Consider the following 57,100-nt stretch of genomic DNA (forward strand, 5'->3'; position numbering starts at 1 on the left):
ATATGCTAAAATGTTTATATCCTTTTTTCATAAATTAACTCCTTTAATGTTTGTTGTCGTAACTACATTATATCGGTTTTTATGAAAAAAGGTCTTTTTTTATTTCAAGTGGTCGACTTGAAATGATTATACACCTTTTAAAGTTTTAGTTGGTATTTTTTCTTCTAGCTCTAACATTTTTAAGTAAATATTTAATTTTGTAACTTCTAATGAGTCGTGGCTTATATCTACTCCAAATATATGTAACTTAAATATTTTAATTTTTTCTTCAAAAGTTAATTTCAATTTTTTTTCTTTAGTCATCTCGATATTATGATTATTGTTATTTGAATAATAATAATCAAGGTATTCATCACATATCCATTTATAGACTTCTATTAAAAAAGTACCTGATCCACAGCAAATATCTAAAACTTTCTGCTCTTTATTCAAAATAAAATCATCTCTTAAAGTTAACTCTATTATTTTATTAGCAATATTTGAAGGAGTGTAAACTATGCCGTTAGATTTAACCTCCTCTTTTAAGACTACATTTATTTTTTTGTTTTTTATTTCTAGTTTTTCACAAAGATATTGTTCGTATATTTCTCCTAGAACACTTGCTTCAACTACTGAAAAATCATATGGAGAATTTTCATATGTAAGTTTATTTAAAAGATCCTCAATTATTTTATCATTTATTATAGTTTTTTTATCAGCCTTTAAAATTTCTATAGGACAAATTTTATATACTTTCTCTATAAAAATATTAAAGTCTTTAAAAGTTTTTATAGTGTTGAAACTCTTAAATCCTTGTAATTCTCTATCAAAAGAAACTTTTGAAAAAACAATTTTATCTATTAACCTTTCTGTTAAATAAGATATGGATTCTATATCAAAACTATTATTATCCATAATGTTTTGTGCAATTTCTTTTCTAAACTTTCTTATGTTATTTAAAAAATGATCTGTAAAGAGTTCACTTTTTGTTGTTGGACTATTAAAATTTTCTAATAAATATTCTTGGTTATAATTATTTTCATAAGATAAAATTTTATATAATTCTTTGAACTTTTCTTTTTTTAAAAGGTCTTTATAATTATAAAATTTAAATCTATTAAGACTTGGATTTTCATTTTCAAACATTTGTTGTCTACAATCATAAATTGCGATCTGTTTGAAATTTGTTAATACTGATATATCTAATGAAGCATTCCAGCCATACCTTTTTACTTGATAACAAGACTTTTTATCTTTCTCTAAATTTATTTTGAACTTTTTAGCTTCTATAAAAAACCTAGTTTTACCGTAGACTCTAACTTTATAGTCAGGATTTTTTTTTCATTAGCCTCTTTTTTTAGTTTCAATTGAGGTTCTTCTATAACATCTCTCTTTGAATATTTTTTTTCATCATAAATATTCTCTAAATCCCACCCTAATGATTTAATAAAAGGGTTTATAAAGTCAGTTCTCACTTGAGTTTCATTATATTCATTGATGATTGCTTTTTTTTCTTTTGATTCGTAAATAGAAACAATCTTCTTAAACTGATTAAATGCTTCATCTAAATTTCTACAAATTTTATACATTAGTTCCTCCAAGTAAAGTGATATAAGGTTATTATATTACTTTTCTCTGAGTTTGCCAATTAAAAAGAGCTAAGGCTAACCTTAGCTCTCTACATATTTAAAACTCCTACAAACTTCTAGAACATTTGCAGTCGTGGATTTGTTGGTGGAAGTGACGGGAATCGAACCCGTGTCCAAAAACACCAGTATTATAGGTTTCTACAAGTTTATTTCGTGAATTAGTCTCGTATAAGCTCGTCTCACAAACAGGACCAGTCTATACCAGTCAATTAAAGATGTCCCGCAGGTTTAATGACGAAACCATTGGTAAGCCTGATGTTAATTATGTTCTACCGACCTGCACAGGCCTTAGGAAGGTAGAACACGCTGCACTATTAGGCAGCTATTGCGTAATTTTCGTTTCCATTTAAAAAATGGGTTTGACCTCTCACAGCGATCAACCTGACTTGCTTCCTATAACCTAATGCCCCTGTCGAAACCAGTGCACTCCCTTAATGTTGAACCTTTATATTAAAGCCATATATCTTATCTATATGTATCTTTAAGAGCTCTGTCAATCTGTCTTTTTGCATCTTTCTTTGCTAGAGTATCTCTTTTATCGTAGTTTGTTTTACCCTTACCGAGAGCTATCTCGATCTTGATCCTTCCAGCTTTTTGGTATACTGAGATAGGTACTATAGCGTATCCTTTTTGAGATACTTTTTCATGAAGTTTTGCAATTTCTTTTTTATGAATAAGAAGTTTTCTTACCCTTCTTTCTTCGGGGTTATATACACTCCCAAAGTTCCAGGGAACTACACTCATACCCATGATAAAGATCTCTCCATTTATTATTCTAATAAAAGCTTCTTTGATACTTACTTGACTAGCCTTTATAGATTTTACCTCACTACCAATTAATTCTATTCCAGCCTCAAGTTTATCTTCTATAAAATATTCATGAAACGCTTTTTTATTTTTAGCCAATGCCATAATATCACCTCATTCTACTAGGATAGTATACTATATATACCTATATTTTACAACTGCTTCTATAAATCAATACTAATTTATGGTCAAAAAAAAAGCAACTACATGCTGCTTTTTTAAAAATTAAATCTATAACCAATAGCAAGAGAAATTCTGTCATAGTCAGCTCTTTCTCTGGAATCGTTGTCTTTAGTTGAGATTTTACATTTATTGATTGCATAAATTAACTCTATAGTGTAATTTTTGTATTCCATCCCAGCACCTATCCCCCAGTATAAACCACCTTTTACCTTTATTGGATTTTTTTGTCCTATCATCAATTGGATTTTTTGTTTCTAAATCAGAAGAATTAAAATTGAACGGATATCCTAAATTTGCCTTTAAATATGGTCTTGCTTCTGAATCTAAAAGAAAATTGTATCTACTGGTTAGGTATACAGGAATAGAAGTATATTGTACACCTGAGGTATCTACATTACTTGTATAAGCAAAAGTTTTTCTGCCAGCATGAACTTGGTAAGCCACACCTAAACCTAAATCTATATTTTCATTTAAAATTTTATATCCCTCTATTGCTACCTCTCCACCGATTTTTTTTGTTTTACCGTTTAAGAGTGTTTTTCCACTGTCATCAGAGATTCTATCATATCCAGATATTATATCTATACCAACTTTTGAATTTATATAAAAATTAGATTCAGCAAATGATGCAGTTGATAAGATGATTAATATGAATAATATTTTCATGCCTAAACTTTCCCCATAAATTAAAAATTCAACACAAAAGCAACTCATTTATTACAATTGTACTTACAATATAATACCATTTTCTTTTGTTTTAATCAAACATTTGTGTACCTCATTAGCTCCCTGTCTTGAAATAGATCTATATTTTATTATATCTATTATAAATATTTTTTCAAAAATTCTCCTACTCCCGATTCATTGTTAGAGGTAGTCACATGATCAGCGACCTGTTTTAATTCGTCGAAAGCACCATCCATTGCTACTCCAATACCGGCAGTTTCTAGCATCTCCTTGTCATTCAATCCATCTCCAAAGGCTATAACTTGAGATAGGGGAATATTTTCTTCCTCCATGATATTTTTCATAGCGGTACCCTTGTTGACATTCCCATCTAAAATTTCCAAGAAAAATGGTTTAGAAAAAGTAGTGTGAACACTATCTCCTAATTTGTTTTTTATATTTTTTTCTATCTTTAATAATTTTTCCTGTTCCCCTATATATAGAACCTTTGTAGAAAACATCTCATCTAAGCTGTCAAAATCTTTTTCTACAGGTTTTAATCCTGAAATTTCTCTATATATTTTAGTTTCTTCATTTTTAATATTTTCAGAGTACCAGATCTCATGTTGATATATATTTAAATGAGTCTTGTACTTTCTTGCAATATCTATCAATATTTGGAGTGGTCTTTCTTTTACTGGGTATTCCTTTTCATTTCCATGGGAATAGATTATTTTGGCACCATTATAGCAGATGGCAGGAGTAGTTAAGTTAAGTTCCTCATGGTATGATCTCATAGACTCATAGCTTCTCCCAGTGGCTAAAAATATCTTTATTCCCTTATCCTCTAATTTTTTTAGTATTTTTTTATTTGTGTCGCTAATCCTATGAAGATTATCTAATAATGTCCCATCTAGATCGAGCATAATTGCTTTTATCATCTCTCCTCCTATCTGTTAATAACTGCACCAATAATATGTCTATACCTAGCAAAAAAAAGGAGGGAAATCCTCCTTTTTTTTATTCGTCTAAGTTATATCCCATTTCCTTAAGGAATGGTTTTTTCTTTCTCCATTTATCTTTAACTTTTACCCAAAGGTTTAAGTAGATTTTTTTCTCGAGTAAAGTTTCGATATCTTTTCTGGCCTCGGTACCAACAGCCTTTAAAAGAGCACCTTTTTTACCGATAACTATTCCTTTTTGAGAATCTCTCTCCACATAGATATTGATATCATATTTATCCTTACCATTTTCCCTTCTCTCTACGTTGATGATCTCAACAGCGATAGAATGAGGGATTTCATCTCTAGTTCTAGTTAATATTTTTTCTCTGACAATCTCTATAATCATCTTATATATAGGCATGTCAGTATACATATCCTCTGGATAGTACATGATTCCTTCCTCTAGAAATGGATCGATAGCTTCGAGTAATTTAGGGATACCAATAGCATATTCAGCTGACATAGTCACTATTTTATGGAAATGTCCTAATTTTGCTTTGATCTCTCCTATTTTTTCCTCGATGTCTACATCTGTCAGAAGGTCAATCTTGTTGATAACTGCAATTCTAGGAGTATTAGGAGCTTTCATAATTTTATCAAAAACAAACTGATCCCCTGTACTGATCTCTTGAGTTCCATCTAATACCATCAGAACTGCCTCTACTTCTCTGAGTGCACGGATGGCTGTATTGGTCATATGTTCACCTAAAAGATGTTTAGGTTTATGGATTCCCGGAGTATCAATAAATACATATTGTGTATCCTGGATAGTCAATATCCCTTTGATTGAATCTCTAGTTGTCCCAGCTTTATTAGAAACTATGGCTACCTTTTCATTTACTATCTTATTCATCAATGTAGATTTTCCTACATTTGGTCTTCCTACTACTGCTATAAATCCTGCTTTCATTAAATCTCCTTTTTTCTATTTAATTTTAATTTTTTCCTTCGAAGCCATTACGTTAGAGGAAAGGGTCCTACTCATCTCCGATTCCTATCTCCATATATTTTTTCTTGATCTGTCCTGTATTTCTACTGCTGTAAAGACTCGTATGTTGAATGGTTGAATATCCCATCCGATCCTTTACCACATGGGCTCCCTGCGTATCTAAGATGGTTTTTAATACGGAATTTCTGATCATATGGGTATATATTTCTCTGTTTAAACTAGCTCTTAGGCCATATTTTATCAATCGAGCTCTATAATTTTGCCTGGAAATACTAGAAAATATCTTGGTATTTCTGTTTCTCAACTCATCTCTTTTTTCATCTATAAATATCTGTAATCTTTCACTTAAAGAATCATCTAAAGGAATCTTGTTTATCTTGGTTCCCTTAATTTGAGTGATAGTTTTATAATCCTCTGAGATCAAATCTTCACACCTGAGATCTAAAACCTCTGAGATTAAAATACCAGTATCATAGAGAATATCCAAGATGATCTTATCCCTGTATTCTTTGGGAGAGTCGTCCATAACCTCCCTTAACCTATTGATCTCTTCCAAACTTAATATCTCTAAAGTTCTTTTTTTAGGAGGAAGATTTTTTATCTTCTCCATAGGCAGACTATCAATTATACCATTTTTGTAAAAATATTTTAAATAACCTCGAATAGATATTATTTTTCTGTTGATACTGTTGTTGGAATAGACTTTTTTTAGGTCTCTTATGAAGTTTAAGATATCTTCTTCTTCTATTTCATTGAGAGGTTTATATGTGACAAAGATAAAAAAATCATCGATATCTTTTTTGTAGGCTTCGCAGCTATTATAACTAAAACTGCTGTTCTTCATGTGTTTTTCAAATTCTTTGAATCCCGGTACCTTGCTGAGCATTTTCTCACCCCCTCAGCAGATCTTTAGCATGATTTCTCACACTTTCACTGACTTGATCTCCTGCTAACATTCGTGCTATCTCATCTATCCTCTCTTCTGGATTCAATTTTTTTACTGTGGCGATAGTTCTTCCCTGAAAATTTTTTTTCTCAATATAAAATTGCTGGCTGGCCTTGGCTGCTATTGTAGGGGAATGGGTTATACATATGATCTGAGCATTCTCTCCAATATCATATAGTTTATCGGCTATCTTTCTCACCGTTTCTCCCCCTACTCCAGTATCGATCTCGTCAAAGACCAGTATAGGAATATTATCTACAGCTGAAAATATTACTTTTAGAGCCAGCATGATCCTGCTCATCTCTCCACCGGAAGCTACTTTGGCAAGAGGTTTCATCTCCTGTCCTAAATTAGGAGCTATCATGAACTCCACTATATCCATTCCTGATCTTGAGATTTTTTTATTGACTTTAAAATCGACTTTAAACCTGGCATCCTTCATATTTAAATAGTTAAGTTCAGAAGTTAGGTTTTCTTCTATGAGTTTAGCTTTTGTTTTACGGACAGCAGATAATTTAGTCGCTACTTCCTTGTATTTTTTTAGGAGATCTTCCACTTTTTTATTTAATTTTTTTTCCTCAAAATCACTTTCATCCAAAAGATCTAATTCCTTTTTAATCTTATCCCGGTAGCTTAAAATTTCTGAGATATCTTTCCCATATTTTTTCTTGAGTTTATTTATCTGGTCTAATCTGTCTACTATAGCATTTAATTGATATTCATTTACATCCATACTATCTTGAATGTTTTCTATGTTATATGTGAGATCCTCAACGTCATAGTAGATTTTTTCTACTTTTTCAAAGATAGCTTCATAATCTTTTCCATATTGGGAGAGGGATTCCATATTTTTTTTCACACTGTGGAGTAAAGATGTTACATTTACCTCCCCGTCGCTCATACTATAGTAAGAATTTTTTAGTTTTTCAGTAATTTTACCAGCATTAAAAAGGATCTTATATTCATCCTCTAATCCTTCATCCTCATTTTTAGCTAAGTTAACTTCTTCAATTTCGGCTAACTGGTATTCATAGAGGTCCTTTTTTTCTTTGATACTATTTCTTGCTTCCGAAAGCTGTATGAGGAGTCTGTGGATATCCTCATAGCTAGAGACAATAACTCCTAGTTGATTTTGAATAAGGTGTTCATCTTTATTTAAAAATTTATCAATTAATTTTATATGATTTCCCTTGTGAAGAAGCATCTGATGGGAGTGCTGTCCTACGATATCTACCAAGCTCCCCATGATCTCCTTGAGATTACTTAGAGGTACTCTTCTGCCATTTAAAAAGGCTTTTCCACGACCATTAGATTCCATCCTTCTCTGGACGATTATCTCATTATTTTCTACATCTATTCCCATCTCACGAAGTTCTTTGACCTGATTTTCATTGGCATCGAATACACCTTCAGCTAGAAGATAGTCAGCTCCATCTCGGAGCATCTCCATATTAGTTTTTTCACCAATAAGGAGGTTGATACCTGTAAGGATAATAGATTTTCCTGCACCGGTTTCACCTGTAAGAGTTATTAATTTATCTTGAAATTCTAATTCTAATTTATCTATGATCGCTAAATTTTCAATTCGAAGTTCCCTTAACATATCTTATCTCCCCACTTTAATTTTTCCCTTAAAACAGAATAATAATTTCTTGATTTTGGCAGCACTAACGTTAGTTTTTTATCTGAAAATTTTATTTTAATGGGATCATCTTTAGTGACCTCGATGATATCATCTCCATCGACAGCTACATAAGCTGAACCTTTTTTTTCTTCTAATCTTAATGTGATCTCCTCTTTACCATCTACTATTATAGGTCTGGTGCTGAGATTATGTGGAGCGATGGGAGTAATTAAAAGGACATGTAAATTCGGTCTGATGATAGGTCCTCCTGCGGAAAGAGAGTAGCCTGTCGATCCCGTGGGAGTAGCAACAATTAATCCATCTGCCCTGTAGGTATTGATATAATGTTCCCCTGAAGCTCTAATCCTGATTAACTTTTGAAGGATTCCTCCCTTGGCAAGAACTACCTCATTGAGTCCAGTATATATTTTCCCTTTAACTTCCACCTCTAACATACTCCTTTCCTCTAATTTATAGTTCCCCATCAAGACATCTTCATAAACTTGAAGAGCTTCAATTCTCCTTATATCCGTAAGGAATCCAAGGCTTCCCATATTTACAGCGATGACAAATTTATTGTGAAAAGCTATATCTTTGCTGGCCTGTAGGAGAGTTCCATCACCACCGATCACCACAACAAAGGCTGACCCTTCTATCCCTGTTTGGACCTCTATACCACAATTTTCAAAGAATTCTTTGGACACTTCATAAAATTTTATTGCATCTTTTTTAGAGGTATTATATATGATACATACCTTTTTTTTCATTTTGTTCCCCCTATATGACTTTTGGTTAAATGTATATTTTAATTTTTTTAGAAGTTGTTTGGATTAGATGATTTCAGGTTAAATCTTGTCTCATAGTAAAGATATGATCTTCCGTCTAAGTTAAGTCCTAAAATTCCAATTTCACTGCCCTTTCTCACTGTTTGTCCTAACTTTACATAATTAGAGATCAGATTACCATAGATAGTGATCAAGTTATATCCGTGATCTATCATGACAACTTTTCCCATATTCATAAATTTACCTGCATAGATAACCTTTCCTTTATTTGCTGCAATGACTCGGTCTCCTAAATTCCCTTGGATCTCTTGTCCAGAACTACGGATTCCTCCTATCTTAGATTGATTAAATCCAACTACAATCCGTCCAGAGATAGGTTTTTTAAAACTTCCCAAATTTTTAGCAATAGTTGAGTAATTTACATTTCCTAGCTGTTTGGTTCTGGTTTTGATTATATTGTTGATCTCTTTTTCAATGGCAGCTTTTTGTTTTTGAAGATTGGTTATTGTATTTTTAGCTTGTTTTGTTTTGGCTGTTGTTATTTTTTTATCTTTATTGTATTGAACGATTAGATTGTTGTGTTGTCTCACCTTGCTCTCTTGCTGACGTTCTTTATAAGCCAGTTGAGATTGGAGTTTTTTTAGATTTTTCTGCTCTTTCTCGATATCTTCTTTGACCTTTTTTATGTTATTTTGAACATTCTTTATCTCCTCCTGCCTCTCTTGATTGGCTTTCAGGATCTCTTTGAAGTTATAGGTGACGATTTCAGCACTTATCTCTTTTTTCTGCCATGATCGAAGCATAGCCACATAATCATTTTCTATACTAATCAGTTCTTTAGAGCTGAATTTTAGATTTCTTTTACCATAATCAATCTTCCTGCTAACCACATCAATTTTTTCCTTTAGGAGTTTTTTTTCACTTTCAATAATTTTTAATTCTTTTTCTACACGGATTATCTGTTCTTTCAGTGTTTCGGTTTTTTTATCTATAATCTTGATTTTTTGAGTGTTTTTTATAATCTCTTCACCCTTTTTTTTGATCTCATTTTCAATCTGATTGATCTGGTTTTTTTTTTCATCCAGACTATTAGAAAATGTATTTGTGGTAATAATTATTGTGAGCAGTAAAAATATTAGTTTTTTCATAGACCTACCTCTTAACCTTGATCAAGTTAAAAGATAGAAATGGAAAAATTAGACTGACTAGGATGATGATGATTCCTACAACGATTCCAGCCTGGATAGTAGAAACTAGGTAATTTAATCCCACAATCTCGTTACGAATAAATTCATAGAGATTTAAAAAAATTAAACTGCCTATAATCGCTGCTGATATAAATTTTATATTATTTATAAAATAATAGGGCCTTAAGATCTCTTTTTTTTCCATACCTAAATATAATTTAGCTTCTATATCGTGATTTTGACTGACGACACTGCTATGCATTATATTAAATATCATTATTTTTATAGGCAGAAAAGTGATAAGAAGTAATCCGATTATAAGCTTATGATTTCTTTTTATTTTTTCATCCAGTAGAGTGACCCTTTTTTTATTGATTACAACCTCTTTTACACCGTCGATCTCATCGATGATCACTTTTGCTTTATTTAGATTTTTTTCTCCTGCAGTTTTTACGACAAAGGAGTTTAAGAGGGGGTTGCCTATCCCACGATTACTGAGACCCAATTGAATAGCCAATTTTTTAAAGGCTAATTCTTTATTTATATAGCTAATTTTTTCAACACCATCAAGGCTCAAAATATTTTTTTCGATTTTTTCAATACTGTTTTGAGAAACGTTATTATTTAGATATATGCTGAGAGTATAACTTTTATTTAAAGTTTTATTACTCTGATAGATATTATAGATGGAGATAACGCTTATATTAAAAAATAAAAATGCAAAGATCAAAGTGGTGAAGCTGAGGGTATAGTAGGTTAGATTTTTTTGAATTAATTCATTTATCTCGATATTCATTTGACGCATTTTTTTAAACATTAGATATTGCTCCCTTCTCTAGAATATATTTATCACAATCTATCATATTTTCGATTTTTTTATTGTTGGTAAAGATTACTATGGTTTTACCTTTCTTATTAAGATCTTGGAAGTATTTCATCAAACTCTCAATTTTTTCAAAGTTTAGATGAATTTGAGGGTTATCTAAGATGATGAGTTCAGGATCTAACACCAGAGATCTGGCAAGATTAAGCCTTTGTTTTTCCTCTAAATTAAGAGTAATTAAAGAGTTGTTTTTTTTCTCCAAAAGACCGAAATTTTTTAACTGTTTCTCAACTATTTCAATGAGTTTCTTAGGAGATAAATTTGTATGGATCTCTAAAGGAAGGATGATATTTGCCAGAACATCCTTAGTTTGTATGAGTTTAAAATCTTCAAAACAAATACCTATTCTTTTGTGGATTATTTTTGAACGACAATTGAATTTAGCAAGGTTTTTACCTCCTATTATTATCCTACCGGATTTAGGAGTATCTAGTTGACATATTAAATCAATCATCTTGTTTTTTTCTGTTTTAGATCTATAATTTAAAAGGACAAACTTTCCGCTTGAAATATTTAAATTTAAATTGTTGAGACAGGGTTTCTTTTCGTGAGTAGTTATATTTTTAAATTTTAGCATATTAAATTCTCCTATGAAACAAGAGTTGATTACTGAAAAAATACAGATAGGAAATAACTACCCGTTTATCCTTAAATTATATCAATATTAGAAGGTTAAGGTCAATTTTCTTTTTTCCTTGATTTAAATCTTACAATACTTTAAAATTAAAAGGGGAACCGATAAGTTCAACGGAAAATTAGATTTTAAAGATCTGTGTCTGAAAAAGGTTTTAAATTTAACTATTAATTGGACCAAGAATTATAAGGAGAAAATATGAAAAAATTAATTATAGCAGAAAAACCTAGCTTAGGAAGGAACATCGCCGGTGCATTGGGACTCAAAAAAAAAGGGAATGGATATATAGAAGGGGAAAAATATATAGTTTCTTGGGCATTCGGGCATCTGTTTGAGCTATCAAATGTAGATGATTATTTCGGCCAGAAGATGAAGTGGAAGGATGTAGAACTACCCTTTACTCCTAGAAAATTTAAATTTAAATTAAAGGAAAGTAGGGGAGTAGCCGAACAATTTAAAATCCTCAAAGATCTTATGGAGAGGGAAGATGTAGAGGGCATTATTAATTGCGGAGATGCAGACAGAGAGGGACAAATAATAATAGATCGGATTATAAAAGAATCTAAGGTCAAAAAAGAGGTATACAGGTTGTGGCTGCCAGAACAAACCAAGGAGACTATCATAGAGGAAGTTAAAAATATAAAACCTGACAGTGAATATATAAGGTTAGCTTTTGAGGGGTATTCTAGAACTGTGATGGATTGGCTTTTCGGTATAAATTTAACCAGATATATCACCCTAAAAAGTGGTCAATTGATGCCGGTAGGAAGGGTACTTATACCTGTATTAAAATTTATCTATGACAGAGACATGGATATAGATAAATTCGTCAAAGAAAAATATATTCAACTGGAGAGTCAGTGTGAAAAGGATAAAATAAAATTTAAACTGACCCTGCCTACTAAGTTTTCCTTAGTAGGTAAAAATAGCTCAGAGGAAAAAGCCGATAAAAAATGTGAGGAATTAAATAAAGAAAAAGGTAAAGTTTTGTTTAAGGAGAATAAGGAGATAAAAAAACAACCTCCTAAACTATTCTCACTGTCTACATTACAATCTCAATTATCTAGAAAAAATAAGATAGATTTCAAGAGTTCTTTGGAAATAATTCAAAAATTATATGAAAATGGATATGTCACATATCCCAGGACAAATACAGAGTATTTGGCAGTAAATGAAAAAGCAAAAGTAAAACAACTTCTAAAAGCCATGTCAAAAAATCATGATTTAAAATTTAAAGACAGTAAAAAAATATTTGATGATGATAAGGTGGAAAGTCATAGTGCAATAATCCCGACATTGAAGTTTCCTAAAAATAATTTAGGAGATAGGGAATTAATAATATATAAAACGATACTTCATAGATTTTTATCTAACTTTGTAGCAGGGGAAACCATAACCGCAAAGGTAATTGTAACTATCGGCGTAGGAAAAGACAGGTTTAAACTGACTGGTGAAAGTGTGGTTCAAGAGGGATTTTACAGGTATGAGCCCGCTACCTTTGATAATAAGTTACCAAATTTTGTAGAAGGGGATAGATTTGAGGTAGATTTTAAAAAGATATTAAAGGAGACTAAACCTCCTAAAAAAGTATCGGAACGAGAGTTGGCAGCCCACCTAAAAAATCCGTTTAAAAAATCTACTGATACTGAAGAAGATGAGTATAAAGCCATGTTAAAAGGGATCGAGATAGGGACAGAGGCTACTCGAACCGGGATTATAGAAAATGCTAAAAAATATGAGTATATATCCCAAAAAAAATCTAATTTTTCGGTAGAACCATTGGGAGTGAAAGTAATAGAAACTCTGAATAAATTAAATGTAGATCTGTATAAGACTAAAACAGTGGAATTTTCAAAACTTCTAAAGCAAGTCTATAAGGGAAACAGCACTATCCAGGAAACTATTGATCTGGTCACAGAGGAATTACAAAAAATTATAGGTCAAAATATAGAGATCCCGCGAGTATACAATGATTTGGATCTGGAGGTAGTTGGAGTTTGCCCCAGGTGCAGCAAAGATATATATGAAAATAGCAAGGGATTTTCATGTGTAGGTTATAGAGATATACCACCGTGTAACTTTACCATCTGGAAAGAGAGTAGGTATAAATCTATCGAGGTGAAAATATCCAAAACCAGAGCTAAAAAATTAATAAAAGGAGAAACTATCCTCGTAAAGAAGATAAAGGGTAAAAATGAAAAGATATATTCAGCTGAATTTAAATTAGAGGATACAGGTAAATACGTAAATTTAAAATTAGAAAAATATTTTCCTAGTGAATGAAAAAATGTAAAGTTTTATTATTACTATAGGGAGAAATAGACAAAAAAAATGAGACAAAGGGGATAAAAAGTGCTCATAAGTAAATTTTACTTTGAAATAGTTGTTAAATGATTTGTATTTCCAGGGAATTGATTACTCAATTTAGTAATCAAAAAAAAGGCTTGCCCAAAAGTGGCAAGCCTAGATAAGTGTATAAAATGAAAGAACCAGCAAACCTTTTGAGAAAAGTTTACTGGTTCAGCATTAGTTCCACCATAATGTCGCTAACACACTTCAAAAGAATTATAACCTATTTTTGAAAGGATGTAAAGTTTTATTATTGTCATAGAGGGGGATAGAGATGTTAAAGGGAAAAAAGTTGAAAAAAGGAGATACCATAGGAATAGTAGCTCCTGCTAATTCTGGTTCTAAAGATAAGGTGCTGAGTTCAAAAAAAAAATTAGAAAATTTGGGATATAGGGTGAAATTTGGAAAACATATCTTTGATACTTGGCATTCATTTGCAGGAACAGATAAAAACAGAGTATCGGATATAAATAATTTTTTTAAAGATCCAGAGATAGATGCAATCATGTGTCTTCGTGGTGGATATGGAAGCCTTAGAATCGTGGAGGACTTAGATATCGAGATGATAAAGAAAAATCCAAAGATATTTATAGGGTACAGTGATATTACAACACTTCATAGTGCATTGAATCAAAAGGCTGGTTTAGTTACCTTCCACGGTCCCATGGCAACTTCTAATTTTTTTGATATAGAAAAAATTACCGTAGATTCATTTAGAGAAAGTGTGGAAAATACCCAGCCTAGGGAGATAATAAATACCGTGAAACTCCGATCTATAACAGGAGGAAAGGCTTGTGGGATCGTTGTAGGAGGTAATTTAACCACCATTATGGGGGATATGGGGACTCCTAATGAACTTGATTTTGAAGGGAAAATATTGTTTATAGAGGAGATCAGAGAACCCACATATAAGATCGATCGTGCTCTTACTCAACTTTTAAATTCAGGAAAACTAGATCAACTAAACGGAATTATTCTGGGAGATTTTAATAACTGTCTTCCTGCATCGGAATACGACATGCCCCTTATGGATCTAGTAGAGGACAGGTTAAAGGGCTTAGGTATTCCTATAATTTATAATTTTAAATCTGGCCACTGTAAACCCATGGTAACTCTCCCTCTAGGGATAGAGATAGAGATAGATTGTGATAGATTAACTATTAGGAGTTTAGAGGGAGCGGTCAGATGAAAAATATATTGAAAAAGTTAATTATACTCATAATTTTGGTGTCTATAATTTCGTGTAGGAGTGCAGATACCCCAATTGTTCCAATAAAATCTAAGACAGAGATAGCAGTAGATAATTTTATTCACCTACCTCAAATAGAAAATGCCAGCCTAGGGATAAAAGTTGTGAACTTAGAAACCAGTAAAACTTTATTTAAATTAAATTCCGATAGATCTTTGGTACCGGCTTCTAATATGAAATTACTCACAACAGGAATAGCCTTGGAAGTTTTGGGAAAAGATTATAGATTTAAAACTATCCTAGCCTATGACGGGAAGATAGGGTTAGATGGGACTTTAGACGGAAATATCTATATTGTTGGTGGTGGTGACCCTACTCTAGGGTCTAAATATCTGATTACAGAAGACCCTCAAAGGATAACAGTAGAGAAAAAAAAGAAACAGCTGGAATTTTTAAATATATGGATAGAAAAAATTAAAACCATGGGAATAAAAAAAATTAGTGGGGAAATAGTAGCCGACCCATCTTATTATCCTGAAACAACCCTGTCTCAAACATGGGAATGGGGGGATCTGAGGTATACCTTTGCATCCAAACCTAGTGGACTTACTTTTTTGGATAACAGTATCAGATTGACACTCCAGAGGGAAGATAAAAATATTAGGGCAAGTATATCCCCACCATATACAAATACTGTGATAACCAATAGAGTTATAGGAGATGATAAAAAACCATCTAAAATAACCTTGGTAGTACCTCCTTACAGCAATGAAATAATTGTACTGGGAACTATGAATAAACCAATAATTTCATATAATACAGTGATGCAAGATCCAGCTTTTGCCTTGGCTAGAATATTTTCTGATACTTTGAAAAAAGAAGGTATAAAAAATAATGGAAGCAGGGTAAGGAATGAAAATGATAAGGCTGTGAATAAAAATAACCTTATCTATACCCAGTGTTCTTCTAAGTTGGAAAAGATCATAGCTTATACAAATAAATATAGTGTAAATCTATTTGCAGAACATCTCAAGATAGAGGTAGAGAAAAAGTTAAAGGAGAAAAATAAAGACATAGAGAAAAATAGTGTTGAGACAATGAAGGGATATTGGAGTAATCGTATACCTGCAAGGGGACTATATATATATGATGGAAGTGGCTTATCCCGTTACGATGGAGTGACTCCTGATACCCTTGTAGAGGTTTTGAAATATATGTGGAACTCAGAAAATTTTTCTAGTTTTTATGATTCACTGGCTGAACCTGGAAAGGGTGGAACGTTTAAAAAGTTTCAAAAGAAGACAGCCTTAGTAGATAATCTACATGGGAAAAGTGGGACTCTTACAGGAGTAAAATCTTATGGTGGGTACCTGCATAATATTGATGGTGACCTGCTGGCTTTTTCTATAATAATAAATCATCACGGGATGAGCGAAGCCAAAATATCTAAAAAAATGGAGGAACTGATGGAGAGTATTTATTATTTGAAGTAAAATAAAAATTTAAATTTTTTGGAGGTTATTTTTTATGGACAGCAATAAATTTTTGGAATTAGCTAAAGAGATATCTCCTTGGTTATCTAAAGTCAGAAGAGACTTTCATATGTATCCGGAGTTGGGGATGGAGGAATTTCGTACCCAGAGAAAAATTTGTGAGTATTTGGATGAATTTGGGGTATTATATAAAAAGATGGCAAAAACAGGAGTAGTGGGAGAGATAAAGGGAAAAGATGCAGTTAAAACTATAGCTCTTAGAGCTGATATGGATGCCCTTCCTATTTTGGAAAAAAATGATGTTTCTTACAGGTCTAAAAATCACGGAGTTATGCATGCCTGTGGTCATGACGCACATACTACTATTCTTTTGGGAGTAGCTAAAATACTCAGTGAAAAAAAAGATGAATTAGGTGTAAATGTCAGGTTTATATTTCAGCCTGCAGAAGAAACTGTAGGAGGAGCTGAGCCTATGATTGAAGAAGGTGTTTTAGAAGGGGTGGATGCTATATTTGGATTGCATGTGAGTTCCCTAATAGACAAAGGGAGTGTGGAATATAGGTATAAACAGATGAATGCTTCTTCAGATAGGATAGAGATAGAGGTTCAGGGAAGGTCTGCCCATGGGGCATATCCCGGAGATGGAGTAGACGCAATTATGATAACAGCTCAATTGATAACAGCTATGCAGTCAATAGTAAGCCGGATAGATGCTAGAGACAGTGTAGTGTTGACCATTGGGATGATAGAGGGAGGAACAGCACCCAATATCATAGCAGATTCTGTTAAACTAGTAGGGACTTTAAGAACTTTGGATCCTAAAATCAGAGAGTCTGTCAAAGAAAAATTAAAAATTTTAGTGGATACCTTGCCTGTTTCCATGGGTGGAAAGGGTGTATTAAAGGTTGGGAAAGGGTACTCCCCCCTTATCAATGACGATAAGATGGTAGATTTAGTCAGAAGATCTGCCACGGATATTTTAGGCATAGAGAATGTACTAGAAAAAGAAAAGGCTAATATGGGTGTAGAAGATTTTGGATATTATTTAGAAAAAATACCAGGAGTATTTTTTAATCTGGGAGTAAAAAATGAAAAAAAAGGGATAACGGCATTAGCTCACAATGACTGTTTTGATATAGATGAAGATGCCTTGCATTTAGGCGTTGCTATTCAGATTTTGAATGTTCTGTCGGTATAATTTTTATACAAAAACTAAAAAAGGTATCAAAAGTAATATTACTTTCGATACCTTTTTTAAAATGCCGGAGGATTAGAAACCCATAAAACTTTAGCTATGCTTTTTCCTGCATTGGAAATATAGTGATTTTTTCTAGATTTATAGTAAAACGATTCTCCCTTTTGGGACTTGTATGTTTTTTCTCCTAAATGAATTAAGACGGTACCGCTGAGAACATACCCAAATTCTTCTCCCTCGTGGGGGAGCTCTTCCTTACATCTTCCTCCCTCCTCTATGGTTATGAGGATAGGTTCCATTTGATTTTTCTGCGCGTTAGGAACGATCCATTCAATCTTATATTTTAACTCTTCATCGATATTTTCGAAGACATCTTCTTTTTTAAAGACAATTTTTTCATCCTCGTCTTCATTGAAAAAATCTCGAAGGTTGGTACCTAATCCTTCTAATATATCTATTAGGGTAGTGATAGATGGAGATGTAAGATCTCTTTCTAACTGGGATATAAAACCTTTGGATAGTTCACATCTCATAGCTAATTCATCCTGAGTGAGAAATTTTTCCTGTCTGAGTCTTTTAATTTTTTTGCCTATATCCATTGTTTACTCCCTCTTATTTATTCAAAAGTAACCTTGTTAAATTACAAGGTTACTTAACATTATAGCTTGATATATATAAAAAATCAATTGACAAAGGGTATTTTTTTTTATAAAATGAAACGCTAGAGGTTTAGTAATACTGTTTTTATAAACGTATTATATAAAACACAAAATAATACTAATTCAGTATATTAAATAAGTATATTTTAGCTGGAATAGAGACCTTTAAAATTTATATAGCAAGGAGAGTTTTTATGAAACAAGGAAATATAAAAATAGATTCTATATCTAAGTCTTTTGATGGAGTGGAAGTATTAAAAAATATTAGTTTTGAAATTAAAGGCGGAGAATTTTTTTCTATCCTAGGAGGATCTGGATGCGGAAAAACTACCCTTCTTAGGATGATAGCAGGATTTATAGAAGCTGACGGTGGAACAATCTATTTGGGGAAGCAAGATATCACCCATCTAAGTCCGAATAAAAGAGATGTTAATACAATATTTCAAACATATGCATTGTTTCCCCATCTAACAATCTATGAAAATATAGCGTTTCCACTCCGATTAAAAAAAATAAAAGAGATAGAGATAGACAGAGAGGTAAAAAAATATTTAGAGATGGTAAAATTATCTGAACATGCAAATAAATATTCATCTCAACTTTCAGGAGGGCAAAAACAAAGGGTTGCCATAGCTCGTGCACTGATAAATAAACCAAAGGTTCTACTCTTGGATGAGCCGTTGTCTGCATTGGATGCCAAACTCAGGCAGCATATGCTGATAGAGCTAGATAATATTCATGAAAAAGTAGGCATTACCTTTGTATTTGTTACTCATGATCAGCAGGAAGCACTCAGTGTATCTGACAGGATAGCAGTGATGAAAGATGGTGAGGTACTCCAAATTGGTACTCCTAGTGAGATCTATGAGAGTCCGGCCAATGCATATGTAGCTGACTTCATAGGTGAAACCAACTTTATAGAAGGGGAGGTTGTAGAGGTAGAACAGGAGTTTGGATACCTAAACTCTCCTAACTATGGAAGGATAAAATTTGAACTGGACAAGGAGGTTGTGGTAGGAAATTTTGTGAAATTGACTATCAGACCAGAAAAGGTAAAGATATCTAAATCAAAACCTAGATATTTAGATGACAATGATAATGTTTTAAAAGGGAAGATTGAAGAGGTAATCTACTCAGGATTTCAGAGTAAGTTCTTTGTAACTGTAGAAGATAAGTTGTTCAGTGCATTTAAACAGCATGTAGATTTCTTTGAGGAAGATGCAGAAGCTATCCATTGGAAAGACGAAGTTTATGTCATTTGGGATTCAGCTGATAGTTTCCTTTTAGAGGTGATATAGATGAAAAACGAAAGATGTGGTTTAGTCTATTCAGCTCCTATCACCCTTTGGCTAACCCTTTTATTTGTGGCTCCTACACTAATAGTTATAATTTATAGTTTCTTAAAAAAAGGAATCTATGGAGGGGTAGAGTGGATATTTTCCGTAGACGGATATAACTTTTTTAGCAGTCCATATTTTTTAAAAGTGGTATGGAATACAGTGGAAATATCTATAATAGCCACTGTAATTACAGTTTTAATAGCTATTCCGGTGGCTCTTTATATAGCCACATCCAAGTATAAAAACTTTTTATTGTTTTTAATAATAGTTCCATTTTGGACAAATTTTTTGATTAGGATCTATTCTTGGATAGCTCTCCTTGGAAATAACGGTCTGTTAAATAATCTTTTGATAAAATTTGGCTTAGAACCTCATCAATTTATCTATAATAAGTTTGCAGTAATATTGGTAAGTGTCTATGCGTATCTACCATATGCTATCTTACCCCTATATTCTGCCATAGAAAAATTTGATTTTGCACTGATTGATGCAGCAAGAGATTTAGGAGCCAGTAAGATGGAGGCTTATACTAAAACTTTTTTACCCAATATAAAACCAGGGGTTATAACTGCCACATTGTTTACATTTATACCGGCACTAGGATCCTACGCTATTCCAAAATTAGTTGGAGGGAAAAATTCTCAAATGTTGGGAAATATCATAGCCAGAGAACTTACAATTACTAGAAATTGGCCAAAGGCTACAGCTATTGCAACAATTTTAACAATAATAACAGTTATTTTTATCATTGTTCTATCAAAATATGATAAGGATCATAAGGGAGGAAAGGTATAGAGATGAATAAAAAAACTTTTTCACTGAATATGTTTACACTAACTCTCGTATTCCTATACCTTCCCTTGGTAGTTCTTATCGTCCAATCTTTTAATTCAGGGATGGGAGTAGCCTGGGATGGGTTTTCTCTCAAATGGTATGATGAATTATTCAATCACTCTGCAAGGTTGTGGAAATCCTTTAGGTATAGTATTTTAATTGCACTAACTTCAGCGGTTATATCTACAACGATAGGTACTTTAGGAGCAATATCGCTTCAGTGGTATAGTTTTAAGCATAAAAAATATCTTCAGATAATATCTTATCTGCCTTTAGTTCTTCCAGATATAATAATGGGTGTATCGTTATTAATTTTATTTACCAGTATAAAGTTTAAATTGGGACTAGTCAGTATATTTTTGGCTCATACAACATTTAATATCCCCTTTGTACTGTTTATTGTGTTGTCGAGGTTACATAATTTTGATTATTCTATAGTGGAGGCGGCATATGATCTTGGGGCAACTGAAAAAGAAGCCCTTACCAAGGTAATACTACCGAATCTTATGCCAGGGATAGTGTCCGGGCTTTTAATGTCTATAACGTTGTCATTGGATGATTTTGTAATAACGTTTTTTGTAGCAGGACCGGGTTCTTCTACCCTGCCACTTCATATCTATTCAATGATTAAGTTTGGAGTTTCACCGATTATAAATGCACTTTCAGTGATATTAATTGCAGGAACAATAGCACTGGCAATGTCGACAAAAAAGATACAAAAATATATGATAAGTTAAAAAAGGAGGGGAAAGATGAAAAAAAGTATTATATTTATATTGATGTTATTAGTCTTAATAGGTTGCGGAAAAGAGGAACAAAAAAAAGAGTTGTACTTATTCAACTGGTCAGACTATATTCCAAATGAGGTGATTACCGACTTTGAAAACGAAACAGGAATAGAAGTTATAACCGATTATTATTCTTCCAACGAGGAGATGTACGCAAAGATCAAGGCTGGAGGAGATGGCTATGATATAACTGTTCCATCCACTGACTATGCTGAAATTATGATGAAACAGGGGATGCTGGAAAAAATAGATAAGTCTAAAATTTTAAATCTAAAAGAATTAAACGAAAATATTGCATCTAAGATTAGTTTTGATAAAAACCATGATTATATCATTCCGTATTCTGTAGGAGCAACTGGAATAGCTGTGAATACGAAATATGTAAAAGATTTTGATAGGTCATTTGATATATATAACAGGGAAGATCTAAAGGGAAAGATGACCCTTTTAGATGATATGAGAGAGGTCATGTCCAGTGCATTAATCATTGCAGGGCATTCACCAGAATCTTCTGATCCACAAGACTTGGCAGATGCTCAGAAGATTATCCTAGGATGGAAAACAAATATCTTGAAATTTGACAGTGAGAGTTTTGGAAAAGGATTCACAAACGGAGAATATTTAGTGGTACATGGTTATTATGAGAATATAATTTCCCATATGACCGATGAGCAAGCTGAAAATATGGTGTTTTTTATACCAGAAAAGGGAGCTCAGATGTATATAGATAGTATGGTTATATTAAAGGGAGCTAAAAATATTGAAAATGCTCACAAATTTATAGATTATATATATAGACCGGAAGTATATGTAAAAATAGTAGACTATTTAGAAACTCCTTCTATAAATATAGGAGCGAATGAACTCAGAAAAACTATACCAGTTTATGAAATAGAGGACCTGAAGGATGCTTACCTTATGAAAGATTTAGGAGAAGCATTAGCTCCTCAAGGTGAAGTTTGGAATGAAATTTTAACTCAATAATTAAAATAAAAAAGATCGTAGAAAATTAAAATTATCTACGATCTTTTTTGGTTTCTATAAGAAAAAATTGACAAATTTTTATTTTTTATATATTATTAAATGAAAAAAGTTTAGTAATACTGTTTTTTAAAACGCATTATATAAAACATAATAACTTAAAAAATAAGGTTTCTAAATTCTAATTTATAAGAAAAAATGAATAACAAAATATTGCTCTTTCAAATTTTTGAAGGAACAATATTTTTTTTAGAAATAAGGTTTAGTATTGGTAAACTTTGAATATAGGGGGGCTCATGCAAAAAAAGACACCACTCTTCGATGCATTAAAAAACTATCATAAAACAGAGATAGTATCTTTTGATGTTCCGGGACACAAAAAAAGGTTTCAAAATGAATTTTCGGATTATATAGGTCATAAAATAATAGAATTAGATACCAATTCCATGAAGGAGCTGGATATATTAAATAACCCAACTGGGGTAATAAGGGAAGCCCATCAATTGATGGGCTGACGCTTACTTTGCAGATGAAGCTTTTTTTCTTGTTAATGGAACAAGCTCTGGGATACAGACTATGGTTATGAGTGCCTGTAATCCAGGGGACAAAATAATACTACCTAGAAATGTTCATAAAAGCGCTATCAATGCACTTATTCTAAGTGGAGCGACTCCAGTTTATATTGATCCTGAAGTAAATGAAACTTTGGGAATAAGTCTAGGAATAAGTGTGGAAAAAATAAAAGAAACCATGACCAAAGATCCGGATATAAAAGCAGTATTTATAGTCAATCCGACATATTATGGTGCTGTATCTGATCTGGAAGAAATTATAAAAATTTGTCATGAAAAAAATGTGCTTGTCTTGGTAGATGAAGCCCACGGAGCTCATTTTCCATTCCATAAAAAATTCCCTAAAAATGCCATGGCTTTGGGAGCAGATATGTCTGCTGTAAGTATCCATAAAACAGGAGGTTCTCTTACCCAGAGTTCGGGACTCTTTTAAATTATGGACGTATAAAACAAGAGAGAGTAAAAAATATGTTGAATTTAACCCAAACTACAAGTGCTTCCTATCTTTTGATGACAAGCTTAGATGTGGCCAGAAAAACTTTGGTTGCACAGGGGGAGGAGATTTTTAATGATCTTTTAGAGATGCTCTCTAAATTTAGAGAGGAATTGAAATCTATCCCGGGAATAAGATGTTTTAAAGCAATATTATCTGATAAGCTCTATGATTTTGACGATACCAAGATAGGAATAAATCTTCATGGTTTAGGACTCACAGGATTTGAAGGATATGATATCTTGAGGGAGAAATATAATATCCAAATGGAGTTAGCGATACCTACAATATATTGGGAATAGCTAGTATAGGAGATATTTGGGATGACTATCAAAAACTCATAGATGCTCTGAAAGAGATGGCAAAAAATTACAAAGGAAATAATCAGCAGATAAACTTTAATGAACTTGAAAGTCTGGAATTAGTGGTATCTCCCAGAGATACTTTTTATTCGGAGACTGTGAGCATACCACTATCGGAATCTGTAGGAAGGATAAGTGGAGAATCTATTATGGTATATCCTCCGGGAATCCCACTTCTGATCCAAGGGGAGAGGATTACAAAAGATTTGATAGACCATATATATTTTTTAAAGGAACAAAAGGCTGTTATAACTGGAATGAACGATAAAACATTAAATAATATAAGTATTTTAAAAGGAGAATATAGATGAAATTAGAACATTAGGTAGACACATTTTGATAGAATTTTATAACTGTAGCGAAGAGGTTTTAGCTAGCCCAGAACTTATTGAAAAACATATGAATAAAGCTGCAAAGTTAGCCAATGCTACGATAGTTAATTCAGTATTCCACCATTTTAATCCCTATGGAGTATCTGATGCTGTAATTATATCGGAATCTCACTTGGCTATCCATACTTGGCCAGAATATGGATATGCAGCAGTAGATGTATTTACATGTGGAGACACGATAAATCCATGGACAGCCTTCGATTTTTTAGAGGATGTATTTAAGGCAGACAGAAGTGAATCTATAGAAATTCCTAGAGGAATGGTGGAAAAGATCAGAAAATTCCATCCTGAACAACTAGGAAAGATAACATTTAAGCCAGAAGAGAACCAAGAATCAGTTAGTTATTAAGTGAAATTAGGAGGGAATTACGTTAGATTTATGGTATACAGAAAACTGGACTGAGAATACAAGATTTTCTATTAAGGTAAAAAAAACATCTTCACAGTGAGATGAGTAAGTTTCAAAAAATAGATTTTTTTGAATCAGATGAATACGGTAAGTTTTTTACTTTAGATGGTCTTATGATGGTGACAGAAAAAGATGAATTTATCTATCACGATATGATTACCCATGTAGCTATGGCAACTAATCCAAAGATAAAAAAAGTATTGGTTATTGGAGCGGGTGACGGTGGGACTGTTAGAGAATTGACTAGATATAAAAATATAGAAAAAATAGATATGGTAGAAATAGACGAGAGGGTAGTAAGATTGTCTCAACAATTTTTACCTGTTACAACTGAAAAATCAGAAGATCTCAGAGTAAGTATGTATTTTAAGGATGGATTGAAATTTGTAGAAGAAGCAGAAGAAGGAAAGTATGATCTGATCTTAGTGGATTCTACTGATCCGGTATCTGTAGGAGAGGGACTATTTACAACAGAGTTTTATAACAACTGCTTCAGAGTATTAGGAGAGGAAGGAATCTTAATAAATCAGCATGAATCTCCGTATTTTGAAAAATTTTCTAAAGAGATGCAAAAAGCTCATAGAAAAATAGTGGAGACGTTTCCAATAGCTAAAGTATATCAATTTCATCAGCCAACTTACCCTTCTGGGCATTGGTTATTTGGGTTTGCATCTAAAAAATATGACCCTATAAAAAACCATAATCCAGAAGAATGGGAAAAATTAAATATAAAAACTAAGTACTATAATTCAGAACTACACAGAGGATGTTTTGCATTGCTGAATTATGTTAAGGAGATGTTAGAGAGTGAAAAATAAGAACATTTCTACTTTTATTGGATTTGATAATGAATATGATGAATCCAAAATAGTAGTGTTTGGTGCTCCCTTTGATGGAACAACATCTTTTCGACCTGGTACCAGATTTGCTCCAGAAGTAATGAGGAGAGAATCTTACGGATTAGAAACTTACAGCCCTTATTTAGAAAAAGATTTGGGAAATTATAATATTTTCGACGGGGGAGATTTAGAGTTTTCATTTGGAAATTCAAAGAGTACTTTAGACAGTATATATAAATATACAAAAAAAATATTGAAAGATGATAAAATTCCATTTATGGTAGGAGGAGAACACCTAGTTTCTTATGGAACAATAAAGGCAGTATATGAAAAATACCCTGATCTTCATGTTATTCATCTCGATGCACATGCAGATTTGAGAGATGACTATATGGGGAAAAAATTTTCCCATGCTTCGGTACTCAGAAGATGTTGGGATCTTTTAGGAGATGGGAAGATCTATCAATTTGGGATTAGATCTGGGAATAAGGAAGAATTTTTATGGGCAAAGGAACATACCTATATGAAAAAATTTGGTATAGATACCCTAGCTGAGATAATAAAAAAATTAAAAGATATTCCGGTGTATATAACTATTGATTTAGATATTTTGGATCCCTCTATCTTTTCAGGAACTGGTACACCAGAGCCGGGAGGACTTACATTTAACGAACTCGTAAAGGGGATAAAAGAATTTGAAAAATTAAATATTGTAGGAGGAGATATAGTGGAACTTTCTCCTAACTACGATATCAGTGGAGCTTCCACAGCTACAGCGTACAAGGTTTTACGGGAAGTAATTCTGACAATAGTATAAAAAAATCGCAAACGACTAAATTTGTTTGCGATTTTTTTATACTATTTTTGATCTTTATTTTAATATTAATTTTATTAAAGTTATCAATAGGGTAATTTGGGAGAACATAGCTATTACTCCAAACAATAAAGCTTTGGGGCCTTCACTGAGTAACTCTTTAAATTTAATCCTCATTCCTATTCCAGCCATGGCAACTAGGAGTAAATTTTTGCTTAAAAACCCTAGGATCTCCTGCACTTGATCACCTATAAAACCTAGGGTAACTAAGATGCTGAGGAGAAAGAATCCAACTATAAATGGTGGAACAGGTAACTTCTTTTGGGGGGCATTGATATTGTTTGAATTTGTGTTGTTGATAAGGGAGAAGATCAAGATTACTCCTCCTAGCATACTAATTCGGATCATTTTAAATAGGATAGAAAACTTAGCAGCTTCCGCTCCTAAAAAGTTACTCCCAGCAACAACTTGACCTACTGATTGAAGACCTCCTCCAATAAGTCCACCACTTTCCAGAGGAGTATATCCCAGTATATTAAGTGCAACTACAGGTAATATAAACATAAATATAGTTCCAATGAGATTAACGACAGCTACGGAAATTCCGATTTCATCTTCTTTTGCACCTAAGACAGGTGCGACAGCAGCAATAGCAGAAGAACCACAGACAGCATTTCCAGTTCCCATCAAAAGGGAAAAGTTTTTACTGAACCCCAAAGATCTTCCAATAACTAAGTTTATTCCAATAACTAAAGAAATTTCCAAAAGAATAAAAATTATTCCCCTTATACCTAAGCTTGTTATAGCACTCAGGTGAAGGGTGGCTCCTAAAAGCATAATTGCTCCAGCCAATATAGTCTTTTCTGAAAACTCCACTCCAGGAAGATATTTTTTATCTTTAGCTAGGGTATTTCCTGCAATAATCCCTATTATTATAGCCAAACTCGTGCTTCCTACCAGGGGAAGAAATATAGATGTAAGTTTAGCCAATAGGGCTATAATTACACAGACTATTAATCCACTGATCATATCTTTTTTCATTTTTTGTACCTCCATTTAACCTATAGCAAATTGATAATCTTCAATTTTATTTTTTCAACTGCTTTAAGGTATTATATAACTTTTAATATTAATTTAATAATACTAATTTTCTTTAGTACATATCAGCTAATACTTATGGAAAGACTAAAGATGATAAGTTATATAAAATTAGGAAGACCCGATTCTTTTTTATTTATAATTTTATTTATTCTATCTCTGCCTTGGCAACAGCCAATCTTGCTATAGGAATCCTGTATGGGGAACAGCTAACATAGTCAAAGCCTAGACTATTTACAAATTGGATAGATTGGGGTTCACCTCCATGTTCACCGCATATTCCAATCTCTAAATTTTTATTGACACTTCGTCCCTTAGTGCTGGCAATAACCATGAGTTGTCCTACGCCCTCAATATCTATTGTTTTGAATGGATCAACCTCCAACACTTCTTGCTCCAGATAGGCAGGTAAAAATGTTCCTATATCATCTCTAGAATACCCAAAGGTCATCTGTGTGAGGTCGTTTGTACCAAAGGAGAAAAACTCTGTTTCTAGAGCAATTTTATCCGCTGTAAGAGCAGCTCTAGGAACTTCAATCATGGTTCCGATCTTATATCTAACACTACTTTTTTTCTCTTCAAAGACCTCTGTAATAGTATCTAAGATCAGTTGTTTTTGTAATTTATATTCCTCTACTTTTCCGACGAGGGGAACCATTATCTCAGGATAGACATCTATCCCTCTAGAATGGACTTCTAGTGCGGCTTCTATAATAGCCCGAGTTTGCATAATAGTGATTTCAGGATAGGTAATTCCCAGACGGCATCCACGGTGTCCTAGCATGGGGTTAGATTCTTTTAGATGCTCTACAGCTTCTCTGATTTTTCCAGCTGGAACATGAATTTCATGGGCTAATTCCTCCTGTTTTTCCTTGGTATGTGGAAGAAATTCATGGAGAGGTGGATCGAGTAATCTTATGGTTACAGGTTTTTCTTTCATAACTTCAAAGATGCCTATAAAATCTTCCCTTTGGAGGGGCAACATCTTAGCCAGAGCTTTTTTTCGTCCATCTGTATCGGAAGCTAAGATCATCTCCCTCATAGCCTTGATCTTGTCTTCTTCAAAGAACATATGCTCCGTTCTGCAAAGACCTATACCTTTAGCTCCAAACTCGATGGCTTTTTTAGAATCTTTTGGAGTATCGGCATTTGCCCTGACCTCCATCCTAGCGATCTTGTCTGCAATTTCTAAAATTTTGTGGAAATTTTCGTCTAATTTAGGAGATTTAGTGATAAGCGTACCTTCATAGACCATCCCAGTACTACCATCTAAAGAGAGGAAATCTCCCTCTTTGAAGACTTTATCACCTACTCTAAATTTTCTTTTTTTATAATCTATTACTATTTCTCCAGCTCCGGCGATGCAACATTTTCCCATTCCACGAGCAACTACCGCTGCATGGGAGGTCATTCCACCACGAACAGTTAGAAATCCTTGAGCTAAATTCATACCATTGATATCCTCGGGGGAAGTTTCTAGTCTGACCAAGATGGCTTTTTCATATTTTTCCACCTCATCAGCAAAGAATACAATCTGACCTACAGCAGCTCCTGGTGCAGCAGGCAGTCCACGAGTAAGGACATCTACATTTATTTTTTCAGTATCAAATACTGGATGAAGGAGTTCATCGATCTTGCTGAGTTTTATCCTCCTAATGACTTCCTTTGAATCTATCTTATTTTCATTATAGAGATCCATGGCTATCTTTATCATGGCCATCCCAGTCCTCTTTCCAGTTCTAGTCTGGAGGAGCCAAAGTTTTTTATTTTCCACTGTAAACTCTATATCCTGCATATCTATATAATGATCTTCCAATATTCTCTGAATCTTATATAGCTCCTTGTATACTTCGGGCATGAGTTCTTCTAGAGATGGATGAGATCTTTTTCTGTCTTCCATGGAAATATTATTTCTTACTGCCCATTCAATGGATTCTTTTTTAGTTATTTGCCACGGAGTTCTGACTCCTGCTACTACATCTTCTCCCTGAGCATTTATCAAAAATTCTCCATTGAAGTAATTTTCACCGGTGGCGGCATTCCTTGTAAAGGCTACTCCAGTAGCAGAGTCAATGCCTGTATTACCATAGACCATAGATTGTACATTTACTGCTGTTCCCCAATTAGATGGAATCCCCTCGATAGCTCTATAGGCTATGGCTCTGTCATTCATCCAACTCCTAAATACAGCTAATATAGCCAGCCATAGTTGTTCATATGGATCTTGTGGAAACTGGACTCCAATTCTTTTAGATATAATAGCTTTAAATCTATCTACAAGTATTTTTAGATTTTCTACATTAAAATCGAGATCGGTTTTTATCTTCAAATCATTTTTATAGTTGTCTATTATTTTTTCAAAGGGGTTGAGATCCTCTTTGGATTCAGGTGTCATACCAAGGACTACATCTCCATACATTTGAATGAACCTTCTGTAGGAATCCCAAGCAAATCTTGGATTATTAGTGATAGTAGCCAAACCTTCTACTATTTCATCATTAAGCCCCAAATTTAAAACCGTATCCATCATCCCGGGCATAGACTGTCTAGCTCCTGATCGAACTGAAAATAATAATGGATTTTTAGGATCCCCAAATTTTTTCCCTAAGATATCTTCAACCTCAGAAATTCCACATTTCACTTCATTCCAAATGGAATCTTTCAATGCTTGTTCCCCAAATTCAGTGTAAAAATTACACATTTCAGTAGTCAATGTAAATCCAGGAGGCACTGGAACACCAATCTTGGCCATCTCAGCTAGATTAGCTCCTTTCCCTCCCAATAAATTTTTAAGTTTTGCTCCACCATCAGCTTTTCCACAGCCGAACCTATAAACCTTATTCATATGAAATACCTCCTTTATTTTTCTCCTTATTGTCCTCAGGTACACCTGTGCAATCTGTAGTTCGATATTTTTTATTTTCAGTTTCCGTGTGTTAGTTATCTACTGTTTTATTTATTACTTACCTACAAAATAAAAGAAGAGCAGAAAAAAATCTGCTCTTTTGGAGTCTATGTTAAAATGCCTCCATTGTCTCTCCATAGATGTTTCTGTCACCCACTATAATTGTGCTGACATCAGAAAGATTGCTTATTTGATCTCCTACTTTGATAGTGCTGTCTTTACTGTTTAAATAAAATTCTTTTCGCCCAATATATATATATCCCCATTTTTATAAATTACGACTAACATACAATCACCTCTTAAATATTATTTTGTTATTGATAAGGATACTATGCTTTGTGTATTTTTCCTCCTAATGTTTAATATATATATAATTTAACTAAAGAAAAGTGGATCTAAGGGCAAGTAAGATGGTATCGTAATTTTATATTAAAGAATAATTTAGGAACAAATACAGGAAATAAAGGAGAAAAGAGTATATTTTATTATTACGATAGGAGGGATTATGGATGGGGGAAATAGTGTGGATATACAAAAAGCTGTAAATATTTTTATACGAATAAGTTTTATAGCGATACTTTTTATATGGAGTTTTACAATAATAAAACCACTTTTTATGATTACTCTATGGGGGATAATAATAGCGGTATCAAGTTTTCCACTCCATAAAGAACTCACAAAAATATTAAGGGGAAGAGATAAACTATCAGCTATATTATTGGTGGCTATAGGTTTAATGTGTGTGATCTTACCTGTAGTGTTATTTATGGGTTCTATAATAGAGAGTTTAAGAAAGATAGCGGAAAATTTAAAAGCTGGAACACTGACTATACCGCCAGTCAGTGAAGAGATAAAAGGAATTCCTATATTAGGTAAAAAAATAGGTGAACTATGGACATTGTTTACAGGAAATTTTAGAGATATAATAGAAGAAGTGACACCTCAACTTCAAATATATGCTCCTAAAATTTTAGGGATAATTTCAAAATTGGGACTGACCATAGTTCAATTTATCTTATCCATATTGATAGGAGGAATATTTCTTATGAATGCAGAGGTTTCCAGCAGGGGAGCCAGTAAAATTTTTAAAATATTAATAGGAGAGTTTGTTGAAAAATTTCATGAGATAGCGGCAGCGACCATAAGGAGTGTTGTTCAAGGAGTTGTGGGAATAGCAATAATTCAAGCTGTTATTGCAGGAATAGGAATGTTAGTAGTAGGAGTACCAGGTGCAGGGGTGTGGAGTGTATTGGTTATGGTATTGGCTATAATTCAACTACCACCAATGATAATATTACTTCCAATAGCCATATACGTATATTCTAAACAAACAATAACCGTAGCTATATTATATATAATATGGACTCTGTTTGTGGGAGTTTTAGATAATATATTGAAACCACTTCTCTTGGGAAGAGGTGTAGATATCCCCATGCTTGTAATTCTGTTGGGATCTTTAGGAGGAATGCTTACTTATGGAATAATTGGACTTTTTGTTGGACCTGTAATTTTATCTTTGGGATATAAGTTTATAGTGGCGTTGGTAGAAAAAAATGAGATAAAAAATAGTGATTAGCTATTCAATTTAAGATGACAATGGGGGGGAAGGATGAAATTTTTTACATTTGAATATGAAGGATTAGAGGAGATAGGTATATTAACAAGGGATGGGAAAAAAATAATACCAATAGATGAGATTGAGTTAAGTCAGGAATTTTTTGATATGAATGATTTTATAGAGACCCATGAAAAAAGTGATATAGAAAAATTAGATAAACTCTGGAAGGGAGAGGGAAAAGCGGATGTATACTACGATTTTGATAAAGTCTTGGTATTAGCCCCTATTCCTCTGCCACTCCATGACGTTATATCTGTCGGATTGAACTATAGGGCACATATATCAGAGACAGTAGTTGAGTTAAATATAAAAGGTGAGGTGCCAGTAAGCCCTATAATATTCAGTAAGAGAGCAAGATATGCAGGTGGTACAGAGGCCACAATACCATTACATGATGACCTTACAAAAAAACTAGATTATGAGGTAGAATTAGGCGTAGTAATGGGGAAGAAAACGTCAAAAATCATGAAATCAGAGGTAAGAGATAGTATCTTTGGATATACAATTATGAATGATATATCTGCCAGGGATCTTATGGTTAAACATCAGCAGTGGACCATTGGAAAGGGGCTGGATGGAGCTGTAGTTATGGGTCCGTGTATTGTCCATAGAGATTATATAGGTTATCCAGTGGAATTAAATATATCTGCTAAGATAAATGGAGAACTGAGACAGGATTCCAATACTAAAAATTTGATATTTGACATAGACACCTTAGTTTCTGATATATCAAAGGGGATAACCTTAGAAGCAGGAGATATAATTTCTACAGGGACACCGGCAGGGGTAGGGATGTCCTTTGATCCTCCAAAGTATTTAAAAGGTGATGATATCATAGAGTGTGAGATAGAATCCATAGGAGTATTGAAAAATATGGTGAAAAGATAGAAACTCATCCAGAGAAAACGATTAAATCTGATAAATGGATTTAGTCGTTTTTTTCTTTTTTGTGGTATAATATAGAAAAAATTAACTCCTTCTTGGTTGCCGAGATTTCATGGGAATTAAAATTTATTTTAATATTAAGAACCTCGTGAAACTATAAGAAAGAAGAGGAATTAATTATGAAAGTTGGAGGTAAAGATGAAAAAATTTAACTATATGGAAATGACAAATGACGGGTATAAGATTACTTGTGGGATAGAAAATGAAGTGATGTGTAATATATATGTCTGTGTAAAAGAGGGAGAAGCTGAAAAGTTAGCCAAAGAATTATCTGAAAAAAGAATGAATGCAGGAATGGAATGGGAACTGTATGATTTTGAGGAAGAGAATGGAAATAAAGGGGTTGGATATACATTTAACGCTGAGGAAGAAGATGTGAAATTTGAAGCTATGGTAGAATTATGTCATATCAATGATTTTAACTGTGTATATGAGATGGAAGCTTTTAATGGAGATTTAGATATCTATGAAGAAAAAATAGAAGAAGAGTTTGGAGAGTTCTTTGATGAAAAATTTCAAGAGATAGAAGAGATAGAGGAACAAATAGCTAAGGAAAGTAAGTAAGTAAAAAATTTAATAAAAAAAAATTAATAACTGAAAATATTGAGAGATTAAAGGTAATCTTTAATAGATGTAGAAATTTTAGCCACCTAGAGGATAGGTGGCTAAAATTATGTGGAAAAGTGTTGACAAAATTTAGAAATGATTATATACTCATTATAAGTTAGCAATCTAATTGAGTGAGTGCTAACAACTGGCTGATTGGAGTGGTGGGTATGATTACAGATAGAGAAAAGCTAGTGTTAGGAGCGATAATCGATTACTACTTGACTTCAGGTGGAACCATAGGTTCTAGAACGTTAGTTAAAAAATATAATATAGAGTATTCATCGGCAACCATTAGAAATGTAATGGCTGATCTAGAAGATTTAGGATATTTGTCAAAAACCCATACATCATCAGGAAGGATACCGACAGATCTAGGATATAAGTTTTATCTTTCGGAACTCCTTAAGATAGAAAAATTATCTAGACAAGAGATGGAAAAAATACATCAAATATATGATGTAAAAATCGGAGAGTTTGACGGGATATTGAGAAGAACTTCTAACTTACTGTCTAAATTGACATCCTATGCAGGAATAGTACTAGAGTCTAATATAAGTCACGAGACAATAAAAAAGGTTGAATTAGTCCATGTGACCGACTATGTAGCTATGGCTGTAATAGTCATGGATGACTCTACAGTAAGAACGAGAAAAATACATTTTGAAAACCCGATAAGTGAGATAAAGTTGAAAAAGATATGTATAAAATTAAATGAAAAATCATCTAAGGGTGAAGTTCAAACCTTTGAGATAGAAGAATTTGTAAAAGAAAAAGGAAATCCAGAACTAGAATCTATATCTAATAAAATATATCAAGATATGGAGGGAGAATTTTTTATAAATGGTGCTTCTACTATATTTGAAAATAAAACAGTGGAGGAAGCCAAGGAAGCCCTGGAGATCTTTAACAAACGTAAGGGGTTAGATGAGATCTTTAAAGAATTAATTAGTACAAGGGAACATAAACAGGGAGAAGTGTTTGTAGTGTTTGGAGATGAACTGAATATAAAAGCACTAAAAGATTTCAGTTTTGTATATTCCTTCTATAAGAATGGTAGTTCTCAAGGAATTATTGGGGTAGTAGGGCCTAAAAGGATGGCTTACTCTAAAACTGTAGGCTTGGTAGAATACGTGACTCAAGAAGTTAATAATATGATTAATATAGCACTAAAAAAAGGAGAAAATCATGAGTAAGAAAAAAAAGGTTGAAGAAGAAAAAGTAAAAGAAGTGTCGAAAGAGGAAAAAGTAGAAGAGGCTCAAGAGGAAAAAATAGAAGAGACTGAAAAAACAGAGGATGAGGAAACATTAGAAGATAAAATGGCTAAGATTGAAGCTGATCTTGAAGATTGGAAGAATGCATATGCTAGAAAAAATGCAGAATTTCAAAATTTTACTAAGAGAAAGCAAAATGAATTAGAAGAATTTAGGAAATATGCCTCAGAAAAAGTAATCTTGAAAGTATTAGAAGCAGTAGATAACCTCGAAAGAGGAGTTGCAGCATCTGTGGAAACAAAAGATTTTGACGCATTGGTAAAAGGTGTAGAAATGACCCTATCTCAAATGCATGGAATCATGAATACAGAAGGGGTAGAACCGATTGAAACAGTAGGAAAGGAATATGATCCGCATCTTCACCAAGCTGTAATGACTGAAAACTGTGAGACTATCGATAATGATCATATCATCATGGAATTACAAAAAGGATATAAAATGAAGGAAAGAGTAATAAGACCTTCAATGGTAAAAGTTTGTAAAAAATAACAATATAATTAAATATTATTTGCATAGGATTATAAATGGAGAAATCTATGAAAATCAGAGTTTATCTGTGTAATCTGTGTCAAAAAAAAAGGAGTGTATTATTAAATGGGAAAAATAATCGGAATTGACTTAGGAACAACTAACTCATGTGTATCAGTAATGGAAGGTGGAAGTTTTACAATAATAACAAATGCAGAGGGAGTAAGAACTACACCTTCAGTTGTAAATATAAAAGAAAATGGTGAAATCATAGTAGGAGAAATAGCTAAAAGACAAGCTGTTACTAACCCAGATTCTACAGTAGCATCTATCAAAACTCATATGGGAGAAGCTCATAAGGTAAATATCCATGGGAAGGACTATGGTCCTCAAGAGATATCAGCAATGATCTTAAAGAAACTAAAAAAAGATGCTGAGGCATATTTAGGAGAACCTGTAACAGAAGCAGTAATCACAGTACCGGCATATTTTTCAGATGCACAAAGACAAGCAACTAAAGATGCAGGGGTAATCGCAGGATTAGATGTAAAAAGAATCATAAACGAGCCGACTGCAGCAGCATTAGCTTATGGATTAGATAAGAAAGAAGAGGAAAAAGTATTAGTATTTGACCTTGGAGGAGGTACATTTGATGTATCTATCTTAGAAATCGGAGACGGTGTAGTAGAAGTATTATCAACATCTGGAAACAATCACTTAGGTGGAGACGATTTTGATAAAGTAATCATCAACTGGTTAGAAGTGGAGTTCAAAAAAGAAACTGGATTAGATCTATCTAACGATAAGATGGCAGTACAAAGATTAAAAGATGCAGCTGAAAAAGCGAAGAAAGAATTATCTACAATGATGGAAACTCCTATATCATTACCATTTATCACAATGGATGCTACAGGACCAAAACATTTAGAGATGAAATTGACTAGAGCGAAATTCAATGAATTAACATCTGATTTAGTAGAAGCTACAAAAGAACCAGTAAGGACAGCTCTTAAAGATTCAGGATTAAGTCCTTCAGATATCGATGAGATCTTATTAGTAGGTGGATCGACAAGAATACCAGCAGTACAAGAATGGGTAGAATCTTTCTTAGGAAAATCTCCTAACAAGGGAATCAACCCTGATGAAGTAGTAGCCGCAGGAGCAGCAATCCAAGGTGGAGTATTAATGGGAGACGTTAAAGACATATTATTATTAGACGTAACTCCATTATCATTAGGAATTGAAACTTTAGGTGGAGTATTTACTAAGATGATAGAAAAAAATACAACTATACCTGTAAAGAAATCACAAGTTTACTCTACAGCTGTAGATAATCAACCAGCAGTGTCTATAAATGTATTCCAAGGAGAAAGAACAAAGGCTACAGACAACCATAAATTAGGGGACTTCAACTTAGAAGAGATCCCGGCAGCACCAAGAGGAGTACCTCAAATCGAAGTAACATTTGATATCGATGCAAATGGTATCGTACATGTAACTGCAAAAGATTTAGGAACTGGAAAAGAAAATAAGGTAACTATCACAGGATCGACTAATCTTTCGGATGAAGAGATCGAAAGAATGAAAAAAGATGCTGAAGCTCATGAAGTTGACGACAAGAAATTCAAAGATTTAGTAGAGGCTAGAAATAAAGCTGATATGATTATTGCATCTACTGAAAAATCTGTAGAAGAGCATGGAGATAAGGTAACTGAAGAGGAAAAAACTGCTATTAAAGAAGCAGTAGAAGGATTAAAAGCTGTTAAAGACGGAGAAGATAAGGAAGCTATCGACGCAGCAATGAAAACTTTAGAAGAAAAAGCTCATAAATTAGCTGAAGAAATCTACAAAGAAGCTCAAGAAAAAGCTCAAGGTGAAGACGGTGGAACTCAAGGTGGAACTGAAAAAAAAGCCGATGAGGATGTAGCTGAGGCAGAAGTAGTAGACTAAAAATTACTCGTCAACCGTGAGAAACCTAGGTAGAATAAGGGTAGATTTTAAAAGAATAAGAGGGGGCTAAGCTTGAAAAAGGGTTTAGCCTCTCTTCTTGTATGGTGAGGATAAAAAAAACGACATGAAAAAGGGGGATACATAGATGTTAAAATTAGAGAAAATGTCAGAATCAGACTTTAACATGGTAAAAGGAAAGATGATTGCTGATTATGCTAAAGACAAGGTAAAGGTAGGTCACTGGTCGGAAAGCGACGCTCTAGAGCTGTCTAAAGAGGCATTGGATGAAATTTTAAGTGATGGGATATCTACTCCTAACCATTATTTGTTAAATGCCTATAAAGGTGAAATCAAGGTAGGATTTGTTTGGATGAATAGCTTTAACAATGAGATGTTTGTAAATAATACTTGTATCTTTGAAGAGTTCCAAGGAAATGAATATGAGTTAGAGTTTATCAAATTGATCGAAAATAAAGCTAATGAATTGGAGATAAAAAAAATTAATATCCATTCATACGGATATAATGAAAAAAATATAGAAGTATACAAGAAAATGGGATATGATATAACCGATATATATTTAAATAAAGGGGTATAACTATAAAAGTTAGACTTTGAATGAGGAGAATTTCTATGTTTGGACCCTTGGAATGGAATAGCAAATTTTGTCGATGCAAGTGGTAGGTTAGAGGGAAAAGATGAAATTATTAAATTAGAGGGTAGGGAAAAATATAGAACTAGCCTGAAAATCGAGATAGAAGGTTAAAATAACCGCAAAGGTCATCACAGAAGTATCTAGAAATTTATTATGTGAATTTGGTGGAAAAAAAGAAAGATAAAAGAGGAGAAAAAAATGTCTAAAAAAGATTTTTATGAAACGCTGGGAATATCCAAGGAAGCCAGTGGAAGCGAGATAAAAAAAGCTTATAGAAAAAAAGCTATGAAATATCATCCAGATAAATATAGCAATGCAACTACAAAGGAAAGAGATGATGCAGAACATAAATTTAAAGAAGTGAATGATGCCTATCAAGTTCTTTCAGATGGAGATAAAAAATCTAAATATGACAGATTTGGTCATGATGCATTTTCTCAAGGTGGAGGAGGAGCAGGAGCAGGAGGCTTTGGAGGATTTGGAGGATTTGGAGGAACAGGAGGACCAGGAGGTTTTGAAGACATTTTCGGTTCATTCTTTGGCGGAGGTGGCACTCGTGGACCACGTGTGGAACCTGGGGCAGATCTTAGATATACTGTAGAAATCACATTGGAAGAAGCTGCAAAAGGCACGGAAAAAGAGGTTAAATATTTCAGGAAAGGTGAATGTCATACCTGCCATGGAACGGGAGCTAAACCAGGAACAAGTACGAAAACTTGCCCAAAATGTCATGGTAATGGTAGGGTAAAAGAGATGCAAAGAACTATGTTTGGAAACTTTGAAAATGTAGTTGAATGTGATAGGTGTCACGGTAAAGGAGAGATACCTACTGAAACATGCCAAACTTGTCATGGGTCAGGTATAAAGAAGGAAAAAGTAGAAAAAAATGTGAAGATTCCAGCTGGAATAGATGATGGTCAAAGGCTCAGATTAGGTGGAATGGGAGAAGCCAGTGAAAATGGCGGACCGAATGGAGACTTATATCTATTTGTAAGAGTAAAAGAACATGCTATATTTGAAAGGCAAGGATCGGACATTGTTTGTGAGGTGCCTATCTCTTATACTAAGGCTGTTTTAGGAGGAGAGATACAAATTCCTACCCTAGATGAGGCAATAAAGATAAAAATTCCAGAAGGAACTCAAACTGGAAAGGTATTCAGACTTCGTGGTAAGGGAATACCTAGCACAAGAGGGGGAAGAGTAGGAGATGAAATGGTAAAAGTTATAGTTGAAACTCCTACAAAACTAAATTCAGAGCAAAAAAAATTATTGAAAGCCTTTGAAGGAAGTTTAAAGGAAAAAAACACAGGGATGAAAGAAGGTTTTTTCAATAAGTTAAAAGATCTATTTAAATAAAAAAAGGAAAATAAAAAATATGAAAAAAAGAAAAGGAAACCCTATCTTTTTTTCATATATATATATAAATAAAGTATGGAGAAAATTAATAACGAATGGTTTTAAGTTTAATAATGTGGAAACGTAATAAATAGTTACTCCTAAATTAACCTAAAAAAAGATTTTAAAATGGTAAAGATAGTGATATACTGTAAATAACAAAACTTAATAAAAGGAGTAGGATATGTTTAGTAATTTTTTAGCTTTTGGAGCTGAGCAAACGGGTCAAGGTTCTGGTTACATGGGAATGGCAGTAACACTTATTATATGGGGTGCAATTTTTTATTTATTTTTAATTAGACCTAATAAAAAGAAACAGAAAAAACGTGCTGAAATGATAGAGGCCTTACAGCCTGGAAAAGATGTTATAACCGCTGGGGGAATCAAGGGAGAAGTTGTATCCGTAAGCGATGAGTACGTCGTTATTAGGGTAGATAAAGGAGTAAGACTTACTTTTACAAAGGATTCTATAAGAACAGTATTATAATGATTAAGGAGATTCTAAGAATAGGAGGTTAATCATGAAGAAGATAATGTTAATTTTAGCTATAACAGGAATACTGATAAGCTGTTCTGGCAAAGATGAAAGTGTAAAAAAAGAAACAATTGTTGAAGCGGTAGCACCTCAAGAAGAGGCTGTGACTCTAGTTGAAACTATTGTGGTAGAAGTCACTGAAGTGGTTGTGGTAGAGGTTGAAAAGCCTGTTTTAACCGATGAGGATTATAAATTGGTATCGGAACCAATGAAAAAATCGATAAAAAAGCCAGTAAAACAAATTAAATCTGCTTCTGAACCTATGGAGAAAAAAGTAATTCCAGTAGAAGTAGTAATGGGAACATCTGTAGATGAAGCTGTAGATTCAGACATAGATAAGCAGGTAGCAAAGATAGAAACTGAGACTAAAGTTGTAGTGGCAGAAACTCCAGTGAAAGAGAGTAAAAGTAATAAAACTCTTTTTGGAATTTTAGGAGCTATATTAGTAGCGGCAGCAGCAATGTTTGTATTTAAAAAGAAATAAAAATTAAAACCACCATCTAGGTGGTTTTTTCATTTTAAAATGAACTGTTGTAACAAAAAAACTACACTAGAGGTCTAAAATCAAATAAAATGTGAAAAAAATAACCATTATATATTAAAAAACGAACAATTTTCTTGACTTTTGAGTACTTATGTCATATTCTTAATATAATACAAAAATAAATACACCTAGAGTAAATAGAGTCAGGTTATAATGAGTTGTATGAGTGCATACAATATTTTGATAATGACTTTTTTTCTTGTCTTTACAACGTTTTTATTTGAAATATATGATTAATGTACATAAGAGTGTTAGACTTACTATATATTAAAAATATTTAAGGAGGTAAAGATGGAAATAATTGCTCATAGGGGAGCTTCAGGTTATACTCCTGAAAATACCAGAGTATCTATATTAAAAGGATTAGAGCTAGATTGCGATGGTTTTGAGGTAGATGTTCAATTAACTAGTTCTGGAGAGGTGGTTGTGTTTCACGATTTCACCTTGGAGAGAACAACATCTGGAAGTGGATCCCTTAGAGACAAAAAATTATATGAACTAAAAAAATTAGATCTAGGAAATTGGTTTTCAGAGGAATTCAAAGGTGAAAAAATAATGACTTTGAAGGAACTGCTAGAGGTAGTACCAAAAAATAAAATTTTAAACATAGAGATTAAAGTAAGGTATGATGAGATAAATAAAATAGAGGTAGAAGTAGTTGAAATATTAAAAAAAGCAAGAAGAATAGAAGGTAATATTATAATATCTTCCTTTAACCACCGTATAATAAAAGAGATAAATAGGCTAGAGCCCAGATTAAAAGCAGGATTAATTTTTAAAGCAGGAGTTTTGGATATAGAAAACTATATAAAAATAAACAACCTAAAAATATACAGTATTCACTCCTCTGGAGAATTTACCGGTAGAGAAATGGTGAAAAAAATGAATGAGATAGGGATAAAAATCTATATTTGGACAGTAAATAGTGTAGAAGAAGCTAAAATACTGAAAGACTTTGGAGTAACCGGAATAATTACTAATTTTCCCGATAAATTTAGGGGATTAAGAGGTATAAGAAAGGTTAAATCTTAATAGTTAGGGGATATTTATTTCGTGAAAGTGTTATTATCTGTTGGTAAAAAAAGGAGGATAGATGAAAAAAATAATTGGTTTTATGTTAATGTTAGCATTTGTAGGATGTACTAGTACAGGAGTTGTAGAAAACGAAACAAAAAGTACAAACAAGATAGTAGTAGCTCACAGGGGAGCCAGTGGTTATCTGCCGGAACACAGTATGGCAGCAAAATCTATGGCATATGCAATGGGAGCAGACTATATCGAACAGGATGTAGTTATGACAAAGGACAATGAATTGGTAGTATTACATGATCATTATCTGGATAGAGTGACTGACGTAGCTGAAGTTTATCCAGATAGAAAGAGGGTAGATGGTAGATACTATGCCATTGATTTTACACTAGAAGAGATAAAAGGTCTTAAAATGACAGAAGGATTTAATATTAAAGATGGAAAAACGGTGGCAGGATTTCCCGGTAGATTCCCAATTTGGAAATCAGATTTCAAAGTTCATACTCTGGTCGAAGAGATCGAATTGATCCAAGGATTAAATAAAAGTACAGGTAAAAATATTGGAATTTATCCAGAGATCAAGGCACCTTGGTTTCATAGAAATGAAGGCAAAGATATAAGCGTAGCAGTACTAAAAGTTCTTAAAAAGTACGGCTATACTAAAAAAAGTGACTTAGTTTATTTACAGTGCTTTGATCCAAATGAAGTTGTGCGTATAAAAGAAGAATTACTACCAAAATTTGGAATGGATGTAAAATTAGTACAGTTAATAGCAGAAACTAGCTGGGATGAAACTATGGTATATGAAGATGGGAAAGCCGTACCTTATAACTATGACTGGATGTTTGAAGATGGGGGGATGGAAAGAATATCCAAATATGCTGATGGAATAGGACCTTGGAAACCCATGCTTGTAACAGATGAGTCTACAAAGGATAATTTAGTTATTACAGACATGGTGAGAGACGCTCATAAATATGGGATGGAAGTACATCCTTATACATTTAGATTAGATGAGGGTAGAATACCTGCATATGCATCAAATTATGAAGATATGTTAGATATATTTTATAATAAAGTTGGAGTAGATGGAGTATTTACAGATTTTCCTGATCGTGCTGTAAATTTTTTAAAGAAATAAATAAGTTATTAATAAGAAAGATTTATTAAAATAAAAATTAAATAACAGGAGGGAAAAATGAGAAAAGTTTTTAAAATGTTAGCACTGTTAATTGCAGCTACTATGTTATTTGTTAGTTGTGGAAAAAAAGAAGAAGCGGCAACAACAGAAAGTGGCGAAAAAAAGGTAGTTATTAAATTAAGTACTAAGTTTGTACAAGATGAGCAGACATCTAAATCACTAGTGAGAGTAGCGGAAAAGATCAAAGAAAGATCAAATGGAAGTGTTGAAATTCAAGTATACTCCGGTGGACAATTACCAATCGGAAAAGACAGTATGGAGCAAGTAGCCAACAATGCAAACTGGATATCAGTAGATGGACTTAACTTCATAGGAGACTATGTACCTGATTTTAATGCTATCAACGGACCTATGTTATATAAAAACTTTGATGAGTATTTAGCAATGACTCAATCAGATTTAGTTAAAAAATTAAAGTCTAAAGCAGGAGAAAAAGGAATCAAAGTATTATCTTTAGATTACTTATTTGGATTCAGAAGTATGTTAACGGATAAAGTGATTAAAACTCCTGCAGATCTTAAAGGATTAAAAATAAGAGTACCAAACAGTCAATTATACATGTATACATTAGAAGCAATGGGAGCTAACCCTACGCCATTACCATTTACAGAAGTATATAGTGGAATCCAACAAGGGGTAGTAGATGGATTAGAAGGGTCTCTTATGACTATCTATGGAACTAAAATATATGAAGTAAGAAAAAATATTTCTTTAACTAACCATTTATTAGGAGTATCAGCAGTATCTATTTCTAAAACAGTGTGGGAAGGGTTATCGGAGAATCAAAGAACAATCATTCAAGAAGAATTTGATGCAGGAGCTAAATATAACAATGACGTTACTGTTGAATTACAAACAGAGTACAAAGTTAAGTTAGAAGAATCAGGAGTTAAGTTTAATGAGGTATATCTACCTTCATTCAATGCAGAAACTGCTAAAGTATTCTCTAAGTTCCCTAAGTGGACTCCTGGAATCTACGATGAAATTCAAAAAGAATTAAAAGCAATCAGAGCTAAATAGTAAGGGAAAATTAAAAAAATTAAAGTATAATTCGATGATCGTGACTAGTTGTGGTAGAAATTTATCACTAGCTATTCACGATTATCGTTTATAGATTAAAGATAATTGAATATGGGGTGGAATATGAAAAATTTCTTTAGAAATATAGAAGTAATTCTGGGGAGTATAACGATAAGTATCACAGTATTATCTGTAATAATCAATGTTATTTTAAGATATGGTTTTGGAATTCAATTTGCTTGGATTGAAGAGGTATCGGTAGGATGTTTTATATGGACTGTTTTTTTAGGTGCTACAGCAGCATATAAAGATAAGGCATTGATAGGAGTAGAAGTTTTAACACAGGCACTTCCATATAGAGGGAGAAGATTTTTGGAACTGATAATTTATACTCTTTTATTTGTTTTAAATGCAACTCTATTTTATTTAAGCTATAACTATGCAGTGGGATCAGGAAAAATTACTGCGGCATTAGAGGTATCTTATATATATATCAACGCATCTATAGTATTTTCATTCGGAATGATGACTTTTTATTCATTAAAATTTTTGATTGAAGATATAATTTCATTAATAGGTGGTCAAGAAAAAGCAAAAAAAAATTAATTTAGTCGAAAAGGAAGTGAGAAAGTGGAAGGTTTTTATCCAATAATAATTTTATTTATATTGTTTTTCTTAAATATACCAATAGCCTTTGCATTAATGGGTGCATCGATGTATTATTTTATCTTTGTAGATAATGTTATGTCAATGAACATGATCATGCAAAGATTCGTGACTTCTATCGAGTCATTTCCATATTTAGCAGTACCATTTTTTATAATGGTAGGGTCGGTAATGAACTACTCTGGAATAAGTACGAGTTTAATGAATATGGCTGAGGTATTAGCAGGCCATATGGCTGGGGGATTAGCACAGGTAAACGTAGTTTTAAGTATGATGATGGGTGGTATCTCGGGATCTGCCAATGCAGATGCGGCTATGCAATCTAAAATATTAGTACCAGAAATGAGAAAGAGGGGATTCAGTGCCGCGTTTTCAGCAGCAGTAACGGCAGCTTCATCTTCTGTCAGCCCAGTAATACCACCGGGAACAAACTTGATCATCTATGCATTGATAGCCAATGTATCTGTATCGAAGATGTTCTTGGCAGGATATACACCGGGAATATTGATGACATTAGCACTTATGATAACTGTTCATCTAATCTCTAAAAAAAGAGGGTATCTACCTTCAAGAGATAAAATGGCTACTCCTAAAGAGATAGCTATCCAGTTTAAAGATTCTATCTGGGCATTATTAATTCCATTTGGAATTATACTGGGGATGCGTTTTGGACTATTTACTCCTACAGAAGCAGGGGGAATGGCTGTATTATTTTGTGTAGTAATAGGAACTTTTGTATATAAAAAATTAAAGTTTAGACATATCCCGATTATTTTAAGGGATACGGTATATGGTACTGGATCGGTTATGTTCCTTATCATAGGAGCTAAAGTATTTGGTTACTATCTGACTTTAGAAAGAATACCTCAAAGTATCACAACAGCCTTGATGAATTTTACAGACAACAAGTTTGTATTATTAATAATTATCAATGTATTATTATTATTTATCGGGATGTTTATAGAGGGGGGAGCAGCACTTATTATATTAGCACCGTTATTGGTACCAGCAGTAACTAGTATGGGAATAGATCCAATTCACTTTGGAGTAATATTAATAGTTAATATTATGATAGGTGGAATAACTCCTCCATTCGGATCTATGATGTTTACGACCTGTACCATAGTCGGCGTCAAACTAGATGACTTTGTAAAAGAAATAATACCATTCATAGTGGCCTTGATGTTAGTGCTAATGCTTCTGACTTATTCGGCACCTGTAGCTATGTTTATACCAAATTTATTGGGATAGGAGAAAATTATGAGGGATTTAAAAAATAAAAAATGTTTTATATTCGATATGGACGGAACCATCTATCTAGGGGATCATTTTTTAGATGGGGCTGTTGAGCTCTTAAAACATATAGAAAAAATAGGAAAAAACTTTGTATTTTTAACCAATAATTCTTCTAAAAACAGTGGAGTTTATTGTGAAAAATTAAAGAAAATGGGATTTGAAGTGGAAGAGGATAAGATATTTACTTCAGGGGAAGCAACCAGGGTCTATATAAATAAGTTTAAACCAAGAGCCAAAATTTATTTGTTGGGAAATGAATACTTAGAGGCTGAATTTGAAGAAAATGGATTCATTTTGGTTAAAGACAGGGATTCTAATCCGGACTATGTGGTCTTAGGGTTTGATACTACTCTAACCTATGAAAAAATATGGATAGCTTGTGATTATATAAAGGATGGGGTGGAGTTTTTGGCTACCCACCCAGATTATGTGTGTCCCTTACCTATGGGAAAAAGTATGCCTGATACAGGTGCTATGATAAAGATGTTTGAAGCAGCTACAGGTGTATCTCCTAAGATTATAGGGAAACCAAATAAACTTATAGTAGAGTCTATCTTAAATAAGTATAATTTGAATCCCGAAGATGTAATCATGGTAGGAGACCGGCTGTATACAGATATGAAATTAGGAGAAAATGCTGGGATAGATTCTATCTTGGTACTTACTGGGGAAGCTACAGAAGAAGATGTAAAAGCTTCTAATATTTTACCGACATATATATTTAAGTCGGTAAAGACAATACATGAAAATTTAAAATAAAAATTAAAAGGAAGTTTTGTAGGTTAGCAGTATACAAAGCTTCTTTTTTTAGAATTTGATAGAGGTATCCCTTGTAGATACCTTTAGGGCTACCACCAAGGTAGTCCGTTCAGGGAGTGGATAGATTATGAAAATGGTAATGATGCTTTATGGAATGAGTTTCTATGAATTTATACTTCGAGTATTTATAGCCTGTGTAGTTGGGATATTGTTTGGTTTAGAGAGAAAAAGCAGGGGGAAACCTGCAGGGATGAAGACGAATATGTTAGCTTGTGCAGGAGCAGCGATAGTATCTGTGATTCAACTTATGATATCTAATAAAACAGCAGCAATGGGTGTAGATATAGGAAATATAAAAGCGGATCCAACAAGATTAACAGCTCAGGTTATATCGGGACTAGGGTTTTTAGGTGCTGGGGTAATTATGACCGGAGGAGACAAGGTTAGAGGTCTTACTACTGCAGCAACCCTTTGGTTGGTGGCAATATTAGGAATAGGAATAGGATATGGATTTTATTATTTTATACTTCCAGCCTCTGTTATGATATTATTTCTGTCATATCTAATAAAGAAATTTGAAACAACATTTATTGATAAGAGGAAGATAAAGAAGATAATCCTGGAATATGAACAAAGTACAGACTTAGAGGATATCATTAAGGAGATCGCCAAGGAAAAGGATATAAAGATAGTGGTGGACAAAAAAATAAGTGAAATAGATGATGGAGAGCATATAGTTATCAAAAAAATAATGCACTTTTCTCTGCCTAAATATGTGAGTTCAAAATATTTTTTCAACATCCTAAGGAAGTTTGAAGAGGTTATAGAACTTACCAGAGTTAATTAGGAAAGAGGTCTAAAATAAGATTGAATACAAATTTTTAAATAAAAATTGTGAAAATAAAGCTTATAGTGTATAATTGTGGTATAAATTGAATAGAAGCTAGAGATGAAGAGAGCTGAACCAAACAGAGTATATATATTCTGTTTCGTTTAGCTCTCTTTTATTTTAAATAAGAAATTAGATTTAGTTATTTTTAAGGAGGTAGCAATGCAAGATATTTTAATAGTAGGAGCAGGTGTCATAGGGGGATCTATAGCGAGGGAACTTTCAAAATATAATCTAGATGCGGTGGTACTTGAGAAGGAAACAGATGTAGCCAATGGAACAACTAAGGCGAATTCAGCTATTGTACATGCAGGATACGATGCTATAGAGGGAACTTTGATGGCTAAATATAATGCCTTGGGGAATGCAATGTTTGACAAATTAAGTGAAGAATTAGACTTTCCATTCAAAAGAATAGGATCATTGGTAGTTGCAAACAGTGAAGAGGAAAGGAAACATATAGAGGAATTATTACAAAGGGGAATAGAAAATGAGATTCCAGGAGTAAGAATAATTGAAAAAAATGAGTTAAGAGAGATTGAACCAAAAATAAATGAGAATGCAGTAGCAGCATTACTAGCTCCTACAGGTGGAATAGTAGGACCATGGGAAATGACTATAGCGCTGATGGAAAATGCTGTAGATAACGGAGTGAAATTAGACTTAAATACAGAAGTTATGGATATAGAAAAAATAGAGGGTGGATACAGAGTAATCACAGATCAAAGAAATTATGAAACTAGATGTATCATAAATGCTTCTGGAGTATATGCAGATAAAATTCATAGAATGGTAGCAGAGGAAACATTTAAAATAACTCCTAGAAGGGGACAATATTTCGTTTTGGATAAAACGCAGGGTGAATTGGTTAATCATGTTATATTTCAATGCCCGACTAAATTAGGAAAAGGTGTTTTGGTAACTCCTACAGTTCACGGGAATGTATTGGCAGGACCAGATGCTGAGGATCTAAGCGACAGAGCTAACTTAGCTACAACTTCAGAAAGATTGGATTTTGTAAGGGAACATGCATTAAAATCTATAAAAGAATTAAATTTTAGAGAAGGTATCAGAAACTTTGCAGGTCTTAGAGCACAGCCTAGTACAAACGATTTTATTGTGGAAGAGGTAGAGGGAGCTAAAGGATTTATAGATGTAGCAGGAATAAAATCACCAGGATTATCATCGGCTCCAGCTATTGCAGCGGACGTAGTAGAAATAGCTAAAAAGATCTTAGGAGATGTAGAATTAAATAAAAAATTTAAACCTAATAGAAAAACACACCATGAATTTATAACTGAAACTGCTGAAAAAAAAGCAGAACTAATAAAACAGGACAGAAGATATGGAAACATGATATGCAGATGTGAAAATATCACTGAAGGTGAAATAGTAGATACTATCCATAGAAATGTAGGTGCAACTACAGTAGATGGTGTGAAAAAAAGATGTAGACCGGGAATGGGAAGATGTCAAGGCGGATTCTGCGGACCTAGAATACAAGAGATACTAGCTCGTGAATTGGGAAAAAGCTTGGAAGAGATAGTATTGGATAAAGCAGATTCATACATATTAACTGGAGAAACTAAAAAATAAAATCATTAAAACTAAATTATAATTTTGGAGGAAACAGATGAAATATGAAGTGGTAGTATTAGGTGGGGGACCAGCAGGACTGGCTGCAGCAATAGAAGCTAAAAAAAATGGAATTAAAGAGATACTTATCATTGAAAGAGACAATGAGTTAGGAGGGATCTTACAGCAGTGTATTCATAATGGATTTGGTTTACACGAGTTCAAAGAAGAACTGACAGGACCTGAATATGCTCAAAGATTTATCGATCAAATGGCTGAAGAAGGAATAGAGTATAAATTAAATACAATGGTATTAGATATAAGTGGAGATAAGAAGATACAAGCTATCAATTCTGTAGATGGATATATGGAAATAGAAGCTGAAGCTATAATCTTAGCAATGGGATGTAGAGAAAGAACAAGGGGAGCTATAGCTATTCCAGGAGATAGACCATCAGGAATATTTACAGCAGGAACAGCTCAAAGATTTGTAAATATGGAAGGATATATGGTAGGGAAAAAAGTAATTATCCTAGGATCTGGAGATATAGGACTTATCATGGCTAGAAGGATGACATTAGAGGGAGCAAAAGTAGAAGCTGTAGTAGAGCTTATGCCTTACTCAGGTGGACTTACTCGTAATATAGTACAATGTTTAGAAGATTATGATATACCATTATTACTTAGTCATACAGTTACAAATGTAAAAGGTGACGGAAGATTAGAGAGAGTAACAGTAGCAAAGGTTGATGAGAATAGAAAACCTATTCCAGGAACTGAGGTCAACTATGATGTAGATACTCTATTATTATCAGTAGGATTAATTCCTGAAAATGACCTTTCTAGAAATGCAGGGATTGTACTAGATAAAAGAACATCTGGTCCTGTTGTAAATGAATCTATGGAAACATCTATCGAAGGAATATTTGCATGTGGTAATGTAGTTCATGTACATGACTTAGTGGATTTCGTAAGTGCTGAATCGAGAAGAGCAGGAATCAATGCTGCTAAATATATAAAAAATGAAATCAAGAGAAACGAAGAATTTGTAGAGATAGATGGTACTAATGGTATCAGCTATACAGTGCCTCAAAAGTTTAGAAAAGAAAATGTAGAGACAGGTTTAGAAATATTTATGAGGGTTAGAGAAGTATTTAAAGATGTGAGATTAGAGGTAAGATGTGAGGATGAAGTAATAATGAGTTTGAAAAAAGCTCATATGGCTCCTGGAGAGATGGAAAAGATAATGATTCCAAAAGTGTTTATGGATAAGATCAAAACAAATAAGATTGAAGTTACAATAAAGAGATAGGAGGAGAATAGATGAAAAAATTAATATGTATAGTTTGTCCAATGGGATGTCATATAGAGGTAGACGAACAAAATGACTATAAAACAACAGGAAATAAATGTCCTAGAGGAGCTATATACGGAAAAAAAGAATTAACTGCTCCTACTCGTGTAGTAACTTCTACCATTAAGATATCAGGTGGAATTCACAACAGAGTACCAGTAAAAACAGCAGGAGATATTCCTAAAGAATTAAATTTTAAATGTATGGAATTGATAAATACCTTAGAGGTGAAATCTCCGGTGAAAATGGGAGATATAGTTAGTGAAAATATTTTTGATACTGGGGTAAACATAGTAATAACAAGAGATATGTAATTTATATAGATAGAGTTTTCTTAGCTGGAAACTCTATTTTTTATTACTTTTCATATTTCTAAAAAATAAATGAGAAGATAACTGGTTAATAATAATATTAAGTGTTATATATTCTTATTATAATTGGAGAACTCCTTGAAAAAACTATAAAAATGGAATATAATTATAGGAGAGAATAAATTAAAAGGGGCAAGTGTTATGGAAAAGATAATGGGAAAGGCTATTTTTGAGGGCATAGTAATAGGGGAACCATATCTAAGAAGAAAAAAACAAACGGCACTAGAAGAATACAAGATAGAGCCTCATATGTTAGAAGATGAGATGAAAAGATTTGAGGTGGCTTTAAAAGATGCTAAGCAAGAGCTTAAATTTTTAAAATCATCGCTAAAAGGAAAAGTAAAAAGTAATGATTTAAAAATTCTGAATGTACACCTTATGATATTAGATGACCCGGTGTTATTATCAGAAATAGGTAAAAGATTAAAAAATGAATTGGTTAATATCGAAAAAGTTGTAGCAGATGTAGTGGAATTTTATGTGGACATGTTTAAAGATATGAAGGATCCTGTCTATAGACAGAGAGCTATAGATATCCAAGATGTAGGTGAAAAGATAATAGGTCAATTGATGGTAGAAGACTGTGAATTGCATGAATTGGATAACAAAATTCTTGTAACCAAAGAAATCTTGCCTTCAGAACTATTTAAGATGCATCATAATAAGATCAACTTATTAGGAATAGTCACCGAATATAGTGGAGCAACCTCCCATGTAGCTATCTTGGCTAAGACTTTTGGGATACCTACTCTTATGGAGGTAAAGAATGTATCTCAAATGGAATGGGAAAATGAGATAATATTAGATACCAGAAAAGGTGAACCTTGCGTGATCAAAGATCCTACAGATGAACAAATTATAGAATATAAGAAGGAAAAAGTAAAATTAGAAGTCATAGGGGAAGAAAATAAGAAATTAAAGGGACTGCCAGCTATAACTATAGATGGTATAGAGATAGTTTTGAATGCCAATATTGGAGGGATAACAGATCTTTTGTCTCTAAATGATAGTATGGCGGGTGGTGTGGGACTTCTTAGAACAGAATTTTTATATATGGAAAGTAAGTTTTTTCCCACAGAACAGCAACAGATAGAGCTCTATGAGAAAGCCTATAAAAAGGTAGAAAAATTAGAGGGTGAAAGGGAACTTATCATAAGGACTCTGGATATAGGGGCAGATAAACAACTACCTTATTATGAGATGCCCTTCGAAGTGAATCCATTTTTAGGATTTAGGGGAGTCAGGTTCACCCTGGCCCATGAAAATATATTTAGAACCCAATTAAGGGCAATATTAAGGGTAGCAAAGGGAAGAAGAATAAAGGTTATGTTCCCTATGATATCTAACTTAAAAGAGATAATTCAAATAAAAAAAATCCTAGCTTCAGTAAAAACAGAATTGGATGAAGAAGGATTAGAATATGCAGGTTATATAGAAACAGGGGTAATGATAGAAGTACCTTCTACAGCATTTTTGATAGATAAATTTTCTGAGTATGTAGATTTCTTTAGTTTAGGAACCAATGATCTAACTCAGTATGTCATGGCAGCAGACAGACTCAGTGCTGACGTTGCTTATCTGAATGATTACTTTGAACCAGCAGTTCTTCGAACTATAAACTATATAGCTGAAGAAGCGATAAAACAAAAGAAAAAAATAAGTGTTTGTGGCGAGATGGCTAGTGATCCAATGGCTATAGTGGCTCTTATGAGTTTTGGGATAGATAGATTTAGTATGCTATCGACATATATACCCATGGCAAAAAGGACAATTTTAAGGTTGAACAAAAGCGTTCTTCAAAGTGAATTAAAACCTAAATTATTAGATTGCAACAACGCAGAGGAAGTTAAAGAGATTTTAAAAGAATATATTGAGGTGATTACAGTTGAAAATGATAGAAGTTGAAATTAAAAATAAAGCAGGGTTACATGCAAGACCCTCTTCATTATTTGTACAAATAGCTACCAGTTATGATTCAGAGATAATGGTTATTTGTGATGACGAGGAGATAAATGGTAAGAGTATAATGGGACTTATGCTATTAGCAGCGGAGCAGGGAAGAACATTAACTATTACAGCAGATGGTGAAGACGAGGGTGATGCCCTGGAAGCGTTAAAAAAATTAGTAGAAGTAGATACCTTCAATGAAAAATAATTATATATTAAAAAGAGCAGAAAAGATGGGGTTTTGTTTTGGTGTAAAAGAAGCTGTAGAGTTGGCTGAAAACATAAAATCAAATCAAAAAATATACATGCTTGGGATGTTGGTTCACAATGAACAGGTGATAGAACAATTAAAATCTAAAGGCATTGTAGTTGTCACAGAGGAAGAGGTTTTAGAGGGAAGAGATAAAATTCATGAGGGAGATTCTGTGATAATTCGTGCCCATGGTACAATAAAAAAAATATATGAGATTTTAAATCAAAAAAATGTTAGAATATATGATGTAGCGTGTATTTTTGTGAAGAGAAGTAGGGAGGAGCTTATAAGCCATGAAAAATATGGATATAAGATCATTTTCATAGGAGATAAATTGCATCCTGAGGTAAGGGGAATCGTATCTTTTGGGTATGATGTAAAAGTAGTAAAAGATTTTCAAAAATTAAAAAGAATGAAATTTGAGGGATCGGAAAAATACTATATATTAGCTCAGACCACTTTGAATAAAAATCTCTATGGAGAGATAACGGAATACATAGAAAATAAATATGAAAACTGTAAGGTTGGAAATACTATTTGTGGAGCTACTTATGAAAGACAGAAAGCAATAGAAAAATTATCTACCGAGGTAGATGTAATGCTCATTATAGGTGGAAAAAATAGTTCAAATACAAAAAAATTATACAATATTTCTAAAGAGTTAAACAATAAGAGTTATTTGATTCAAACCTATGAAGACCTAGATTTTAGGTGGTTTGAAAAAGGCAATAAAATAGGTATAACAGCAGGTGCTTCAACACCTGATGAGATAGTGGAAAAAATAGAAAGTATATTATTAGGAGGACGTTGTAATGGTTGATAACACAGAGAATTTTGAGGAATTAAGCTTTGAGGAAATGTTAAATCAATATGCACCAAAGCAGGTACAAAGAGGGGAAATAGTAGACGCTGAAATAATCAGTAAGGAAAGAGATTATTCTTACTTAGATATAAAGGGAGCTACTGAAGGAATAGTTAGAACTGAAGAGATTACTGAATTTGAAGTAGGAGACATGATCAGAGTAGCTATTACTGAAGATAGTGATGATGAAGGACATATTAGAGTATCAAGAAGAACAGTTGTACAAGAAGAAGCGATAGTTAAATTAGAAGCTGCTCTTGAAAATAAAGATGTAGTATCTGGAACAATAGTAAGAAAAGTAAACGGTGGATATATAGTAGAAGTAATGGCTCATTCAGCATTTATGCCTAACTCTTTATCTCAAATAAGAAAAGATTCTACAGAAAACGTAATTGGTTTAGAAGTGGATGTTATAGTTAAAGATATCAAAACAGAAAGAAATAGAAAGAAAATATTAGTTTCTAGAAGAGATGTAGTAGCTATGATAGAAGCAGAAGCATTTGCTAGATTAAGCGAAAATCAAATCGTTGAAGTAGAAGTTAAGAGTGTATTAAAGTTTGGATTATCTGTAAGAGTAGAAAATGTATTAGGATTTATCCATATATCTGAAATTTCATGGGGGAAGGTAGATGACTTAAATACTTTATATAAAGTAGGAGATAAAGTCAATGCTCAAATCATCACATTAGATGCTGAAAAGAAGAGTCTTAAATTATCTATTAAACAACTATCACAAGATCCTTGGGCAACAGCAGCAGATAAATATTCTGTAGATACTACTATTGGAGGAGAAGTTACTAAAATTGTTAAATTCGGAGCTTTCGTTAAATTAGAAGACGGAATTGAAGGATTAATTCATATCTCTGATTTCTCTTGGAATAACAAGAAAATCAACCTAGCTGAATTCCTTATGGCTGGAGATAAAATACAGGTTAGAATCTTAGATTTAAATTCTGAAGACAAGAAATTAAAGTTAGGAATTAAGCAATTAAGCGTAGATCCTTGGGCTGTTATCGATGAGAAATTCAAAGAGGGAGATTCAGCATCTGGAACAATAGTTGATACTAAACCTTACGGAGTTTTCGTTGAAGTTGAAGAGGGAATCGATGCATTTATACATACATCTGATTTCGCTTGGGCTAAATTAGAAAATAAATTATCTGTAGGAGATAAGGTAGAATTCAAAATCTTAGCTATCGATAAAGAAAACAAAAAAATCAAAGGTGGAATCAAGCAATTAACTAAGAGTCCTTGGGAAATATTAGCTGAAGAAGTAGGAGTAGGAAGCGTAGTTACTAAGAAAATATCTAGTATAGCTGACTTCGGAATCTTCATCGACATGGGATATGGTTTAGATGGTATGATCCATATATCTCAAGTTTCAAAAGACTTCGTTAAAGATTTAAAAGAAAAGTTTGAAGTTGGTCAAGAAATAACTGCTGAAGTTATTGAAATCTCAGCTGCTGATCAAAAAGTAAAATTATCTATTAAGAAGATAGAATTAGATACTGACAAAAATGAAGATGCAGAATTATTAAAGAAATATGGAATGACTGAATAATTTTAAAATTATAAAGTGTATTTTAAGGAGATGACCTAGGTCATCTCCTTTTTGATATCTATAAAAGGAAAATGAAAAAAAGTTGTAAATTCCATATAACGGAAAAATATGGTGAAGTGTAAGATACTATAATTCTATAGAAAAAGAAATTGCCAAAATTATCATGATAGTTTATAGTCAGGGTGAATAGGAGGGTAAAGATGAAGAAGGTATTATTAGGAGTTATGCTGGTGGCGGCTTTGGGAGCATGTGTAAATAATGAAACAAAGATAGAAAATCAACAAGTAGGAAAAGAACAAACAATTGATAAAAGTAAATCGGTTGTGGTTACTAAAACAAACTTTAAAGAGGCAGAAACAACTGCATATTTTATGAAACAATGGGGAAAACAAGATGAAAAAGCTAATGTTTTGATTCACGAAAGGAAAATCGTGACAGTTGAAACTCAAGATGTAGTTAGAATGAATAGGAATACCCTTTATTCGAGGTCTATAATAGATGTATCGGAAGGAGCTATAATTTCATTAGAAAAATATGATGGATATCAAACAGTATTGGTATTAGACAGTCACCATAATCAAGTGAGTTCGATTCAGAATGGTGGATCATTAACAATTGATAAATATAATCCAGAGATAGAAGATGGTAATTTTATCTATATTATCGTTAGAACGGGTGTAAATCCAGGAGAAGATGGACTCAAAAATGCCCATGCAGCTCAAGATAAGATAAATATAGAAGCTAAATCAGCTAAAGAATGGACTCCTAAGAACTTTGATGAGAAATCACTTGAAGTTGTAAGAAGTGAATTAGAAAATGACTTTGCTTCAAAACCGTATAGATTAGAAAATGGGTTTGGAAGTAAAAATTATGTAGATTTTGAAACAGCAACTATAGCATCAGTCCTTGGATGGGGTGGATATGCTAAGGAACAAGCGATCTATTCTTTGTTCAATAATAATAAACCTATTACAGTTACATTTGATAAACCAAATTTAGATTTTGATGACTATGCATTTTACTCAGTAACTGTCTATGATAAAGATGGATGGATTGCCACAAAAGACTTTGCCATAAATTCATCAAATATGGAGGCTAATGCAGATGGATCATATACTGTAAACTTTGGAAAACCAGGGACTAAAAATAACTTGGATATCCCAGAAGGGAAATTTACTGGAGCAATCAGAGCTTATATGCCAAAAGATGTAGATGAAACTCTTAATTGGGCATATAGATCAGCAGATAAGATAAAAAACAAATAAATAACAATGAGTAATAAGTAATTAAAGAATATTGATGTAAAACTCGAAGTAATCAAAAGAGTATAGATAAAAAATCTATAAATCTTTGTGATCTCTGAGTTTTTTTGTTGATGGGGTTGATAAGTTATAGAGAGGAAACAAAGATAAATTAGGTATATAATTAATACGATAAAAAAAAATAAAAGTTCTGGGGATTTTTATAAAGGTTATCATAAGATATAATAATTTTGTAGAAAAGTGAATGTTGTCAGGGAATATTATGAATAGGAGTTAATAGATTAAAGAGGAGGCAGAGATGAAAAAAATTATAACAATATTCTTTTTATTGATGGGATTGGTAATCTATAGTAAGGATGCAAACTAGTTATTCCAAGGAGAACATCTTTAATGATAAAAACTGTAGATACAATTGACGGATCTAGGCACAATGCAGGACATAAATTTTCTGCAATATTAGAAGGGGATATAGTTATAGATAATAGAGTAGCTATAAAATCTGGAAGTAAGGTCTATGGTGTGGTAGTAGAATCTGTTCAAGCAAGAAGGCTGGTAGGATCATCCAAATTAAGTATTAAATTAACTCAGATAATGGTAGAGAATAAATTAGTGCACATAACCACTAATCAACTAAACTATACAGGTGAGCAAGGGTCAGGAGCAAATACAGCAGGGAAAACTGCCAGAGCAGCGGTAATAGGTGGACTTATTGATGGAAGCAGTGGAGCTAAAACCGGAGCCAAGGTAGGATTAGGTGTATCTGTACTCACAAAGGGAGGAGCCATAGGAATTCCTGGGCGTATCCCAAATTTAGTGTAAATTAATTTTAACCTTCTTAGTTGATAGAGTATAATCTATTAAACTGAGGAGGTTTTTATGGTTAAGAAAAGAAGAAGAGAGGTAGATCCATTAATTGCGGGGCTGTTGCAAGTTTTGTGTAAACTCTAAAAATTAATGTAAAACTTTTATAAAAAGAGGAGTAATAATTCTTTAATTATTGCTTCTCGTTTTTAATATATTAGAACTTTATTTTTTGTATGTCAATAGCAGAGCCTA

56 protein-coding genes, 1 other RNA gene and 1 pseudogene are annotated in these 57,100 nt (G+C 33.0%); 42 read left to right on the forward strand and 16 right to left on the reverse strand.

Annotated elements, in window-relative coordinates:
* Window positions 1-126: 126 nt before the first annotated feature.
* The 13 genes from V5784_RS10860 to V5784_RS10920 form a co-directional block, all read right to left on the reverse strand.
* Window positions 127-1,125, reverse strand: a complete 999-nt coding sequence (locus tag V5784_RS10860; protein ID WP_336889041.1) for an N-6 DNA methylase — start codon at window positions 1,123-1,125, stop codon at window positions 127-129.
* A 140-nt stretch (window positions 1,126-1,265) separates the two neighbouring features.
* Window positions 1,266-1,568: a hypothetical protein gene (locus tag V5784_RS10865; RefSeq protein ID WP_336889042.1), complete on the reverse strand. Its 303-nt coding sequence runs from the start codon at window positions 1,566-1,568 to the stop codon at window positions 1,266-1,268.
* Between the two features lie 143 nt (window positions 1,569-1,711).
* Window positions 1,712-2,059: a transfer-messenger RNA gene (gene ssrA, locus V5784_RS10870) on the reverse strand.
* A 34-nt stretch (window positions 2,060-2,093) separates the two neighbouring features.
* Window positions 2,094-2,540 carry an SsrA-binding protein SmpB gene (smpB, locus tag V5784_RS10875; RefSeq protein ID WP_336889043.1) on the reverse strand — a complete coding sequence of 149 codons (447 nt, stop codon included), beginning with the start codon at window positions 2,538-2,540 and terminating at the stop codon, window positions 2,094-2,096.
* 204 nt (window positions 2,541-2,744) lie between these two features.
* Window positions 2,745-3,284 (reverse strand): outer membrane beta-barrel protein, encoded by a 540-nt coding sequence (locus V5784_RS10880; protein ID WP_336889044.1) that lies wholly within the window; start codon window positions 3,282-3,284, stop codon window positions 2,745-2,747.
* Between the two features lie 158 nt (window positions 3,285-3,442).
* The gene (locus V5784_RS10885; protein WP_336889045.1) at window positions 3,443-4,225 is read right to left on the reverse strand and encodes a Cof-type HAD-IIB family hydrolase; all 783 of its coding nucleotides are present in this window, start codon (window positions 4,223-4,225) and stop codon (window positions 3,443-3,445) included.
* 79 nt (window positions 4,226-4,304) lie between these two features.
* Window positions 4,305-5,198, reverse strand: coding sequence for a GTPase Era (gene era / locus V5784_RS10890; protein WP_336889046.1), 894 nt, complete (start codon window positions 5,196-5,198; stop codon window positions 4,305-4,307).
* Window positions 5,199-5,265: 67 nt separating this feature from the next.
* Window positions 5,266-6,123: a tyrosine-type recombinase/integrase gene (locus V5784_RS10895; RefSeq protein WP_336889047.1), complete on the reverse strand. Its 858-nt coding sequence runs from the start codon at window positions 6,121-6,123 to the stop codon at window positions 5,266-5,268.
* Between the two features lie 4 nt (window positions 6,124-6,127).
* Window positions 6,128-7,786, reverse strand: a complete 1,659-nt coding sequence (gene recN / locus V5784_RS10900; RefSeq protein ID WP_336889048.1) for a DNA repair protein RecN — start codon at window positions 7,784-7,786, stop codon at window positions 6,128-6,130.
* Entirely contained in the window at window positions 7,780-8,574 is a 795-nt protein-coding gene (locus tag V5784_RS10905) for an NAD(+)/NADH kinase (RefSeq protein WP_336889049.1), read from the reverse strand. The genes recN and V5784_RS10905 overlap by 7 nt, the downstream gene beginning before the upstream one ends.
* Before the next feature lie 47 nt (window positions 8,575-8,621).
* A complete protein-coding gene (locus tag V5784_RS10910) occupies window positions 8,622-9,740 on the reverse strand; it encodes a peptidoglycan DD-metalloendopeptidase family protein (protein WP_336889050.1) in 1,119 nt (372 codons plus the stop codon).
* Window positions 9,741-9,744: 4 nt separating this feature from the next.
* Window positions 9,745-10,596 (reverse strand): permease-like cell division protein FtsX, encoded by an 852-nt coding sequence (locus V5784_RS10915; protein ID WP_336889051.1) that lies wholly within the window; start codon window positions 10,594-10,596, stop codon window positions 9,745-9,747.
* The gene (locus V5784_RS10920) at window positions 10,589-11,239 is read right to left on the reverse strand and encodes an ATP-binding cassette domain-containing protein (protein WP_336889052.1); all 651 of its coding nucleotides are present in this window, start codon (window positions 11,237-11,239) and stop codon (window positions 10,589-10,591) included. The genes V5784_RS10915 and V5784_RS10920 overlap by 8 nt, the downstream gene beginning before the upstream one ends.
* Before the next feature lie 255 nt (window positions 11,240-11,494).
* Here V5784_RS10920 and V5784_RS10925 point away from each other — a divergent pair, with 255 nt between their 5' ends.
* The 4 genes from V5784_RS10925 to V5784_RS10940 all read left to right on the forward strand — a co-directional run bounded on the left by V5784_RS10925 (window position 11,495) and on the right by V5784_RS10940 (window position 17,525).
* Window positions 11,495-13,579, forward strand: a complete 2,085-nt coding sequence (locus V5784_RS10925) for a DNA topoisomerase (protein WP_336889053.1) — start codon at window positions 11,495-11,497, stop codon at window positions 13,577-13,579.
* A gap of 340 nt (window positions 13,580-13,919) precedes the next feature.
* Window positions 13,920-14,834, forward strand: coding sequence for an LD-carboxypeptidase (locus V5784_RS10930; RefSeq protein WP_336889054.1), 915 nt, complete (start codon window positions 13,920-13,922; stop codon window positions 14,832-14,834).
* Window positions 14,831-16,327, forward strand: coding sequence for a D-alanyl-D-alanine carboxypeptidase/D-alanyl-D-alanine-endopeptidase (dacB, locus tag V5784_RS10935; RefSeq protein WP_336889055.1), 1,497 nt, complete (start codon window positions 14,831-14,833; stop codon window positions 16,325-16,327). The genes V5784_RS10930 and dacB overlap by 4 nt, the downstream gene beginning before the upstream one ends.
* Before the next feature lie 34 nt (window positions 16,328-16,361).
* Complete coding sequence (locus V5784_RS10940) at window positions 16,362-17,525, forward strand: amidohydrolase (RefSeq protein WP_336889056.1); 1,164 nt, start codon at window positions 16,362-16,364, stop codon at window positions 17,523-17,525.
* A 56-nt stretch (window positions 17,526-17,581) separates the two neighbouring features.
* Here V5784_RS10940 and V5784_RS10945 read toward each other — a convergent pair whose 3' ends face one another.
* Complete coding sequence (locus V5784_RS10945; RefSeq protein ID WP_336889057.1) at window positions 17,582-18,121, reverse strand: XRE family transcriptional regulator; 540 nt, start codon at window positions 18,119-18,121, stop codon at window positions 17,582-17,584.
* 254 nt (window positions 18,122-18,375) lie between these two features.
* On the opposite strand from V5784_RS10945, the gene V5784_RS10950 reads away from it, so the two are divergent.
* The 11 genes and pseudogenes from V5784_RS10950 (at window position 18,376) to speB (ending at window position 26,008) form a co-directional block, all read left to right on the forward strand.
* Window positions 18,376-19,479: an ABC transporter ATP-binding protein gene (locus V5784_RS10950; protein WP_336889058.1), complete on the forward strand. Its 1,104-nt coding sequence runs from the start codon at window positions 18,376-18,378 to the stop codon at window positions 19,477-19,479.
* Window positions 19,480-20,316 carry an ABC transporter permease gene (locus V5784_RS10955; protein ID WP_336889059.1) on the forward strand — a complete coding sequence of 279 codons (837 nt, stop codon included), beginning with the start codon at window positions 19,480-19,482 and terminating at the stop codon, window positions 20,314-20,316.
* A gap of 2 nt (window positions 20,317-20,318) precedes the next feature.
* Entirely contained in the window at window positions 20,319-21,092 is a 774-nt protein-coding gene (locus V5784_RS10960; RefSeq protein ID WP_336889060.1) for an ABC transporter permease, read from the forward strand.
* 15 nt (window positions 21,093-21,107) lie between these two features.
* Window positions 21,108-22,127: an extracellular solute-binding protein gene (locus tag V5784_RS10965; RefSeq protein WP_336889061.1), complete on the forward strand. Its 1,020-nt coding sequence runs from the start codon at window positions 21,108-21,110 to the stop codon at window positions 22,125-22,127.
* 293 nt (window positions 22,128-22,420) lie between these two features.
* A complete protein-coding gene (locus V5784_RS10970; RefSeq protein ID WP_336889062.1) occupies window positions 22,421-22,639 on the forward strand; it encodes a hypothetical protein in 219 nt (72 codons plus the stop codon).
* A gap of 22 nt (window positions 22,640-22,661) precedes the next feature.
* Window positions 22,662-23,129: pseudogene (locus tag V5784_RS10975) on the forward strand (aminotransferase class I/II-fold pyridoxal phosphate-dependent enzyme); the annotation flags it as partial.
* A gap of 11 nt (window positions 23,130-23,140) precedes the next feature.
* Complete coding sequence (locus tag V5784_RS10980) at window positions 23,141-23,491, forward strand: hypothetical protein (protein WP_336889095.1); 351 nt, start codon at window positions 23,141-23,143, stop codon at window positions 23,489-23,491.
* The gene (locus V5784_RS10985; RefSeq protein ID WP_336889063.1) at window positions 23,482-23,862 is read left to right on the forward strand and encodes a hypothetical protein; all 381 of its coding nucleotides are present in this window, start codon (window positions 23,482-23,484) and stop codon (window positions 23,860-23,862) included. The genes V5784_RS10980 and V5784_RS10985 overlap by 10 nt, the downstream gene beginning before the upstream one ends.
* Window position 23,863: 1 nt before the next feature.
* Window positions 23,864-24,292, forward strand: coding sequence for an adenosylmethionine decarboxylase (speD, locus tag V5784_RS10990; protein ID WP_336889096.1), 429 nt, complete (start codon window positions 23,864-23,866; stop codon window positions 24,290-24,292).
* A gap of 101 nt (window positions 24,293-24,393) precedes the next feature.
* Complete coding sequence (speE, locus tag V5784_RS10995; RefSeq protein WP_336889064.1) at window positions 24,394-25,170, forward strand: polyamine aminopropyltransferase; 777 nt, start codon at window positions 24,394-24,396, stop codon at window positions 25,168-25,170.
* Window positions 25,160-26,008 carry an agmatinase gene (gene speB / locus V5784_RS11000; protein ID WP_336889065.1) on the forward strand — a complete coding sequence of 283 codons (849 nt, stop codon included), beginning with the start codon at window positions 25,160-25,162 and terminating at the stop codon, window positions 26,006-26,008. The genes speE and speB overlap by 11 nt, the downstream gene beginning before the upstream one ends.
* A 54-nt stretch (window positions 26,009-26,062) precedes the next feature.
* On the opposite strand, the gene V5784_RS11005 is transcribed toward speB, so the two are convergent.
* A complete protein-coding gene (locus V5784_RS11005; RefSeq protein ID WP_336889066.1) occupies window positions 26,063-27,046 on the reverse strand; it encodes a putative sulfate exporter family transporter in 984 nt (327 codons plus the stop codon).
* 205 nt (window positions 27,047-27,251) lie between these two features.
* Entirely contained in the window at window positions 27,252-29,948 is a 2,697-nt protein-coding gene (gene ppdK / locus V5784_RS11010) for a pyruvate, phosphate dikinase (protein WP_336889067.1), read from the reverse strand.
* Between the two features lie 565 nt (window positions 29,949-30,513).
* Between ppdK and V5784_RS11015 the strand changes: the two genes are divergently transcribed.
* The 27 genes from V5784_RS11015 (at window position 30,514) to V5784_RS11145 (ending at window position 56,863) form a co-directional block, all read left to right on the forward strand.
* Window positions 30,514-31,584: an AI-2E family transporter gene (locus V5784_RS11015; RefSeq protein WP_336889068.1), complete on the forward strand. Its 1,071-nt coding sequence runs from the start codon at window positions 30,514-30,516 to the stop codon at window positions 31,582-31,584.
* 33 nt (window positions 31,585-31,617) lie between these two features.
* A complete protein-coding gene (locus V5784_RS11020; RefSeq protein WP_336889069.1) occupies window positions 31,618-32,514 on the forward strand; it encodes a fumarylacetoacetate hydrolase family protein in 897 nt (298 codons plus the stop codon).
* Window positions 32,515-32,709: 195 nt separating this feature from the next.
* Window positions 32,710-33,135: a hypothetical protein gene (locus V5784_RS11025; RefSeq protein ID WP_336889070.1), complete on the forward strand. Its 426-nt coding sequence runs from the start codon at window positions 32,710-32,712 to the stop codon at window positions 33,133-33,135.
* Between the two features lie 212 nt (window positions 33,136-33,347).
* A complete protein-coding gene (gene hrcA / locus V5784_RS11030) occupies window positions 33,348-34,373 on the forward strand; it encodes a heat-inducible transcriptional repressor HrcA (protein ID WP_336889071.1) in 1,026 nt (341 codons plus the stop codon).
* Window positions 34,366-34,941: a nucleotide exchange factor GrpE gene (gene grpE, locus V5784_RS11035; protein ID WP_336889072.1), complete on the forward strand. Its 576-nt coding sequence runs from the start codon at window positions 34,366-34,368 to the stop codon at window positions 34,939-34,941. The genes hrcA and grpE overlap by 8 nt, the downstream gene beginning before the upstream one ends.
* A 105-nt stretch (window positions 34,942-35,046) precedes the next feature.
* Window positions 35,047-36,870: a molecular chaperone DnaK gene (gene dnaK / locus V5784_RS11040; RefSeq protein ID WP_336889073.1), complete on the forward strand. Its 1,824-nt coding sequence runs from the start codon at window positions 35,047-35,049 to the stop codon at window positions 36,868-36,870.
* A 145-nt stretch (window positions 36,871-37,015) separates the two neighbouring features.
* On the forward strand, window positions 37,016-37,468 hold the full coding sequence (locus V5784_RS11045) for a GNAT family N-acetyltransferase (protein WP_336889074.1): 453 nt from the start codon (window positions 37,016-37,018) through the stop codon (window positions 37,466-37,468).
* Window positions 37,469-37,507: 39 nt separating this feature from the next.
* Complete coding sequence (locus tag V5784_RS11050; protein WP_336889075.1) at window positions 37,508-37,636, forward strand: hypothetical protein; 129 nt, start codon at window positions 37,508-37,510, stop codon at window positions 37,634-37,636.
* Between the two features lie 87 nt (window positions 37,637-37,723).
* Complete coding sequence (gene dnaJ / locus V5784_RS11055) at window positions 37,724-38,881, forward strand: molecular chaperone DnaJ (RefSeq protein ID WP_336889076.1); 1,158 nt, start codon at window positions 37,724-37,726, stop codon at window positions 38,879-38,881.
* Between the two features lie 223 nt (window positions 38,882-39,104).
* Window positions 39,105-39,407: a preprotein translocase subunit YajC gene (yajC, locus tag V5784_RS11060; protein ID WP_336889077.1), complete on the forward strand. Its 303-nt coding sequence runs from the start codon at window positions 39,105-39,107 to the stop codon at window positions 39,405-39,407.
* A 34-nt stretch (window positions 39,408-39,441) separates the two neighbouring features.
* A complete protein-coding gene (locus V5784_RS11065; RefSeq protein WP_336889078.1) occupies window positions 39,442-39,939 on the forward strand; it encodes a hypothetical protein in 498 nt (165 codons plus the stop codon).
* A 351-nt stretch (window positions 39,940-40,290) separates the two neighbouring features.
* Complete coding sequence (locus tag V5784_RS11070; protein WP_336889079.1) at window positions 40,291-41,031, forward strand: glycerophosphodiester phosphodiesterase family protein; 741 nt, start codon at window positions 40,291-40,293, stop codon at window positions 41,029-41,031.
* A 61-nt stretch (window positions 41,032-41,092) separates the two neighbouring features.
* On the forward strand, window positions 41,093-42,169 hold the full coding sequence (gene glpQ, locus V5784_RS11075) for a glycerophosphodiester phosphodiesterase (RefSeq protein ID WP_336889080.1): 1,077 nt from the start codon (window positions 41,093-41,095) through the stop codon (window positions 42,167-42,169).
* Between the two features lie 57 nt (window positions 42,170-42,226).
* Complete coding sequence (locus tag V5784_RS11080; protein ID WP_336889081.1) at window positions 42,227-43,249, forward strand: C4-dicarboxylate TRAP transporter substrate-binding protein; 1,023 nt, start codon at window positions 42,227-42,229, stop codon at window positions 43,247-43,249.
* Between the two features lie 123 nt (window positions 43,250-43,372).
* Window positions 43,373-43,855 carry a TRAP transporter small permease gene (locus V5784_RS11085; RefSeq protein WP_336889082.1) on the forward strand — a complete coding sequence of 161 codons (483 nt, stop codon included), beginning with the start codon at window positions 43,373-43,375 and terminating at the stop codon, window positions 43,853-43,855.
* A gap of 24 nt (window positions 43,856-43,879) precedes the next feature.
* Window positions 43,880-45,166: a TRAP transporter large permease gene (locus tag V5784_RS11090; protein ID WP_336889083.1), complete on the forward strand. Its 1,287-nt coding sequence runs from the start codon at window positions 43,880-43,882 to the stop codon at window positions 45,164-45,166.
* 9 nt (window positions 45,167-45,175) lie between these two features.
* Window positions 45,176-45,970: an HAD-IIA family hydrolase gene (locus V5784_RS11095; protein WP_336889084.1), complete on the forward strand. Its 795-nt coding sequence runs from the start codon at window positions 45,176-45,178 to the stop codon at window positions 45,968-45,970.
* A 127-nt stretch (window positions 45,971-46,097) separates the two neighbouring features.
* Window positions 46,098-46,817 carry an MgtC/SapB family protein gene (locus V5784_RS11100; RefSeq protein ID WP_336889085.1) on the forward strand — a complete coding sequence of 240 codons (720 nt, stop codon included), beginning with the start codon at window positions 46,098-46,100 and terminating at the stop codon, window positions 46,815-46,817.
* 204 nt (window positions 46,818-47,021) lie between these two features.
* Window positions 47,022-48,455, forward strand: coding sequence for an NAD(P)/FAD-dependent oxidoreductase (locus V5784_RS11105; protein WP_336889086.1), 1,434 nt, complete (start codon window positions 47,022-47,024; stop codon window positions 48,453-48,455).
* 37 nt (window positions 48,456-48,492) lie between these two features.
* Entirely contained in the window at window positions 48,493-49,746 is a 1,254-nt protein-coding gene (locus V5784_RS11110; protein ID WP_336889087.1) for an FAD-dependent oxidoreductase, read from the forward strand.
* Between the two features lie 11 nt (window positions 49,747-49,757).
* The gene (locus V5784_RS11115; protein WP_336889088.1) at window positions 49,758-50,102 is read left to right on the forward strand and encodes a DUF1667 domain-containing protein; all 345 of its coding nucleotides are present in this window, start codon (window positions 49,758-49,760) and stop codon (window positions 50,100-50,102) included.
* A 198-nt stretch (window positions 50,103-50,300) separates the two neighbouring features.
* A complete protein-coding gene (gene ptsP, locus V5784_RS11120; RefSeq protein ID WP_336889089.1) occupies window positions 50,301-52,064 on the forward strand; it encodes a phosphoenolpyruvate--protein phosphotransferase in 1,764 nt (587 codons plus the stop codon).
* Window positions 52,045-52,314 (forward strand): HPr family phosphocarrier protein, encoded by a 270-nt coding sequence (locus tag V5784_RS11125; RefSeq protein ID WP_336889090.1) that lies wholly within the window; start codon window positions 52,045-52,047, stop codon window positions 52,312-52,314. Before ptsP ends, V5784_RS11125 begins: the two co-directional genes overlap by 20 nt.
* Window positions 52,304-53,179 carry a 4-hydroxy-3-methylbut-2-enyl diphosphate reductase gene (ispH, locus tag V5784_RS11130; protein WP_336889091.1) on the forward strand — a complete coding sequence of 292 codons (876 nt, stop codon included), beginning with the start codon at window positions 52,304-52,306 and terminating at the stop codon, window positions 53,177-53,179. Before V5784_RS11125 ends, ispH begins: the two co-directional genes overlap by 11 nt.
* Window positions 53,172-54,782, forward strand: coding sequence for a S1 RNA-binding domain-containing protein (locus V5784_RS11135; RefSeq protein WP_336889092.1), 1,611 nt, complete (start codon window positions 53,172-53,174; stop codon window positions 54,780-54,782). The genes ispH and V5784_RS11135 overlap by 8 nt, the downstream gene beginning before the upstream one ends.
* A 200-nt stretch (window positions 54,783-54,982) precedes the next feature.
* A complete protein-coding gene (locus V5784_RS11140; protein WP_336889093.1) occupies window positions 54,983-56,047 on the forward strand; it encodes a DUF1254 domain-containing protein in 1,065 nt (354 codons plus the stop codon).
* Window positions 56,048-56,434: 387 nt separating this feature from the next.
* Window positions 56,435-56,863: a hypothetical protein gene (locus V5784_RS11145; RefSeq protein WP_336889094.1), complete on the forward strand. Its 429-nt coding sequence runs from the start codon at window positions 56,435-56,437 to the stop codon at window positions 56,861-56,863.
* Window positions 56,864-57,100 lie beyond the last annotated feature (237 nt).

Origin of the sequence: Psychrilyobacter sp., from assembly GCF_037132775.1 — a bacterium.
Taxonomy (GTDB): Bacteria; Fusobacteriota; Fusobacteriia; order Fusobacteriales; family Fusobacteriaceae; genus Psychrilyobacter.

Bases quoted from the DNA above. Each gene is read 5' to 3' on its own strand.
- V5784_RS10955 (WP_336889059.1), top strand. From the start codon at position 19,480: ATGAAAAACGAAAGATGTGGTTTAGTCTATTCAGCTCCTATCACCCTT.
- speE (WP_336889064.1), top strand. From the start codon at position 24,394: ATGAGTAAGTTTCAAAAAATAGATTTTTTTGAATCAGATGAATACGGT.
- glpQ (WP_336889080.1), top strand. From the start codon at position 41,093: ATGAAAAAAATAATTGGTTTTATGTTAATGTTAGCATTTGTAGGATGT.
- V5784_RS11015 (WP_336889068.1), top strand. From the start codon at position 30,514: ATGGATGGGGGAAATAGTGTGGATATACAAAAAGCTGTAAATATTTTT.
- V5784_RS10930 (WP_336889054.1), top strand. From the start codon at position 13,920: ATGTTAAAGGGAAAAAAGTTGAAAAAAGGAGATACCATAGGAATAGTA.
- grpE (WP_336889072.1), top strand. From the start codon at position 34,366: ATGAGTAAGAAAAAAAAGGTTGAAGAAGAAAAAGTAAAAGAAGTGTCG.
- V5784_RS11005 (WP_336889066.1), bottom strand. From the start codon at position 27,046: ATGAAAAAAGATATGATCAGTGGATTAATAGTCTGTGTAATTATAGCC.
- V5784_RS11085 (WP_336889082.1), top strand. From the start codon at position 43,373: ATGAAAAATTTCTTTAGAAATATAGAAGTAATTCTGGGGAGTATAACG.
- V5784_RS11105 (WP_336889086.1), top strand. From the start codon at position 47,022: ATGCAAGATATTTTAATAGTAGGAGCAGGTGTCATAGGGGGATCTATA.
- V5784_RS11095 (WP_336889084.1), top strand. From the start codon at position 45,176: ATGAGGGATTTAAAAAATAAAAAATGTTTTATATTCGATATGGACGGA.
- era (WP_336889046.1), bottom strand. From the start codon at position 5,198: ATGAAAGCAGGATTTATAGCAGTAGTAGGAAGACCAAATGTAGGAAAA.
- recN (WP_336889048.1), bottom strand. From the start codon at position 7,786: ATGTTAAGGGAACTTCGAATTGAAAATTTAGCGATCATAGATAAATTA.
- V5784_RS10885 (WP_336889045.1), bottom strand. From the start codon at position 4,225: ATGATAAAAGCAATTATGCTCGATCTAGATGGGACATTATTAGATAAT.
- ptsP (WP_336889089.1), top strand. From the start codon at position 50,301: ATGGAAAAGATAATGGGAAAGGCTATTTTTGAGGGCATAGTAATAGGG.
- ispH (WP_336889091.1), top strand. From the start codon at position 52,304: ATGAAAAATAATTATATATTAAAAAGAGCAGAAAAGATGGGGTTTTGT.
- V5784_RS11065 (WP_336889078.1), top strand. From the start codon at position 39,442: ATGAAGAAGATAATGTTAATTTTAGCTATAACAGGAATACTGATAAGC.
- ppdK (WP_336889067.1), bottom strand. From the start codon at position 29,948: ATGAATAAGGTTTATAGGTTCGGCTGTGGAAAAGCTGATGGTGGAGCA.
- V5784_RS11045 (WP_336889074.1), top strand. From the start codon at position 37,016: ATGTTAAAATTAGAGAAAATGTCAGAATCAGACTTTAACATGGTAAAA.
- hrcA (WP_336889071.1), top strand. From the start codon at position 33,348: ATGATTACAGATAGAGAAAAGCTAGTGTTAGGAGCGATAATCGATTAC.
- V5784_RS10965 (WP_336889061.1), top strand. From the start codon at position 21,108: ATGAAAAAAAGTATTATATTTATATTGATGTTATTAGTCTTAATAGGT.
- V5784_RS10865 (WP_336889042.1), bottom strand. From the start codon at position 1,568: ATGTATAAAATTTGTAGAAATTTAGATGAAGCATTTAATCAGTTTAAG.
- V5784_RS10915 (WP_336889051.1), bottom strand. From the start codon at position 10,596: ATGTTTAAAAAAATGCGTCAAATGAATATCGAGATAAATGAATTAATT.
- V5784_RS10895 (WP_336889047.1), bottom strand. From the start codon at position 6,123: ATGCTCAGCAAGGTACCGGGATTCAAAGAATTTGAAAAACACATGAAG.
- V5784_RS11070 (WP_336889079.1), top strand. From the start codon at position 40,291: ATGGAAATAATTGCTCATAGGGGAGCTTCAGGTTATACTCCTGAAAAT.
- V5784_RS10960 (WP_336889060.1), top strand. From the start codon at position 20,319: ATGAATAAAAAAACTTTTTCACTGAATATGTTTACACTAACTCTCGTA.
- V5784_RS11020 (WP_336889069.1), top strand. From the start codon at position 31,618: ATGAAATTTTTTACATTTGAATATGAAGGATTAGAGGAGATAGGTATA.
- V5784_RS11145 (WP_336889094.1), top strand. From the start codon at position 56,435: ATGATAAAAACTGTAGATACAATTGACGGATCTAGGCACAATGCAGGA.
- V5784_RS10860 (WP_336889041.1), bottom strand. From the start codon at position 1,125: ATGTTTGAAAATGAAAATCCAAGTCTTAATAGATTTAAATTTTATAAT.
- V5784_RS11110 (WP_336889087.1), top strand. From the start codon at position 48,493: ATGAAATATGAAGTGGTAGTATTAGGTGGGGGACCAGCAGGACTGGCT.
- V5784_RS10945 (WP_336889057.1), bottom strand. From the start codon at position 18,121: ATGGATATAGGCAAAAAAATTAAAAGACTCAGACAGGAAAAATTTCTC.
- V5784_RS10880 (WP_336889044.1), bottom strand. From the start codon at position 3,284: ATGAAAATATTATTCATATTAATCATCTTATCAACTGCATCATTTGCT.
- dnaK (WP_336889073.1), top strand. From the start codon at position 35,047: ATGGGAAAAATAATCGGAATTGACTTAGGAACAACTAACTCATGTGTA.
- V5784_RS10905 (WP_336889049.1), bottom strand. From the start codon at position 8,574: ATGAAAAAAAAGGTATGTATCATATATAATACCTCTAAAAAAGATGCA.
- smpB (WP_336889043.1), bottom strand. From the start codon at position 2,540: ATGGCATTGGCTAAAAATAAAAAAGCGTTTCATGAATATTTTATAGAA.
- dnaJ (WP_336889076.1), top strand. From the start codon at position 37,724: ATGTCTAAAAAAGATTTTTATGAAACGCTGGGAATATCCAAGGAAGCC.
- V5784_RS10970 (WP_336889062.1), top strand. From the start codon at position 22,421: ATGCAAAAAAAGACACCACTCTTCGATGCATTAAAAAACTATCATAAA.
- V5784_RS11140 (WP_336889093.1), top strand. From the start codon at position 54,983: ATGAAGAAGGTATTATTAGGAGTTATGCTGGTGGCGGCTTTGGGAGCA.
- V5784_RS11135 (WP_336889092.1), top strand. From the start codon at position 53,172: ATGGTTGATAACACAGAGAATTTTGAGGAATTAAGCTTTGAGGAAATG.
- V5784_RS11025 (WP_336889070.1), top strand. From the start codon at position 32,710: ATGAAAAAATTTAACTATATGGAAATGACAAATGACGGGTATAAGATT.
- V5784_RS10925 (WP_336889053.1), top strand. From the start codon at position 11,495: ATGAAAAAATTAATTATAGCAGAAAAACCTAGCTTAGGAAGGAACATC.
- V5784_RS11115 (WP_336889088.1), top strand. From the start codon at position 49,758: ATGAAAAAATTAATATGTATAGTTTGTCCAATGGGATGTCATATAGAG.
- V5784_RS10950 (WP_336889058.1), top strand. From the start codon at position 18,376: ATGAAACAAGGAAATATAAAAATAGATTCTATATCTAAGTCTTTTGAT.
- V5784_RS11080 (WP_336889081.1), top strand. From the start codon at position 42,227: ATGAGAAAAGTTTTTAAAATGTTAGCACTGTTAATTGCAGCTACTATG.
- V5784_RS10910 (WP_336889050.1), bottom strand. From the start codon at position 9,740: ATGAAAAAACTAATATTTTTACTGCTCACAATAATTATTACCACAAAT.
- yajC (WP_336889077.1), top strand. From the start codon at position 39,105: ATGTTTAGTAATTTTTTAGCTTTTGGAGCTGAGCAAACGGGTCAAGGT.
- V5784_RS11100 (WP_336889085.1), top strand. From the start codon at position 46,098: ATGAAAATGGTAATGATGCTTTATGGAATGAGTTTCTATGAATTTATA.
- V5784_RS10940 (WP_336889056.1), top strand. From the start codon at position 16,362: ATGGACAGCAATAAATTTTTGGAATTAGCTAAAGAGATATCTCCTTGG.
- dacB (WP_336889055.1), top strand. From the start codon at position 14,831: ATGAAAAATATATTGAAAAAGTTAATTATACTCATAATTTTGGTGTCT.
- V5784_RS10920 (WP_336889052.1), bottom strand. From the start codon at position 11,239: ATGCTAAAATTTAAAAATATAACTACTCACGAAAAGAAACCCTGTCTC.